This is a genomic window from Alicyclobacillus acidocaldarius subsp. acidocaldarius Tc-4-1 (assembly GCF_000219875.1).
In the GTDB taxonomy this organism is placed as follows: Bacteria; Bacillota; Bacilli; order Alicyclobacillales; family Alicyclobacillaceae; genus Alicyclobacillus; species Alicyclobacillus acidocaldarius_A.
On record NC_017167.1, the window covers coordinates 3,033,464 to 3,091,134 of the forward strand.

Here is a 57,671-nt window from a genome sequence, read left to right on the forward strand (position 1 = left end):
TTGTAACGACAGCGAGGCCGCCGTCACGAGGAACGGCGGCCCGAAACATCCTGCTCTGCTTCGGCGCGGGCGGCCCAATCCGTCAGCACAGCGGAGAGGGCCCGCAGTCGGCGCCCGTTGAGTCGATAGAATGTATATCGCTCGTCGTGCGGATGGCGGCGGACCTCCACCAGCCCGTGCTCGCGAAGCTGCCTCATGTGATGGGAAAGGGTGTTTTGGCGCACGCCGAGGCGCTCGCTCAGCGCGCCCGCGGTCTGCTCCCCCTCAGCCAACGCCCGGAGAATGCGCAGCCGCTGGGGCTCGCCGAGCATCGCCAAGCACCGCATGCAGAGGTCTTCTGGCATATCCGGTCCGTGCGTCATTGGTTTTTCTCCTCGCTTCGCGACAGACGCCTCACGCCGACATCAGCCGACAATGCTGTGATGCGCCGTGGCCTGCGGCGACACCTGGATCTCCTCGGTGTCCTCGAGCGACTTCTGCTTCATCTCAGGCACTGCAAGGAGGGTGAGGAGTGCACCAAGCAGCGCCACGCCCGCCAGCAGACCCATGGTGACGCTCAAGCCCGCGGCTTTGAGGATACCCGGCAGCACGAATGCGCCGAGGAACGCGCCAATCTTGCCAGCCGCCGCCGAGATCCCATGCGCCGTGCCGCGCAGATTCGTCGGGAACGCTTCCGACGGCACGAGGAACGTCGTCGTATTCGGGCCGAATTCGATGAAGAAGTAGCTCACCGCGTACAGCAGCAGGAACAGAATGGGCATCTTCGCGATGCTCGGCACCAGGAACAGCGCCGCATATGCGGCCGCCATCACCACGAAGCCGAGGCTCTGGATGAATTTGCGCCCCCACTTGTCCATCAGGTTGGCCGCCACGAAATAGCCCGGCAGCGCAGCCACCATGAAAATGGCGGTGGCGACGAGCGTCGTGGTGACGAGCTGCGCGTGCGGCAGCAGCGCCTTCAGAATGAGCTGCGACGAGACGCTGTTCCCATAGAACGCCACGTCAATCAGGAACCAGCTGCCCGCGGTACCGAGCAGGCGGAACAGGTGCTTCGGCGTCCACAGCGACTGTTTGGCGATCACGGCGCGCGAAGCGGACTCCTCCAAGGCTCGCACGGCCTGGCCCGTCAGTTGCTGCGCCGCGCTCGCCGCCGCATCTGCGTCCTGCTTCACGGCCATGAGGTAGCGCGGCGACTCGGGCATCCTGCGGCGCAGGTAGATGACAGATGCCGCCGGAATGGCACCGAGCGCGAGCATGATGCGCCACGCGATGTCATGCGGGATACCCACCGAGAGCAGGATAGACGCCACGAGCGGCCCCGCCAAAAGTCCGAGCCCCTGCATGGCAAAGACCATCGTGACCATAAACCCGCGGTTTTTGCGGTTGGAATACTCCGTCATGATGACCGAACTCGTGGGGTAATCTCCACCCACGCCCAGTCCCACGATGAAGCGGAAGATGACGAGCCAGATGAAGGACGGTGCACATGCGGACAGAATGGCGCCTACGGCGAGCATGATGACTTCGAATCCGTACATGGCCTTGCGCCCGAGCTTATCCATTAGTTTGCCAAAGAACAGGGCGCCGAGGGCCGCCGCCGCGAGAGAAGTGCTGTTCAAGATGGACAGTTGCGCGGTGGAAAGATGCCAGAGGGGTGTGAGGATGGCGGTCACCGTGCCGATGATGAAGAGATCATACGCGTCGGTGAAAAAGCCCATGCCAGCTGTGAACATGGTCTTCCAGTGGAAGCCGCTCAGCCGACTTTCGTCCATAGCCTCGAGAACTTTCGGATTGACGGACACGCGAGTCGCCCCTTTGTGGCTAGGTTTGAGCTGCGACGGGTCAGTGCACACGCCGCGATCGCGATGAATCCATACCCATTGATTCAATGGATATCGATCCTTTCCGTCACCACATGCTACGCGCCATTTGTGAAATCCACGTGTTCGGATTGTGAAGAGTGTGTAAAGAGAGAGGAAAATCGTGGAGTGGCTTATGCGATCCCGGCGCTCTGAAATCGGCCGGGATCGCGCCATTTTGTCACCACTTGGCGACGGCGTACATGAGCAGAATGTTCACGGCGAGAATGATGACGGCTGTCGGCCATTGCGCGCGGATGACCGCATACTGGCTTCGCAACCCGAGCAGCGCAGCGGGCACGATATTGAAGTTGGCCGCCATCGGGGTGAGCAACGTGCCGCAGTAGCCGGCGAACATGCCGATGGCCGCGACGCGATCCGCATCGACGCCGAAGTGCCCAATAATGAGCGGGATGGCAATCCCGGCTGTCATCACAGGAAACGCGGCGAACGCGTTGCCCATGATCATGGTGAACACGGCCATGCCCACGCAGTACGCGAAAACCGCCCAGAAGAGCGAGTGATGTGGAATCACGTGGTTGGCCAGCCGCGCCACGACGGTGCCCACACCGGCGGACGCGAACAGGGTCAAGAACTGCTCACTGAATGATGGACAATCATGTACATTTAGTGTATTTTATTTCTATGAAACTCAGTGATTGGGCAAGAAAGAACGGAATTACGTACAAGACCGCCTGGCGTTGGGTCAAAGAAGGCCGGATGCCCGTGCCTTTTGAGCAAACTCCTTCGGGCACCATCCTTGTTCGCGAACCCGAGTCTTCCACGGCGAATGCCGTGGCCTTGTATGCGCGCGTGTCAAGCGCCGACCAAAAAGACGATTTGGATCGCCAAATCGCACGGCTCATGGAATTTGCAACGGAACAGAAGCTTGTCGTGTTCAAGGCGGTTACGGAAATTGGTTCGGGACTCAACGGACATCGACCTAAGCTCATGAAACTACTGTCCAATCCAAATGCCCATACGATTGTGGTGGAGCATCGAGATCGGCTCATGCGGTTCGGGTTTGAATACGTCGAGGCGGCTTTGGCGGCTCAAGGCCGACGAATCCTCGTCGTGGAGCCAGGCGAGGTCAAGGACGACTTGGTGCAAGACATGATCGAAGTCCTCACGTCGTTTTGCGCGCGGTTGTACGGGCGACGTTCCGCTCGTCACCGCGCCAAGCGCGCTTTGGAGGTTTTCAAACGTGAAGATTCATCGGGCGTATCGGTATGAGTTGGCGCCGAATCGGATGCAACGGAGCCTGCTTGCCAAGCACGCAGGTGCGGCCCGATTTGCGTACAATTGGGGGCTTGCCAGACGCATCGCGCTCTATGAAGAGACGGGGCAAAGCACGAACGCCATCGAACAGCATCGGGAACTCAACCGCCTGAAGAAAACCGACTTCCCGTGGATGTACGAGGTCTCCAAATGCGCCCCGCAGGAAGCGCTGCGGGACTTGGATCGCGCGTTTCAACACTTTTTTCGCGGGTTGAAGGAGGGACGCAGGGTCGGATTCCCTCGCTTCAAGAAAAAAGGGCGCGACGATTCATTTCGCCTGACGGGTTCGATTCGCGTCTTGGACAACGCCATACAACTGCCTCGGCTCGGGCGGATTCGGCTGAAAGAAAAACCGCATGTCGAAGGCCGAATCCTGTCGGCGACGGTCAAGCGGGAGGCGGACCGATGGTATGTGAGTTTGTCGGCAGAAACGGAGATTCCGGACCCTGTTCCACCTTCGGGCGAGCCGGTGGATGTGGATCTGGGGGTCTCGTGGTTTTTGACGTTGTCTGACGGGACGAAAATCGAGGCGCCAAAGCCGCTCGCCCGATACCTTCGCCGCTTAAGGCGGTTATCGAAGCGGCATAGCCGAAAGAAACCAGGCTCGCGAAATCGGCGGAAGTCGGCGCTGGCGCTTGCTCGGCTGCACCGGAAGATCCGCAACATACGTCAGGACTTTTTGCACAAAGTGACGACGGAGCTCGCGAAAACCAAGCGAGTGATCGTCATCGAAGACCTGCATGTGCGAGGCATGGTGCAGAATCGAGCGTTGGCGCGAGCCATTTCGGACGTGGGTTTTGGCGAGTTTCGGCGAATGTTGACGTACAAGTGTGCGTGGTATGGCTCCCGGGAACTCATCGTGGCACCCCGGTTTTACGCGAGCAGCAAGACGTGCTCGGCGTGCGGGTACGTGATAAGCGAGCTGCCATTGTCGGCACGGGAGTGGACGTGCCCGGCGTGCAGCACGCGGCATGACCGCGACATCAACGCAGCGAAAAATCTTTTGAGAATCAGTACCGCGAGTTCCGCGGGAAGTGACGCCTGTGGAGATCCCTCTGACGGGGCGGCCTTGGGCTGCTAGTCATGGGTCGTGGAAGCAGGAAGCGAGAAGTGGACATTTGTCCATGAATTGCAGAACGGTACCGAGGACCGCGAGCATCTGTGGAAGCACGGCCGCCCAGCCGATGGCCTCAATCAGGCGCCTGGCTTCGCGCAGCGATGCGACAGGCGTGCTCGCGGTGAGCAGCCAGCCCACGACGAGCGCGACCACTGCCGCAATGCCGAGGGCGACGAGCGTCACGTTGGCCGGATCGAGCAGCGGCTCTGCCCCGAGGTGAATCCGGCCGAGTCCTTCCACGCCCGCGACGGTGAGGAGCGGGATGAGGACGGCCGGGATGAAGAACCGGTTGCCAAGCCGCGATCGGCTCGCCTCGCGCGCCTCCGCGCTCGCCTCCCCGTAGCTCCCGGTGCGGACGCCGCCGAAGCCGGCGAGGACGACGATGGCGATCACAACGATGCCGAGCACAAAAGGCGGGAGATAGTCCGCCAGGATGAACGCGAGGCCGTACAGCGCGTAGAAGAGCCCCGTGGTGACCCGGCGCGGGTTGGCGCGATCGCGAAAGGTGTACAGGCTCGAGAGAAACAGGATGAGACCGACGAGATCGTAGGCGTATTGGACGCGAATCACGGGTTGACCCCCTCTCCGGCGGATGGAGCGGCGTTCACGCCGCCGGACAGCCAGCGGCGAAGCCTGCGATCGAGCAGGTACAGCCGGACGCTGTGCACGATGAAGACCGCAGTCGCGGTGGGCAGGGCCCAGAGGCCCATGAGGATGGGGGTGGAATGGATGTGGAACTGATCAAAGACGCCCTTCATCAGGAGCACGGCGCCGACCGCGACGAACACGTCCTCGCCGAAGAAGAGGCCGACGTTGTCGACCGCGGCCGCGTGCGCGCGGATGTGATCGCGAACGTGATGGGGCAGCTCGCCGTATGCGGCTTCCGCAGCGCCCTCCGCCATGGGGGCGACGACAGGCCGGACCATCTGCGCCGGTCCGCCGATGGACGTGAGGCCGAGGGCAGCGGCGACCTCGCGGATGAAGAGGTACGCATTCAGGATGCGGCCCGTGGTGGCCGCGCGGATCTTGGCAACGAGCCGCTGGGCCTGCTCCCGCAGCCCGTGGCGCTCCAGCAGGCCGATGACGGGCAGCGTGGCGACGAACACGGCCATGTAGCGATCTTTGGCGAACGCCGCGCCGAACTGCGACAGGATGGCGTAAGGCGACTCGTGCGCCAGAAGCCCGGTCACGATCCCGGCCACGGTCACAACGAGCAGCGGATTGATGCGGAGCGCAAAACCCACGATGACCAGAAGTACGCCCATGACGACCATTGGACAACTCCTCGAAACAGAGCTGCGAATCGCCGATGCGCGATGGCGAACCCTCAGATATAAAAAGGTCAGTTCGTCCCGAAGAGCGGAAATCCTGCAGGAATTCTGCATGAAGCGGCGGGATGACAAGAGGGAATTTGTGATATGGATGCACCGGCACAGCCATGGGGCGTGCGATGGCGGCTTGCGCGAACCTCAATCGATGGCGAAAGCCCTGGGGGTTCGCGGACAGACGAAATTCCGCGCCAGGCCTGGATTTAGGACGGCTGAGATGGTAAAATGAGCGAGTGATGAGGTGCCGGATGGAGCGCCTTTATGAGAGGTTCGCGTTTTTCGCCCGGGAAGCCGCGCCAGAAGCGGGCTCGGGAGGATGGAGTTGATCCGCCGAGATCGTCGGCGGCCCCATTGAAGGCTTTTCGCCCAAAGGTCAGCACCTAACCTTCGTCCGTTGATCCGCCGAGATCGTCGGCGGCCCCATTGAAGGTTTATTCACCTGGCCCCGGCTCGTTTGAGAATGAGAGTTGATCCGCCGAGATCGTCGGCGGCCCCATTGAAGGCCGAGAATGGCGCGCGTGTGATGAAGGCCGTCTTCACGGGTTGATCCGCCGAGATCGTCGGCGGCCCCATTGAAGGCTCCTTCGCATCCAAAGACAAGATTGATGGCTGGCAGTTGATCCGCCGAGATCGTCGGCGGCCCCATTGAAGGACCCGACAATGCGAAATGTGTGCGATGGTATGGCACGTTGATCCGCCGAGATCGTCGGCGGCCCCATTGAAGGGCCAAGATCGTGCACAAGAGCGGCAAACCGTATCATGTTGATCCGCCGAGATCGTCGGCGGCCCCATTGAAGGAATGTGCACGTCGCGCTCGTCGTCACCAGCGAGTTCGGTTGATCCGCCGAGATCGTCGGCGGCCCCATTGAAGGGGCGCCGCGGCCATGGGGCTTGCCATGGGCTCGAAGTTGATCCGCCGAGATCGTCGGCGGCCCCATTGAAGGACATCGGATGCAAGCAGGCCCTCAAGGCCGCCGTGTTGATCCGCCGAGATCGTCGGCGGCCCCATTGAAGGAGATAGAAGGCCTTCGAGTTCCCCCCCCTGGATGTCGTTGATCCGCCGAGATCGTCGGCGGCCCCATTGAAGGACATAGAGTGCTGGACGATCTGGATGATGCACTTGAGTTGATCCGCCGAGATCGTCGGCGGCCCCATTGAAGCTCCTCCCCGGTGGCCGCGAAAACCGCACGACAGCCGTTGATCCGCCGAGATCGTCGGCGGCCCCATTGAAGCAGGCATTCGTGCCATAACAGTACCCGTTCCTCACGCAGTTGATCCGCCGACATCGTCGGCGGCCCCATTGAAGCTACGGATCGTCCTGCTCCGGCATCACACCGTACTTGGTTGATCCGCCGAGATCGTCGGCGGCCCCATTGAAGCGGGAATTGCTCCAGGAGAGCCCGGATCTCCTGTGCGCAGGTTGATCCGCCGAGATCGTCGGCGGCCCCATTGAAGCCGAGTGATGGGGGCGAAGTCGAACTCTCCGTTTTCCAGTTGATCCGCCGAGATCGTCGGCGGCCCCATTGAAGCAGTACCTCCTGCGCCTCCAGCACCACCATTTCCACGTTGATCCGCCGAGATCGTCGTTGGCCTCATTGAAGCCCGAAACCTACTTCCGATGTTTGTGCCGCCTGGCGCGTTGATCCGCCAAGACAGTCGCCGCCCGGGCTAGACGCCCCCCTCTGAGCGTCCTCCGTCCCAAATAGAAAGGCCACCGCCAGTCTTCCGCGCCTTCACGGACAAACCGCCGATGGCCTTCGTAGTATTTGGAGATCTGACTCAACCCACTCGTCCCAGCTGATTTCCCGCCGTTATCGCTCGTCAGGTCGCTTCTACGAAGCGAGGCTGGGCTCGCGTAAAACTAAAGTACTTTTCGATTTGAATCCGCCGCGAAACCATCACCTGTTCCACGCCCATGTGGCGCAGGCCGCCGTCGCGCAATCCGGGATGAGCAAGCATAAAGCGAATCGCCGCGAGAGTCGCGGGAGCCCTCCAGATAGGCCACGCGAGCGTAAACCCATCTTTGTCGTAATGACCTCCGACGATCGTCAACCAAGTGCGATCTGCCCGATTTCTCGGTGCTCCACTGAGCACGGATATGCCGATGGCCGCAAGCCGATTGGCCCCGTACTGCGTCCCCAGCTTGTACTTGGGGTCCGTCGGGTTTCCTGGCATGAGCGCATATCGTGCGATTTCGTTGGGATCCCAGCGAAACGAAGACAACATCGTGTCGTCTCTCCGCCAAGGGCGAAAGATGGTTTCCTGAACGTACTGTTCAGGTTCTTCCCCCGCACCGACGCGCCCTTTGTCTTCCAGCTCGTCCGGCGTCCGTGATCGCGGCACATCTCGTAGGCGCTTCAGAAAGTGTTGATGACCTTGCCCGAACAATAGGCACACGGGTGTGGGCGCAATCCGCGGGGATTCCGATTTCTTGCTTCGCTTGCCCTCCACCGCCCCGTCACTCATGAGTGCGGCTAGGAGATCCGCCCGATAGCGTTGATGCGGACCGGCCTTCGCGATTGCCTCACTCAGTATTTCGCGAGCCTCTTGTTGTGTGTAATTTAAATCCGCGTGATCGCCGAAGTCGTGATGGTTGGCCAGCTGCGCGATCCCGTCCACGGCCCGTTTTGCGATTTCGTCTTCCGTAGCACTGCGTCGGACCACAAGAACCGGGCGCAGAGGCGCCGGCGCCCACTGGACGCGAGGATACAGCCGTTCGCTTGGCTCGCAGTCGAGATCGACAGCTTCCAAGGCGCGCAAGAGGCCGAGGAGCGCGAAGAACGCAAGCGGATTGTCGGGTTCGAGGCCCTCAAGTCGAAATTCGTGAGCTGTCACGCGTGACCCCCCTCATCCTCTGCTCTTCCTCCGATACCCTGTGGTCGGCAAGCCGCAATACCGCTTCCAGATACGCGAGTCCCCAGACGCCGTAGCGCGCCTTCAGCAATTCGTACAACCCAGCCCAATCGACGCCGTGCCAGTCATACGCGAGCGACTGCGGCCCGTCCGAAGGTGCCATCTCCACGGCATATCCGAAAAGCGTGCGGGAATACGGCTCGCCTGAGGACGAAGCCGGATCGTCGTGTGGAAAGAACGGGCGACCGTATCCGTGGTGTGTGCCAACTAACCACAGGACAAGTTCTGGATCTCCCACTTCTTGGAACCGCGGGTGCCGCGGAGCAAGCGCCACAGACAGCGCCTCGTGTCGCCAGCGATCCGGCAGCCCGACATCCGCACGCACATGATAGGGCAGCGGTCTGCCAGACTTGGCGAGGAGCGGGGCGTCCATGTCCGGGCCGAGCGGATCGCCAAAGGCCAAATACGATTGAAACCGACGATCCGCCTTCCCGAAATCGTGAAAGAGACCGGCAAGCTCGAGATCGCGTTGGATGGACTCGGGCAGGCCCACGGCCCGCGCGAAACGCAGAGCCGCCTCTGCCACGCCCTGGCAGTGAGCCTCGAGCTCGACCGGCACGCCGGTGATGGACCCAAACAGATCATCTTCCGTCGCAGGAACAGCCGAAAGCGCGTCGACGCCATCCGCTGCCACACCCCGGCGCGCTTCCAGCACCACGCCGATGGGGCGACCTTGTGCATCGCGGCCGTAGATGTCGAAGAACGCCTGAACGCGCCCGCGCGCCGCGTCGAGCCTCTTTAGGCTAGCTCTCAGGTCGTCGTCGAGCTTGAACTCAAGGAGCCCATCCCGCACGTCTCGCCAATCACCAGCCTCCGCCTCAGCGAGGATGGCGGCAAGCCGCGCTTCGTCCTCCTGGGCAACAAGCCCAGGAGCCACGCGCACGGTGAAATAGCTTCCTTGGAACGGCAGGTTCGCCTGCAAGCCGAGATCGCGCACCGGCGCTGTCTCCTCTGGGTTCCAACCGTACGCGTCCAACCCGCCGTAGCTCGCAGGCAACACGATGGTATCACCCGGGCGAATGTCGTTTGCGGAAATCCATGCCGAGGTATCTTCGTCGCCCGTCCAACGGAAGACTTCGCGCGAAGATGCGCGATCGGCATCCAAGTCCTCGTCCTCCATCTGGGATGCGACATCCGCGAGGTCGGCGTCAGCGTTCGATCCCCGTCGGAGCCACATCTTGACCGCCCAAACGGGCAACTCGACGGCTTCCGTCGATCTCGGCAGCACCAACTGAAGCAGCGCGAACACGGCGCGATGGCCGAGCGCCCTATGAATATCCGCTCGCCAGATGACGCTGACGGCGTCCGGCTGCCGCTTCGGGCCGTGCAAGTACAGTGAGACTTCCGGATCCGCAGCTGGCACAGGACTCGTGCATGCGAGCAGGTCCACATGCGCCGGCATGAGCACGGGCGCGTCCTCTGTGGGAGAGAGCGCCTCGTCAGGAACCGGATCGGCTTTGACAAAGCTCTCAAACGCCGCGAGGCCAAAGTCGACTGTAGGCGCCTCCCCCCGGCGGCCCGCCTGCGCATGGCGCTTCAGATACGCCCACGCTTCTGCAATCGCACCGCCGTAGACTGGATCGTCCGTCCTCGAAGACAGGTCCGTGGGCGTCGCCACGATGGCGCCGAGGCACGGCGTGGGTCGGCCAGCCCGGTTCAAGCGCCCGAACCGCTGCCTCAGTGCGTCGATGGGCGCAGCGTCCGTGATGACGGCGTCGAGATCGATGTCGATGCCGACTTCGATGCACTGCGTGGCGACAATCGCTATTGGGTGCTCGAGATCTCGCCGCTCAGGCCATGGGCGCGTGCGGATGGGCGCTAGTTGGCCCGTCAACCATGCATCCCGATCCAGAGGGCGCGCGGGACCCATCAGGAGCATCGGCGTCCAGCCATCCGAGGCGAGCTCTGCGCGAAGCGCGTCAAAGACAGCGCGGGCCCGGCCCACGCGATTCACGACAATGGCGATAGCCGGACGGAGGACACCGTTTGCCTGCAAATACTGCGCCGCCGTGCGAAATTCGTCGATCAGCGCCTCCACGCGCCGGTTCTCCTCCGCCTCGTCCGCCTCCTGCAAAGATTCTTCCGGCGCGGACTTGTCCCTGGCCGTCTTCTTCTTGAGCTCTATCAATCGCACGGGCTTTGTCGCCGACCATCGGGCGCTTAAAATCGGGTGTTCGAAATTTTCGTCGTCCAACTCGAAGGCCTGATTCACACCCGGTTGCGGCGTCGCCGTCATGATGGTGTACCCCCATGGCAACTTGATGGTGGTATCCGTCCGCCACAGCGGCCCGTTGTACATGGCGACCCAAGACAGCGTCTGCCGAAGCGGCTCCACCAAATGCGCCTCATCGACGAACAAGTGACAGTCGGCGCCAAGGAGGCCTGCGTGCACGGGCTTCATCGCATCCGAAACACCGTATCCGCGAAATAAGAGGCGCGAACCCACCTGATCCACCGTGGAACAAAGCACCGTCGGCTGGATGGGCGTGCGCGCCCAGTCGTCCTCGCGGGGCACACCTCCACGCAACCGTCGAACCACGAGAGGATGCGAACTGCCACTCAGCTCCCGAAGCCTCGCCGCCACGCGCGCGGACACGGAGTCGGGCTCCGCCGCTTCCAGCTTCTCCGCCAAGCGTTTCGCATGTTGATAGGCATCGTCGACCACGAGCCTTCGGTCGACAATGAACGCCAGACGCACGGGTGCCCGCCGGTTCGCCCCCGCATCGGCCTCCAGAGCGAGGTAAAACACCGCGATGTCGATCACGGTCGTCTTTCCGGACGACGTCGGCAGTTTCAGGAGTTCCGGCCACGCTCCGGTCTCAACGAGACGGTCCAACAGGCGAACTTGCCAAGGAAACGGCTGATACCCATGGACCTCCTGCAGAAACGCAGCGAACTCAGAGCGATCCAAGGGCGTGCACACTCGACTCACCTCCATCCGGCAAGGGTCGGCAGAGTCCGAGCCCGAGGTACCGGCCCGCGCCGAGGATCACAGGGCCCGAAACGGGCTCCGCGAATTGGATGACGGCGTGCGTGATTGGCCGCCCTTGAAGATAAGGCGGGACTTGCCATCGGAGCCAAGCTGGCCGCTTGCGGGAGCGGAGAACCGAAGGCACGCCTTCGAAGGCCGAGTGGTCGGTTGCCAGAACGGCCGGCACCGGGCGATCCAGCCCCTCGACGCGTATCTCCTCCAGGCGCGGCAAGCCGACATGCGCACACGCGCGGGCCACTTCGTCCATGACCTCTAGCACGCTTGGGGCTCGTCCCGACTTCACATGGCGATTCAACACCATGGGCGTCACCGTTGCGAAGATGCGGCTCGGCGAAGCGACGTAGACGGCCGGATCGAGCGAGCGCTTTGTCGGCTGTAAGGTCGGCGAGAGCTCCATCTCTCCCATGTCGAGCTTGACGCGCAACACACGCCGCCCTCGCCTTTCATCGACGGGACAAATGGCCCGGAGCGCTCGAAGCCAAGTTTCGTTCCGCAAAAGATCCACCTGCCTTGGCGGCACAAGCGCAAACCCCAACACGCGGCCATCCGCATGCGAAAACCCGGCGAACGGCAGAGGCACGATGGCGAGGTGAGCGTCGTGGGCGGGCTCGCCGTGGACCGTTCGGCCGCTCACCACTTCCGAGACCGGCGCACCTATCGCGCGATAGCCCTCGACGACGCGATCCCGAATGGCCTGGGAGACTAACGCAGCAGCACGGATATCCGGCATCAGCCCCCCGACGTGCTCGAGAACAAGCCAAGTGGTCGAAAACAAGGAGGCGGGCTCACCGCGCGTCGCAGTCTTCGCTCTGGGAAGGACCCACTCCCCCACCCGGGGACGGCGGCCGGCCTCAAACGACCGAATCAGCTCCGCCATGCGCCCGGGATACACCCGGCGCAGAGGCTCCTGCGCGTGATCGGGCACGTGCTCATCCGTCAAATACACCCGGCAACGCGTCAAACTCGAAGAATGGCCCACGTACGCCGTGTCCCGCGCGAGCGCATCAAGCGCCGACACCCATCTCTCCGTCTCTCCATCCGCGCCCACACCATGCCACAGCAGCCTGACCGTGGGAGAGACGGGCCTCACGGTGATGAACCGGCGCGGCTGGCGACTCCTGTAGTCGGAGATGTTGTCAGAAGCACGGCGCGTTTTGACCGCCGACCTATCGTTGGGCGGCACATAGGTCACATAGGAGGTGCGTTGAAATGCGCTCGTCGCCTCAATCCGCGGAGGCTCCAGCGCCTCCAGCCATTCAAGCGCCATCCGCTCCTCAGGCCGCTGCCCCCGATACGCCCAGGTCGCCACGAGGGCGGAAAACACTCGGTCTGGTTGCGGCGGCCAGTCGGGCGCCTCGCTGTCTGGATGCAGCGCCGCAACCGAGCTGCCCGACAGAAATTCGATCTCCAAGACGAGCGTCACTTCTCTTCCTCCGCCTCTCCACCTTGGCCGGACAGCGCCAACTTCTGGCTCTCCATCACGATGGCGACTAACTTGTCCTGCGGTATGAGGCGAATGGGCTCTCGCCTGAGCCGGAACCCTGCGGCCTCCGCCCGCGCGAACGCTTCCTCGTAGAGCGCACGAGCCCCTTGCAGATCCAGCTTCAGAGTGTCCGTCGATCCGTCCGGGTGGACCACCTCCAGAGGAGCTGGTTGTTCGGGGACGAGATCGCAGCGCGACCGAAGCGCGTACCCGTGGCGGTCCTGTTCCAGCATCGCCAAGAGCCCCAGTGCCGCGAGCAGGACTCGTCCAGCGCGATCCCGTTCGTCCCCTCCAAAGCGCAGGCGGCGCAGCCCTGCGAAGCTCAGCACGAAGGTGTGTTCGAGATGATCGCAGGTGATGCCCAACGGATCGACCGACGGGGTGATATTGCCGTGGTTGATCTCCGACGGCCGGACCTTCTTTGCACCCTTGCCCGCTCGATCCGGCACGACATCCCAGTTCGTATCGCTCTTGTACACCTCGACCTTTCGCAAAATGCCCAGGGGATCGATGCGGCTGCCCGTGCGGCGGCCGGCCGTGCGAACGACGAGCGTTCCGTCTCTTCTTGGGATCTCATCCACAGGAACGCCAATGGCGACGATTTCCGAAGTGAGACAGCGGGCAAACTTCGCGCCTAGCCCTCCGCCGCTCCCGGTCGAATGCCACGCGCCGAAGATGAGAGCCGTCGGAGCGATCTCGAGAATGGCCGTCGCGTTCCCCGGGCTTGCCTGCGCTAGACTCAGCCCCACCTCGCTCTCCATGAACGGCCTCCCGTCCAGAAGGCTGTCTCGCATGATGGCGTCGTAAATCCGGTGGGGCGCGTCGAGCGACGTGATCTCCGAGAGGCCCAAGAGGCCCTTGTCCCGAAAATCCACGACCACGTGCGGGATCCGAAGCCCGTCTTTGCGAATCGCCCGAAGGAGCGCATCCTCCATCCGGTTCGCCTGGGACTGGACGCTATCCACCAACGCGCACCACACTTCTTCGCCGTTCACCATCCTGCGTTCGAACACGTGGCGGGGCGGGTCGTTCTGATACTCGCCAGGATAGGTCGGCGGGAAGATCTTGTCCCCCGGCCCCCCTGCGGGTTGCAGACGTTGCCGGCGGCGAATCGCGGCATCTGACGTCACCATTTGCGCAAGCGTTTCAACATTCACGATGAATACCCCTTCCCTCTGCCCATCCCGGCCACCCGCTGGATGCCACGGCTGGGCTGCAAAACTCTGGTGATCTTCATCCACTTGCATCCATTTGACGCACACAGAAAAATTCCTTCTTCCTGAATCCGTGACGAGTAGGTGCGAAAATTGCTGAAGCGCTCGTGGTTGGTCCTGTAGAATTGAGATAGTTCGGATATCGGCTGTATTCAATCCCTCTTCACCATCGGGGTGAACCACTTGCGTTTCATCATTGAAGAATCCGATGAAGTCATCGTCACGCATTCGGGAATGACCCTTGTCGGCGTGTTGCTTGATAAAACCAGAATCGGCGAGCGGTTGAATCAGACCCGCCTGCCTGGTATGGGCAAACCGGATATTTCAAACCGGGACGTGGCATACTCATACATCGGGCTGCTTTGCCAAGGCAAGACCGACTTCGACCACATCGAAGCGTTTCGAGATGACGAGTTTTTCATGATCGCACTGCAAGTAGACAACGTGCCTTCGAGCCCGACGCTGCGCCAGCGTTTGGACATGGTTGCCGGAAAATCCGGCTGGGAGTCCATTCTCCGGGAAGAGTCCGCAAGGCTCCTGAGAGCCCTCGATGTAACTCTGCATCCGATTGAACTGGGCGTGCCTGCAGAGCGTCGAACTTACATCCCGCTGGATATCGACGTCAGTCCCTTTGATAATTCCGGCACGAAGAAGGAAGGCGTGTCCCGTACATACAAGGGGCACGACGGATATGCTCCCATCTTTGCTTACCTTGGCCAAGAGGGCTACGTGGTCAATGTCCAGTTGCGTGAAGGCAGTACCCACGTACAAAAGGGCACGTCGACTTTCCTGCGGGAGAGTATTCAGTATGCAAGGCAGGTGACGGACCTCCCGCTTCTGGTTCGTCTGGATGCCGGCAATGACAGTGCAGAAAACATCGCCGTGTGTCGCTCCCAGGACAGCAGGGCCGAGTTCATCATCAAGCGCAACTTGCGAAAGGAGAGCCCCGAGGCCTGGCTTGTGATTGCCCAGCGACACGGGACATGTCATGAACCTCGTCCCGGCAAGAAGGTATATCATGGTTCGCTGATGTGTCCCGTCAAGGGTGTATCCGAACCAGTTCGCATGGTGTTCGAAGTTATCGAACGGACCATGACGGCCGACGGCCAAATCTTATTGGTACCGGACATTGAGGTCAGCGCCTACTGGACCTCACTGCCGGATGACCCGGCTGTGATCATTCGCCTGTATCACGACCACGCCGTGATGGAACAGTTCCACAGCGAAATCAAGACGGATCTGGACGCCGAGCGGCTGCCCTCGGGTAAATTCGCCACGAACAACTTGGTATTGCACTTTGTATGCGTGGCGTACAATCTGCTGCGAGTGATCGGCCAGGAGAGTCTGAAGCGAAATGATGCGCCGCTACGAAAAAAGGCAGAACGTCGCCGGATCCGGACTGTGATTCAGAACCTGATGACACTGGCTGCGAAGATGGTGCGACACGCCAGACAGACCAAGCTGAAATTGGGGTACGGGAATCGATGGCTCCCGGCATTTCGGCGATTGTACTTGGCCTTTGCGTAACGTGAACTGTGTCGAGCAAAGACACTGCATATGACCTGACATGGAAACCGAACCCAACCATTCACGAGTCCAGGGGGGACATCTGCCTTTTCGCCGCACTGGCTCCAACCGATATTCACAATCCCTAAGAAAATTGAATGTACATCCGTGAAATCGCAGTGAAGGGGCTTGCGAGAACACACATCAGCCTCTTTCCATCGGCCCTGTCACGGATTCAGGTTCTTATCCTACTCCCAGGAATGTTCAAACGCCTCTCGACATGCGAAGGGCCCTGGGCGTTCGACTTCACCCAGGGCCCATTTGCGTAAACCGCATTCCGCGCGATCAATACACTCCGTACGCGCCCGCGCCCGGTGCGCATCCGCAGCTCGGCGCCGGTGCAGCGCCCACTGCCGGGACCAGCAGGAAGAACAGCACAAAGATGATGAGAAACACCACAGCCCAACGCGTGTAGCCGCCAAACGTACCCATGACCCTACCCCTTTCGAGCAAGATGGTCCATCGTACGCAGCGGCCACGCGGGCTAGCGATGGCACGCGCCCCGTCTCGGCCTCCGCTCCGGCCGTGCCGCGAATTGGCCGGCACGCCACGGGTACGCACGAGCCCGATTCGAAGCGCCGCGAGCATCGCTTTCCTCTATTCCCGCACCTGCCCGTGTCCGTACACCACGTACTTGTAGCTCGTCAGCTCGCGCAGGCCCATCGGCCCGCGGGCGTGCATCTTCTGCGTCGAGATGCCGATCTCGGCCCCAAACCCGAACTCAAAGCCGTCCGTGAACCGGCTGGACGCGTTGTGGTACACGGCCGCCGCGTCGATAGACGCAAGAAACACCCGCGCCGCATCCTCGTCGTCCGTGACAATGACCTCCGAGTGTTGCGTGCCATACCGCTCGATGTGCGCGATGGCATCCTCGAGTGTTTCCACCACGCGCACCGCGAGGATGAGATCCAGATATTCCGTTTCCCAGTCCGCCTCCTGCGCGGCCTCCGCAGGAATACCCGCGCCGCGCAGAATCTCAAGCGCTCGCGGACACGCGCGCAACGCCACGCCCCGGTCCACGAGAGCACGCGCTGCGTTCGGGAGCCACGCATCCGCAATTTCCGCGTGCACGAGGAGCGTCTCTGCCGCGTTGCACACGGACGGGCGCTGCGTCTTCGCGTTCACCACGATGCGCGTGGCCATCTCGAAGTTCGCGGCGCGGTCCACGTACACGTGGCAGTTGCCCACGCCGGTCTCAATGACCGGAACCGACGCGTTTTCCACCACCCGGCGAATCAGCCCCGCGCCCCCGCGAGGAATGGCGAGATCGACATACCCCCGCGCCCGGATGAGCACATCCACCACATCCCGGTCCACATGGGCGACGAGCGACACCGCGGCTTCCGGCAGCCCCGCCTGTCGCAGCCCGTCGTGGATGGCTGCCACGAGCGCCTGGTTTGACCGTAACGCCTCGCTCCCGCCGCGCAGCACCGCCACGTTGCCCGTCTTCACCGCGAGCGCCGCCGCATCCACCGTCACGTTCGGCCGTGCCTCGTAGATCATGGCGATCACGCCCATCGGCACGCGCACCTTGCGGATGTCGAGGCCGTTCGGGCGCAGGATGCGCTCTACCTCTTCGCCCACTGGATCTGGCAGCGCCTCGACCTCGCGCACGCCCTCGATGATCTGCTGCAGCCGCGCCTCGTCGAGCATCAGCCGGTCCACGCGGGCCGCAGGCTGCCCTTCCCGCCGCGCCGCGTCCACGTCCGCCGCGTTCGCGGCCAAGATCTCGCTCCTGCGCGCCCAGATGGCGTCCGCCATGTGCGAAAGTGCCTCATTCTTGACGCGCGTCGGTGCCGTGGCCATGCGCCGCTTCGCCCCCTGCGCGCCGCGCAAGATGGCCCGCACCGATTCCACCAGTTCCGTCGTCGTGTCGACACTCATCCCGCCGTCGCCTCCGTCCAGATCACCATGTCATTTCGGTGCACGACTTCGTGCAGCGCGTGCACGTCCTCGCCTGCGCGCTTTTTCTCGAGCCACTCGGCGAGATCGCGCGAGGAGAAGTTCGAGATGCCCTTGCCGAATGCCGCGCCGGTGGGCCCGACGAGTTCCACCACGGCGCCCTCCTGAAACTCGCCATGCACCTGCACGAGGCCGGGCAAGAGCAGGCTCTTGCCGCCCGCGATGAGCGCGCGCATGGCGCCGTGATCCACCTGCAGGGCGCCTTCCGGCTTCGGCGCGTGCAAGAGCCAAGACTTGCGCAGGCTGACCGGCTCCCGCGACGCCAGAAACCGCGTGCCCACCGGCTCCCCGGCGAGCACCCGCTCGAGCACCCGCGGCTCGTCCCGGTGCGCAATGACGACCTCGACGCCCGACTGCGTGGCAATCTTCGCCGCCGCAATCTTCGTCCGCATCCCGCCCGTGCCCGCGCTCGATCCCGCCCCACCCGCGATGCGCTCGATCTCGTCTGTGATGACCTCCACCTCCGCAATCCGGGTTGCGCTAGGATCCTGGCGCGGGTTGGCCGTGTACAGCCCGTCGATGTCGGTGAGCAGCACCAACGTGTCCGCCTCCGCGACGAGCGCGACGAGCGCCGCCAGCGTGTCGTTGTCGCCGAAGCGGATTTCCTCCACCGCCACGGTGTCGTTCTCGTTGATGATGGGCATCACGCCGCGCTGGAGCAGAGCCATGACCGTGTTGCGGATGTTCACAAACCGCTTCCGATCCTCCACGTCCGCGCGCGTCATGAGGATCTGCCCCACCGCGATGCCGTGCTCGGCAAACAGCCGCTCGTAGTGCTCCATGAGGAGGACCTGGCCCACCGCCGCAGCCGCCTGCTTCTCCGGCATCGAGATGTGCGCGCGCTGCCAGCCGAGCCGCCCGAGCCCCGCCGCGATGGCGCCCGAAGAGACCAGCACGAACTGGCACCCCGTCTCCCGCCCGAGCCGCGCCACGTCAGACACCATCTGCCGCATCCGCGACAGTGCGAGCGATCCGTCCGCCTCGGTGAGTGAGCTCGACCCAATCTTCACCACCACGCGCCTGCGCCCACGTCCATCCCTCGACATGCTTTCATCTCCCACGTGTCATCCGTTGCCCAGGTTCATCCCGCCACAAGCCGGTTCTCGAGCCGCCCGAGCCCGTCAATTTCGCACGCCATCTCGTCCCCCGGCTTGAGCCACACTTTCTCCTCCCGGCCCAGGATCACGCCCTCCGGCGTGCCGGTGTAGACGAGATCACCCGGCTCAAGCGTCATAATGCGGGACAAGTCGGCAATCACCTGCGCCACCGAGAAGATCATGTCCGCGGTCGACGAGTTCTGGCGCAACTCGCCGTTCAAGTAGAGCCGCAAGCCGAGACGCTGCGGATCCCCCACCTCGTCCGCCGTCGCGATGTACGGGCCGAGCGGCGCGAAGCCGTCGATGGCCTTGCCGTACAGCCACTGCGACGCGCGCATCTGGAGATCCCGGGCGCTCAAGTCGTTCCCCACGGCGTAGCCAAACACCGCGCCGAGCGCCTGCTCCTCCGCGACGTCGCGGCACCTGCAGCCGATGACCGCCACCAGCTCCACCTCGTAATCCACCTCTCGCGCTACCGGAGGAATGGCGATCTCATCTCCGTGCGCGGCCAGACTGTTCGCAAATTTGGCGAAATACACCGGCGACGACGGAATCGGCATCTTGGACTCCTCAGCATGCTTGCGGTAGTTGAGCCCTACACACACGATTTTCTGCGGGCGCGTCACCGGAGGCGCCAGCCGCAGGTCCGACAGCTTCCCGGCGGCGACGCCCTTTTCCGCGATGGCTTCGAGCGCGCTTTGGTATTCCGCATACTGCGCGATCACGGCCTCCATCGTGTCCGGCACCGACACTCCAAGCTGTGCCGCGCTCGCCGCGACGTCCACCACCTCGTCGCCGCGCACGAGCCCCAATCGCAGCGCACCGCCTTCCCGGTAGGTGCAGAGCTTCATGGCCATCCTCTCCCTTGCCACCGTGGCTTCACACTGCCGCCATTGTAACAAATTCGAGCGCCCGGCGGCGACGCCCCCCATGCAGGCAGGCAGCCCCGCCATCCGTCCACGCAAGAGCGGCACAGGAGCTCGTCTTACACATTTCCACACCAAGTCAACATCGCGAGTCAAAATCTTACCGTTCCTATCGAACAGAGGCCGCAAGATATTGCCGTAACGGGACAACTTCATCTGATACAATGCTGGCACTACGTGAACGGTCGGCGTTCTGCGAGGAGTGACACCCATGAAGTTCACCGACGGCAACTGGCTTGTCCGCGAAGGCGTCTCCATTCACCCCGGCCTCGCCGTGCAGGAATGGCGACAAGAGGAAGACGGCGTTCTGTTCTTCGTCGCGTGCCGCCCCGTGGCGCACCGCGGCCACATGCTCGATGGCCCCATGCTCACCTGCCGCATCTCCTTCCCCCGCCCTGGCATGGTGCGGGTGGAGCAGCACCACTTTCTCGGACGGATGCATCGCGGGCCCCATTTCCCACTTGAGCTCAACCCTCAGCCGTTTGACGCAGTGGAGACGGAGGACTCCGTCGTGCTTCGCGCTGGCGAGATGGAGGTCCGCGTGCGGCTCGCCCCGTGGTCCATCGCGTTTTACGAGAACGGCCGCTTTCTCACCGAGAGTGGCCCTCGTTCCACCGCGTACGTCGTCGATCACGGCCGACCTTACATGCGCGGCCAACTGCATCTCTCCGTCGGCGAAAACGTGTATGGCCTCGGAGAGCGGTTCACGGCTTTCGTCAAAAACGGCCAATCTATCGACATCTGGAACCGAGACGGCGGGACGGGATCGGATCAGGCGTACAAAAACGTGCCGTTCTACCTCACCAACCGCGGTTACGGCGTGTTCGTCAACCACCCCGAGCGCGTGTGGTTTGAAATTGGGACGGAGTTCGTGTCCAAGGTGCAATTCAGCGTGGAGGGAGAGGCGCTCGATTACGTGGTCATCGGGGGCGGCGAACCGAAGGGCGTGATCGAGCGGTACACGGCCCTCACCGGGCGGCCAGCGCTGCCGCCGATGTGGTCATTTGGGCTGTGGCTGTCGACGTCGTTCACCACCGACTACGACGAGGAGACGGTCAGCCAGTTCGTCGATGGCATGGCGTCGCGCGGCATTCCGCTGAGCGTCTTCCACTTCGACTGTTTCTGGATGAAGCCGTTTGAGTGGTGCAACTTCGCGTGGGACACCGCTTGCTTCCCCGATCCGGCGGGCATGCTCGCACGCCTCAAATCGCGCGGTCTGAAAATCTGCGTTTGGATCAACCCCTACATCGCGCAGAAGTCGCCGCTTTTCCGCGAGGCGATGGAGCGCGGCTACCTGCTCAAGCGCCAAAACGGCGACGTGTGGCAGTGGGACCTGTGGCAGCCGGGCATGGGCATCGTCGATTTCACCAACCCGGAGGCCCGCCGCTGGTACCAGTCCCACCTGCGCCGGCTGCTCGACATGGGCGTCGATGCGTTCAAGACAGACTTCGGCGAGCGGATTCCGACGGATGTGGTGTACCACGACGGATCGGACCCGCAAAAAATGCACAACTTCTACTGCTACCTGTACAACGAGGCTGTGTGGGAAGTCCTCCGCGAGCGGCGAGGCGATGACGCCGTGGTCTTTGCGCGATCCGCCACGGCAGGCGGCCAGCGCTTCCCGGTGCACTGGGGCGGCGACTGCCGCGCGACGTACGAATCCATGGCGGAGACGCTTCGCGGCGGCCTGAGCCTCGCCTTGTGCGGCTTCGGGTTCTGGAGCCACGACATCGGCGGGTTTGAGGACACAGCCCCCGCCCACCTGTACAAGCGCTGGATTGCGTTCGGCCTCTTCTCGAGCCACAGCCGCCTGCACGGAAGCGGATCGTACCGCGTGCCGTGGCTGTTCGACGAGGAGTCGGTGGACGTCTTGCGCCACTTCACGCGCTTTAAGCTTCGGCTCATGCCATATCTATGGTCATGCGCCGTCGAGGCGCACCGCACGGGTGTGCCCATGCTGCGCCCCATGATCCTCGAATTTCCGGACGATCCGACCTGCGACACCTTGGACCGCCAATACATGCTCGGCCCGTCGCTCCTCGTCGCGCCGGTGTTCTCGGAGACGGGTGAGGTCGTGTACTATCTCCCGGAAGGGCGCTGGACGCACCTGTTCACCGGAGAGACGAGGCAAGGCGGCAGATGGTACCGCGAACGGTACGATTTCATGAGCCTGCCTGTGTTCGTGCGCGAAGGCAGCATCCTGGCCATGGGCGCGGAAAGCGAGCAGTCTGACCAGCCATACCACCGCGAGGTGGCCATCCACGTCTATCCCATCCGGCCGGATCGCCGCAGTTCCTACACCCTGTTTGACCAACGAGGCAACGAGGCCGGCACATGGCATGCGTTCTGGGACGGAGACGACCTGGTCCTCGCCCCACAAGGTCGGAGCGAGGCACGGTGCGCCATCTTGCACGGTATCGACGATCCGGCATATCTCGCCGCGCAGGGCGCGGATTGCCGTATCTCTCCAGAAGGCGTCGTGATCCTCCCGCGCCATCCGCAGGAGGCGGTGCGGGTGGCAGGCTGCCGGACGCGATGGTGGGCGGAATGACGAAGGTACAGGTTGGCACTCCGCCCGCCCGCGCGCTCCAAACGCGAGGCCGAGTGCGGCGTCTCCTCACCGAATGGCGCCCATCACACGACGAGCCCGTGCTGCGGGCCGTTGCCAGGTCCCCGCAGCACGGGCTCGTTCCCTTTCTGCTCGCTTCACCGCACCACTAGGACCGCCTGCTTCGCCCGGTGCAGCACGGCCGTGCTCACGCTGCCCATGAGCAGCCGGTCCACGGTGCTTTTGCCGTGGCTGCCGAGGACGATGAGATCGGCCCCCAACTCGTCTGCGGCGCGCACAATGCGCTCAGCAGGCGCCCCGTGTTCGACGCGGAACGCCACTCGCGGGCCAAACGCCGCGAATCGCCGCTCGATCTCGCCGCGCAACTCGCCGGCCAGCTTCTCCGCCTCCCGCTCCATCTGCACCGCGTACTCCGCGGTCCACTCCGACGTCGGCACCGCAGGCACGTGCACAAACACAGCGGTCAGCCTGGCTTCCGGCCACTTTTCTAAAAAATCCCTTGCAAAATCACCAGCCCGCCAAGCGCAATCCGATCCGTCTACAGCCCACACGATGTGTTTCACGGCCGCGCCTCCCCTCCGTGTGAGGCGCCGGGACGGCCCACGGCGCCTCGTTCACCCACTTTCAGTCTATCACCAAATCGCAGGCGCGGACGCGCGAATCGCCGATCAGCGCACAGACAGATACTGCATTTGATAGAATCCGCCCCAGGACCACGGGTTCGGCTGCGCGCCCGTGATGCCCGTGCGCTCGAGGTAATAGGTTTCAGCGTAGTAGAGCGGAATGGTGTATCCCTGCTGAATGAGCTGAGTCATGAGCTTCGCAGCCGTGGCCGCGGACGAGAACATATCCGGGCTGTTCTGATACTCGGCCTGCCACATCCGCCAGTTGCGGACATCGTTCGACTCGTGCTGATCCCAATAGACTTGCACGTCCAGGCTGCCCGTGTTGATACCGCCCCCGCCGGATCCCTCGGAGTAGGGTGCCACAAACTTCCACGCCTGCACCCATGCCGCATGCTTGGCCGCGGGCGTCTTGGCCTGCTTAAACTGCGCCACAATCTGGTTCCACTGCTGGGTCAGCGTCGGCGATCCCGGCGGGTTCATGATCTTCCTCCACGTTGCGGGCTGCTCGGCTGTCCACTTGTTCAGGTAGGCGATGTCCGCCTGTGCGGCTTTGACGAGCGGCGCCCACTGGCTCCACGTCACGCCCATGTTGGGGTTGTTCGGATCGCCGTACTTCTGGATGGAGGCGGGATCGTACGGCGTGTTATACCAAGGCAAGACGTGTTGCACGAACGCGATGGAATACCCGTACGTGCCGGGCCAGTAGATCCCCTGATCGCCGCCCAGGTTGAGCGAGGCGGGGTCCAAGTCGTTCGTCCCGCCCACCGCCACGTTGTAGCCGGGCTGGATGCCTTTCTGGGGGCCGCCGTAAGTCAGGTTGCCCCATTCCGTGCTGTTGAGCTGCACAATCTTGGTGTGGATCCCAAGGTTCTGTTGCAACTCTTGGGCCACCGCCTCCGCCACCGGTACGAGCTGTGGATTGGAGGAAGGCACCTCTGCGTACAGATAGAGCGTCGGGAAGCCCTTGCCGCCGGGATATCCAGCTTTGGCGAGCAGTGCGCGCGCCTGGGCGACGTTCTCGGGCAGGCCGTGCTCGTACTTGGCCGTCGGCCACCCCGGCACTGAGAACGTCGTGGTGGTCCCCGCCATGCCGCCGAGCACATCCTGCACGATGGGGGCCCGCTCAATGGCCTCCCCGATGGCCTGCCGCACCAGCGGATTGGTGAGCGGCGATGGAACAGCTGAATTATCGTACTGGAGATACGTCACGGCATAATCCGGCGCCTTGTGCAACTGGGCGAGGAGGGCCGGATGCGTCTTCACGTACTGAAGATCCGACGGCGTGCCTACTTCCACCACGTCCACCTTGTTCGCCATGAAGTCCTCCACGGGCACGCTGGTGCCCGGCACCACGTCAATCTCCTGTGCGTTGCCCTCGTTCACCTCGCCCGGATGACCCACGTATTTCGGGTTGCGCACCAGGACCAGCGTCCCGTTCGGCGTGAACGACTTCACCGTGAACGGCGCATCGCTCACGAAATACGGCGGCATGAACCAGTCGGTGGGATGCGCCTTTGCCACCTGCTCGTTGATGGGCATCGATCCGGCCTCGGCGAGATCGCCCAGGATGTAGTGAGGTACCGTTGTGGTGATCTGGAGCGTGTACGGGCCGAGCACCTTGAGGCCCAGTTGGCTGAGCGGCACGGTGCCTGCGTGATACGCGTACGCGTTTTTCACGACGTTCAGCACACTCAGCCACAGCTGGCCGTTGGGATTCGAGGGGGCCAGTTGCCGCATGTAGGCGTAGTAGAAGTCATAGGCCGTGACCGGCTGACCGTTCGACCAGCGCGCGTCGCGGCGGATCTGGAACGTCCACGTGAGCCCGTCCTTGGATAGCGTGTACCCCGCGCAGAGCTTGGGCACAATCTGATTCTGCTGATTGTATCCAAACAGCCCCTCCATGATGGTCCCCTGATCCACGAGAATCTGCGGCCCCCACTGCGACGGATCGAGCGTCGTCAGGTTGCTTCCCGTCGGCGCCGTGATCCGAACCACCCCTTGCGAAGTCGTCGCAGCGCTCGCCGCCATGGCAGCCGCGTTTGTACCCTTCTCCGCGGGCGTTCCACACCCCGCCAGTCCTCCTGCGGCGCCCAGCACGCACATGACTGTCGCCCCTGCGATCCACTTCACTCGTCTGCGCACAGCGACCTCCCCTTTCTCTTCGATACCGGGTTCCTGGCAGCGCTTTCACCGACGCCGCGGGATTCGCGGGTCGGCAGGATCTGCCTGTGCACCGTATTGTAGTCGCGCTGCACAGACGCGAATGAGAAGATCGTGACTGAAAATCGAACAATTTTGACATCCGCTGTCCTCTTCAATCTCGCCACCGTCTTGACAGATTGCGTTGCGTGGCGCATGCTGACACTGGAGTGCACGATTCGGGTGCCAACACGCTCCTCTGAAATCGCTTGCATGCGAGGGACTTCGGGTGGAAGCCGTACATCTCCTTGAACACCGGCAGCACGGCGACGCGAGCTTTCACATCCAGGCCTATCACGTCGTTCTGACGCCCGGGCCATACCAGCAGACGGTCAACCTGCACTGGCACAGCGAGGCCGAGTTCATCGTCGTCACGCGCGGCAGCGTGTGTCTGCAGGCGGGCAGCCAGCTCCACGTCCTCGGGGATGGCGGCGTCGCGCTTCTCAGCGGTGGGGAACTTCACAGCATGGCCGCCCCCGGCAAAGGTCCTTCCGAGTGCAAGGCCATTGTCTTTGGGCTCGACCTTCTAGAGAGCCCTTCGGGCGATCGCGTCCAGCAGTCCTACCTTGCGCCGCTCGCGTCGGGAAAGCTGCGGTTGCCCGGCGCCATCGCGCAGGACCACCCGATTCGGCCACATCTTGCGGCGAGGCTTTGCGAGATCGCCGAAGCCCTGGAAGAACAACCTGTCGGCTACGAGCTCACGGTCAAGGGCTGTCTGTACGACGTGCTCGCGCAACTGTTTCGAGCCAAACTGCTGGTTGAAGACAGCCCCAGGCGGGAGCTGGACGACCGGCGTGCGGACACGCTCAAGGCCGTCCTCACGTACATTGACGCGCATCTCAGCGACAAACTCCGCCTGTCTGATCTGGCGCGCGTCGCCAACATGAGCGAAGGACACTTTTGCCGATTTTTCAAGAAGATGACCCACCGCAAGCCCATGCAGTATGTGAATGAGCGGCGCGTGGCGCGGGCTGCGGACCTGCTGAAAGACCCGAATCGAAGCATCACGGCCATCGGCATGGACCTCGGTTTTCACGACGTGAGCTATTTCATTAAGGTGTTTCGAAGCTACAAGCACTGCACTCCCCTCGCCTACCGCAAGGCGCTGCTGAAAAAGCCGCTGCGCAGTTGAGCGCGTCTACAGAGGCTTGCGGCTTGTGCATGGACTCGAGTCCATGGCGAATTCAACGCGGAAGGGAAGGTTGACCTGTGGCGAAGCACGCACCCATTTTCCCGAACGTTCAAGGTTTTTTGCACGGTGGCGATTACAACCCGGATCAGTGGCTGGCGTATCCCGACGTCCTCGAGCAGGACGTCCAACTGATGCGCGAAGCGAAGTGGAACGTCGTCTCCCTCGGCATCTTCTCCTGGGTGAGCCTGGAGCCCGAAGAAGGGGTGTTCACGTTTGACTGGCTCGATGAGACCATCGAGCGGCTGACGCATGCGGGCGTGCGCATCCTGCTCGCTACGCCGAGCGGCGCGCGGCCGGCCTGGCTGTCCGCCAAATACCCCGAAGTCCTTCGTGTCGGTCCCGACGGGCGGCGCAACCGGCACGGCGGCCGCCACAACCATTGCTACACATCGCCCATCTACCGCGAAAAGGTGCGGATCATCAACCGAAAGCTGGCGGAGCGCTACGCCCATCACCCGGGCGTGATTGGCTGGCACGTGTCCAATGAGTACGGCGGCGAATGCCACTGCCCGCTGTGCCAGGAGGCGTTTCGCGACTGGCTGAAGCGGAAATACAAGACGCTCGATGCGCTCAACCACGCGTGGTGGACGCCGTTTTGGAGCCACACGTACACGGAATGGTCCCAGATTGAGTCGCCCATGCCGCACGGCGAGATGTCGATACACGGACTCAACCTCGATTGGAAGCGGTTTGTGACGGATCAGACGGTCGACTTCTGCCGCCATGAAATCATGCCGCTCAAGGAAGTCAACCCGAACCTTCCGGTCACCACCAACTTCATGGGCACGTATCCGGGCCTCAACTACTGGCGCTTCCGCGACGCGCTCGATGTCATCTCGTGGGACAGCTACCCCCGCTGGCACACGCACGAGACGCTCGTCCCGGAGGCCGTTCACACCGCCATGGTGCACGATCTCAACCGCGCCATCCTCAAGAAGCCGTTTCTGCTCATGGAGTCCACGCCGAGCGTCACCAACTGGCAGGCGGTGAGCAAGCAGAAGCGGCCTGGCGTGCACGTGCTCGTCTCGCTCCAGGCCATCGCGCACGGCGCCGATTCGGTGCAGTACTTCCAGTGGCGCAAGAGCCGCGGTTCCTGCGAGAAGTTTCACGGCGCTGTGGTCGATCACGTCGGCCACGCCAACACCCGCGTCTTCCGCGATGTCCAAGCCGTCGGCGAGATGCTGGAGCGACTTGCGCCGATGGCCGGCGCGGAGGTGAAGGCGGACGCGGCCGTCATCTTCGACTGGGAGAACCGCTGGGCACTCGAGGACGCCAAGGGCCCGCGGAACATCGGCATGCACTACGAGGAGACGGTGGAGAACCACTACGCGGCGCTTTGGCGGATGGGCGTGCCGATGGACGTGATCGACGAGGAACAACCGCTGGACGGGTACAAACTGGTCGTCGCGCCGATGCTCTACATGGTGCGTCCAGGCGTGGCCGCGCGCATGAAGGCGTTCGTGGAGCGGGGCGGATCGCTCGTCCTCACCTACTGGTCCGGCATCGTGGACGAGAACGATCTCGTCTTTTTGGGCGGATTCCCGGGCCCGTTGCGCGAACTTGCGGGCGTGTGGGCGGAGGAGATCGACGCCCTGTACGACGGCGAGCGCGTGCCGGTTCGGGCCGTCGACGGCAATCCGCTTGGCCTCGCGGGCCATTACCAGGCGCGCGAACTGTGCGAGGTAATCCACCTCGAAGGCGCGGAGCCCATCGCGGTGTACGACGGCGAGTACTACGCGGGCATGCCAGCGGCGACGGTTCACCGCGTGGGACAGGGCAAGGTCTACTACATCGCGGCGCGGCTCGACGACGCGTTTCTGCGGAATATCAGCGCACGCATCGCTGCCGATGCCGGCGTGACGCGTGCCCTCGAGCGGGAGTTGCCCGATGGCGTGAGCGCCATGGTGCGCGCGGGGGATGGCGTGGAGTACGTCGTGCTCATGAACTTCACGCCCGAGGCGCGCGAGGTGGCGCTCGATGAAGCGGAGTACAAGCTACTCTATGGCGAGTCGCCGACAGGCGGCGCGGTCCGGCTCCCGGCCTACGGGGTGAGCGTGCTCGAGCGCCCGGCGCGAAATGGGTGAACGCCGGCGCGGCTTAGCCGTGAGGTCCCGAAGCGACGAATGGCGATCCGGCTGTAACGGCCGGACCGCCAGCGTCGCTTGAGGAGATGCGCGACTTCAAAGGTCGGTGAATCGCTCGAGCTCGTTGTACGCAGGAATGCCGTGGGCGACGACGTCGATACCCTCCTCTTCCGTCTCGGCGGACACGCGCAGGCCAAGGACGCGATTCAGCACCCACCCTATGCCAATCGATGTGAGCAATCCCCACAGCGGGTACACGACGCAGGCCAAAAGCTGGACCAGGGCCAGGTGAACGTGACCGGTGGTGAAAAGGCCGCGCGTGGTGTCGAACAGGCCCACCGCGAGCGTCCCCCATACGCCGCCTGCCCCGTGGACCGCGAAGGCGCCGACGGGATCGTCCACTTTCCAGGCGTCGAGCCAACCGGTAACGAAAACCACCAAAATGCCTGCCACGACGCCGATGACTACGGCCGCCCAATGGGAGACGAACGCGCACCCGGCCGTGATGGCCACCAGCCCTGAGAGCACGCCGTTCATCATCATGCTGGGATCCGCCACTTTGAAGCGGATCATGGTGACCATCACCGCGGCGGCACCGCCAGCCGCAGCCGCGATGACCGTGTTCAGCGCGACGCTCGACAGACGCGGATCGTAGGCGTTGAGCGTACTGCCCGCGTTGAAGCCAATCCAGCCGAACGCGAGGATGAACGCCCCGGCCGAGGCGAGCGGGATGTTGCTCGGCGCAAACACGTTCACGCTCCCATCAGCGTTGAATCGCTGCGCGCGCGGGCCGACGCTCTTGGCGAAGCCGAGCGCCATGAATCCGCCCATCGCGTGGATGACGGCCGATCCGGCGAAGTCCTCCATACCGAGATTGCCGAGCCACCCATTTGGCCCCCACGCCCAGTGCGCGCCGAGCGGATAGACTAATGCACAGACCAGGATGACGATGATGACATACGCGGAAAACTTCATCCGCTCCGCCACGGCGCCCGAAATGATGGACGCCGCCGCGATGGCAAACCCGATTTGAAAGAGAACGAAGGCGGCCTGCGGCACGTTCGCCGGGGCGACGGCAGGCCCGAACCCCCACAGGTGCGCGACGTCCAGTCCAAACGCCAGGTGCACGCCCACGAGGTAGAACGCCAGTACCCCGAAGGTGAGGTCCACAAACACCTTCATCGTGACGTTCACCGCGTTTTTCGTGCGCACGAGCCCTGCTTCCAACAGGCTGAACCCGCCTTCCATGAACAGGACGAGGGCGGCCGCGAGGACCACCCAGACGGCGTTCAGCGCGGTCTGTGAAGACATGAACTAGGTGTCCTCCCTCTTCTGATTCAACTCGTCGATGGTCTCGTCGATCTCGCCGGTGCGAATGTTGTACGCCTCGAGGATGTCGTACACAAAGATTTTCCCATCGCCCATCTTGCCCGTCTGCGCGGCCCCGATGATGGCCTGTACCGTCGCCGGCACGTAGTTGTCCGAGACCACAATCTCCAGCTTGATCTTTGGGTGCAGGTTAATGTCGTACGCGTGCCCTCGATACACGCCGATGGCGTCCTTCTGCTGGCCGCGCCCCTGCACCGGAATGACCGTGAATCCCGTGACACCCACCTGCCGCAGGGCCTTGATGGTGGTCTGGAGCTTCTCTGGACGAATGATGGCATCGATGCGTTTCACAAAACGTCCTCCCCGGGGCCTCGGCCCTTCGGCCGAGGGCTAGATTCAGTGTAAATCTTGCACACCGTTGTTGTCTACGCAATATGTAAATTAAGTTAACGCAAGCGCATACAAAGCTGACATGAAAATTCGGATTCCCCGCACTGACACCCTCAGGATTGGATGGTGTAAACGACGTCTCCACACAGAACAAACCTCCTTCGCGTTCTTTCAATTCCATGGAACCTATTGACCTGGAAGATACATGCGGATATGATGAACCAAAAATGCTATGTTATGGTTGCGTTTCGCTCAGACGCAGCGTATCCCGCTGTGTTCGTCACGGGGTTCACTTGTGTTCTGGTCGAGGTGAGACTCGATTTGTCGAGTACGGTAAGACTCTCTGCCCGTTGCTTGTGGGACCGAGAAAGGCAATCGATTGTGCGCTCGGGAAAAGAAATTCTGTTGTCGGATATGGAGTTTCGATTGTTAGATGAATTATTCAGAAAACGCAATCAGATCGTCCCAACATCCGATCTTATTTACGCTTTATGGAATACTGTTCCTACAGCATGTCGAGCCAATCTGGCCAATCTCATCTATCGTCTTCGAAATCATCTGGGAGACCGCAGCCTCATCGTGAGCGTGCACGGAGTGGGCTACATGCTGCGAGTATCTCAAGATTATCTTGAAAGAATTGTTAATCAGATGGTAACCATGGTTGTCGCTTAAGATGAGAGACACCGTCAAATCACGACCGTGAGCTACAGAATCTACAAGGAGGGCGAAACGCATGCGCACACGAAATTTGCTTTGGACAGGCGTTAGCGTCGTCTTTGGTGTATTCGCAGGAGGTGCGGTTGCGCTGGCAGCTGCAGTTCCACAAACGACCGTCTCGGGCAATGCAGGACATTCGTATTGTAACCTCGGCTGGGACTATGGAACAGTTGGAACAGCTGAGGTTGGTGCTCATTCGACCCAGGGTAACATCGTAGGAGGTGCTTTCACAATTACATACAGCGATGGAGGTTCCCATTCGGGTCCCGTCAACTTTTGGCCTTGGCAAAAGAACTCTCCGGATTGGTCGGCGAGCAACACGCACACGTTCCCTCGTGCCGGTGTGTACACTGCGACGTTGACTGGATACGCCATCGTTCAGTTACAGAACGGCCAACAAACACAGGCAACCTTTCTCGCGCCCACAAGCGCCGCGTACATCAGAGGATGATGCTATGCATCCATTGAGACATGCGGATGCGCCGTTGAATCTTGGGCGGCGCTTCGCGAGCGTTTGGGAGGGCCATACGACTTGATTGAAATTTTGCACATGGACAAACGCGTTGGGCGGTCGTGGATTCTCCGAGACGTCAACACTGTCCTTCAACCCGGCCTCACGGTGATTGTTGGCACGAACGGATCTGGTAAATCAACTCTCATACGGTGCATCGCAGGGCAATGGCGACCTACGCGCGGGGAAATACGATTCAACGGGAAGCCCATCCGACGGTTAGGCCCGGAAATGGGTGTACTCCTCGATCCGCCATCTTTCTATGAGCATTTGACGGCGAGTGAAATGCTTGCCTACTATGTTCATCTTACAGGAAGGAAATGGATATCTGAATACGACGAGCTTCTTCACCGCTTTAGTGTGCCCGAAGACCGTATACGTGGCTTTTCGCGTGGGCAGAAACAAAGGCTAGGTATTGTCTGTAGCGTCTGGAGCCAACCGAAAGTTTGGATACTCGACGAACCCTTCACGGGATTGGACGCCCGGGGAGTCGACGCGCTATGGAAGGAAGTCGACAGGGCTCTCCGAACACATGCAGAGCACGTTGTGATGGTGCTTCACGCGGCATACGGCTTTCCCCAAAAAATTCGTCAGGTGGTTCGAATCTCCAACCACACTGTGGATTTCTGCGGTTCCCGAGTCGAGTTTGCACAGCGAGTGCTTGTGGAGAGAAACGGTAAAATGGATGCGAAATGGGCAGATGTACTCAAACGGAACCATGTGCCCTTTCAAGAGGGGGAAAATCCGGTAGAAATCATTCTATCCCCCGAATCTGAAATGTTCAGTTACGCAGTGGAATGTCTCCTGAACGCAGGTTTTCAACCACTCGCTGACGAAACGGCGCACCACGCAAGGAGTGACGCATTTTGATTCAAGCTCTTCGCGCCGAGTGGATTCGCATTCGGCGTCACTGGGTGGCATGGCTTTCCCTCGCAACAGATGTTGGATACCTCATTTGGCAGTTGCATTCGGACATGGTTGCACGCGGACCGTTGAGTGTCACTTCGAGGGAGTGGACTGGCTTCTACAGTTCGGAGTATGTCATTCCTTACGTTCTAACATGGTTGTCAACTCCTTATTTATTTCGCGTTGGGATTTGGGCTGCGACAGGTGCTTTGTGGTCGTGGAACGACTGGCGGCCTTCTATGCCCTCGGAGCATCTGGTTAGATTCCCGCACGCGACGCGCACATGGGTGTTCACACGATTGATTTCCCTCCTAACACTTGCATGTCTTACACAGGTCGCTGGCGTCATGGTCGCGATCTGCATTTGTGTGTTCCACGGATTTTGGCCGTCTGGGTCACACCTCCTCTTGTGCATTCGCGTCGCCACTTCAGGCATCTTATTCGCGTGGACCATGGGTGTGATGGGTCTCGCGTTCATGGCACTATGGTCCAACTTCGCACTTGGTGCGCTGAGTGCCTGGACCGCATGGTGGCTACACTTCACGACGGAGCCCCGAATCTTGAACGCGATTACCCTATTCATATCTCCGAGAGTGTCGTGGATTCTTGCGGCTATAAGTCCATTTGACAACCTGAGCGTTTTGACACAAACCACGTTTACATGGGGTACGAGGCTCGCTGCCCGCGGATCGCCAACCACTTATCCGTTTACGGATGCAAGTCATATTGGCATCTATCTTGGAAGCAGCGCGAGCACTCATTGGATTCTCATGCGCTATCTTCCAACATCGTTCGCTGCTTGCGCCTTGCTCGGCGCCGAACTCACTCTTTGCATCGCATTTACCGCGTGGGCTTTTGGAAAGGTTGGTAGAGCCGAACCGAAACGCTTGGTGCGCCAGGACATTCGTGCGGAGGTGGACTCGTGAATTCCGTTCGCAAATTCATCATCACCGGGTTCTGTGTAGCTATCGGAGTGATGCTGGTCGCATACTATGTCGTCATTCCGGCGTGGACGCACCGTTCAGATGCCGCGAGGCTTCGCACCGCCGAGCAGATGTGGGCCGAGGCACATTCGAAGAGTCTCCGTATGCGAGACCTTGTCGTCGCGAAGATCGGTCCTTACAGCCTGACTAGCAGAGATGTATATTTTTTCTACATGAGTACTCGACAGTCACAGAGTGCGATGGAATCAGCTCTTCGCTCTCCTAATGCATCCTCGTTTGAAGACAGTTGCTCAGGACTTGTGCAGTCGTTGGCGCTGATGGTTGGGGCAGCGCAGAAGTGGCACATCTCTATCCCGTCCGACTTGTCAGAATACATCCGGGAGCAGCTATCGCCGTTCTCCGACGCCAGACCGTCAAATTGGTCAATCGCGATGATGAAGGCTCGCGCGAACCACCTGTCCTGGGAAAGTGAAGTTGACTGGATTCCGAGTTTCGTCGCAGCACAGTTAGCGAAGCGCTTTCCGCAAGTGCTTCAGAACATGAACAAAGATTTGCAGGCCTACCGCGCTCACGTGGAATGGATCATTCCTCCAGAAAAAATGGTGTCTCTCATTTCGTCAACGTGAGGAGGTGCTCGATTGTGGAAGACCGTCCGCCGCCCGCTTCTTCTGGGCGGTTCCCTTTGGTGGATAGGTAGCTTAGCTTATGGACTTGCGGCATGCGCTACACAAAGCTCAGGATTGGGTTCTGAAGTTCATCTGAACCTTGTCGAGACCGTGGAAATCGCTCTCGCGTGGGCGAATTCCCCTGCATCTACATTTCTGTTTGGCGTCTGGATTTCGTTCATGTTTTGGCACGATATGCGTCAAGGCATGGATGGAGAATTCCGTGTTCGAGGCCTGACGTTTCTCCATATGCTTTGGAGGCGCTTTACTTGGCTGATGGCGGCCGTGACGCTGGGACTGTTGTTGTTAATCGCATTCCTCTCGGCGGGAATTCTCGCCTTCCCACCACTAGACTCGCAACCCCCGCAAGTCGTTCCGACTGCGTGGCTCCTTGCCTCAACGATAATCAAGCTAACGTTCATCGCAACTACAGCGGCTGCTGTAACCGTGGTCAGCCACGCGCTGTTTACAGGAACGCTTTACAACTTGGTTTTGTGTATATGGATGATCCAGGTCGAACGCCCAGGGTCCGGGGTACGTGTACCCCTCAGTCCTTGGAGCATTCTCGACGCGCAGGCCGTACGCGAAATTCCTGACTTGCGCAAAGCCGCCCCATGGATGTCGGATATGGCCGCGACGTCTCCCATCATCATGACTGTGAGTGTACTTCTTTTCTTTGCGTGGACCGCAATCATCCTATCCTGGGCCACGGCGAAGTATGGGACCCGCGTCGAGCGTGCTCATTTTTAAGGGCTGGGCCGCGTCAGACGCGGCCCACCTAGCGGCCTTTACACGGACAATTGAATCACGTTCCACGACAGCGCGGGCAGTTCCACGGCGAGCCGTCCCGCATCCACCGCGCCAATAGACCGCTTTTGGGGGACAACTTCGTTCGGACGTTCTTTCGTATTGGCTGCTTTCATATTCGGATGCGTGAGCACGATGTGCTTTTCCGCCTGAGCATTGGGGAATCCGCGCAGGTCCACGTCGAGCGCGAGCGGCTCCTCAGCGCGGTTCACCGCCAGGAGGACCAGCTCGCCCGCCGCCTCGTTCCACACCGGGACCGCCTCGAGGTGTGGCACGTCGGTGAAATCCTTGCTGTCGTATTTCGTCGACTCCACCGGCGCGTACAACACCACGCCGCGCGCGAGGTTCGAGGCGTGCGCGAACGGATAGAAGATGGTCTGGCGCCAGCTCGGGCCGCCGTTTTCCGTCATGATGGGCGCAATGACGTTGACCAGCTGCGCGAGGCACGCAATCCGGACGCGATCGGCGTGCTTGAGCAGCGTGATGAGCATGCAACCCACTACGAGCGCGTCTTCCATCGTGTACACGTCTTCGAGAAGCGGCGGCCCCACCTGCCAAGGCTCGACCTGTTTGTCCGCCTCGTTCGAGTGGAACCACACGTTCCATTCGTCGAAGGAGAGATAGATGGTTTTGTTCGAGCGCTTTTTCGCGCGAACGAAGTCGCATGTCGCCACGACGGTGCGGATGAACGCGTCCATGTCCAGCGAAGAGGCCAGGAAATTGGCGAGATCGCCGTCGCGGTTGCCGTAGTATGTGTGCAGCGACAGGTAGTCCACCTCGTCGTAGGCGTGCTCGAGGACAATCCGCTCCCAATCGGGGAACGTGGCGATTTTGGAGCCGGAGCTTCCGCACGCGACGAGTTCGATGGACGGATCGACCCACTTCATGACCTTGGCGGCCTCCTGCGCGAGGCGGCCGTATTCGTCCGCGGTCTTGCGGCCGATCTGCCAGGGACCGTCCATCTCGTTGCCGAGGCACCACACGCGGATGCCGTGCGGCTGCTCGACACCGTGCTTGCGGCGAAGGTCGCTCCAGTAGCTTCCTCCGGGGTGATTGCAATATTCGACAATCTGCTTGGCCTCTTCAATGCCGCGAGTGCCGAGGTTGACGGCCATCATGACCTGGCTGTTCGCCTTCTTCGCCCAACGCGCGAATTCATTGAGGCCCACGCGATTCGGCTCCAGGCTGCGCCAGGCGAGATCCAGCTGGACGGGGCGCTGTTCCACGGGCCCCACGCCGTCTTCCCAACGGTAGCCCGAGACGAAATTGCCCCCCGGATACCGAACGATGGGAACGTTCAGCTCTTTGACGAGATCGATCACGTCCAGGCGAAATCCGTCTTCGTCTGCGGTAGGATGGCCGGGATCGTAAATGCCGCCGTAGACGGCACGGCCGAGGTGTTCGATGAAGGACCCGTAGATCCGTGGGTCGGTCTCCGCGAGGCGGTACGCCGGATCGATGGTCATGCGCGCTTTCAGGTTGGACATAGGGGATTCTCCTTCTCGGCTCTAAAGTTTTACGCTTCCCTGTGTCAGCCCGGTAACAATTTGCTTTCGGAACAGGATAAACCCAATGATCATCGGCAGGATGGACAACAGAGAAGCCGTAATCACAAGTTGATAAATAGGCATGGATTGGTCTGCCGCAGGTGTAGCGATCAGGCTTAGGAGAACATCCACACCAACCGGCAGTGGATAGAGCGACTGGTTGTGAAGAAGCACCAACGGTAAGAAAAAGTTGTTCCATGTCCCTATAAAGCTAATAAGCAGGAGTGTGACAATCGCTGGGCGAATCACAGGGAGTACGATCCTCCAAAAGATCGTCCGTTCCGGTGCCCCGTCCACCTTTGCGGCCTCCAGCATTTCGTTGGGCACCACATCGCGGATATAAATTCGGAGGAAATACACGCCAAAAGGACTTGCTATCAGTGGAAGGATGACCCCTAGATACGTGTTGACAAGATGGAGCGGCTGTTCAATTACGAACAGAGGAATGGTCGCCACCGTTCCTGGAATCATCATGGAAGCAAGAATCACATAGAAAAGGACTTCTCTTCCTCGGAAATCGAATTTCGCGAGTGCATAGCCCGCCATCGCACTGACCAAACACGTGAGTATGGCGACGGATCCGGAGTAGATGATAGAGTTTAGGAACCATCTTGCAAATACGCCATTATTGTAAGCAAAGAGTAAGCGAATGTTTTGGAGCAACTCTAGACGCTTCGGCAATGAAAATATACCTGTACTCTGTAGTTCTGCTTGCGTCTTGGTAGATGCAATCAGTAACCATACCACCGGAATGAGAAAGTAGACCGCAACCACCACGAGGAAGACCATCACCAACACCGTCACGAAATGGCGGACGAACGCCGAATGAGGCGATGCCGAGCTGTCAGCTCGCACATTTGGCCTACTCTGAAAGACGCTTGTACTCATGTGCTCAACACCTCTTCAGACGACATCCGCAGCGCAGTCCGCTCTCGCGAGCGACGCCCAATTACGCGAGCAGCGATCATGACGCACGCCGAGATGAAAATAGTAATTGCGCCGAGAAGCACGGCAAGCGTCGCAGCGTAAGGAAGGTTCGTAAGATTGAACGCCATCGCATAGATATCCATATTTGGCGTGAACGTCTGAGATATCGGCGTCAACGCGCTCAGGAGGAACGGTTCGTTGAACAGCTGCATCGATCCGATGAAGCTGAGAATGACTGTCATGAGAATGGTGGGCCTCAGCAACGGAAGCTTAATGTGCCAGGCCAACTGGAACTCGTTGCATCCGTCTACTATCGCTGCCTCGTACAAATCTGTCGAGACCCCGGTTAAGGAGGCTGAGTACAGGGTCATGTTATACCCGGCCCATTCCCACGTTGCGATGTTGATGATGCTGTAAAGTAGGGCTGCCGAGGACAATGGGTCAAAGTGAAGTGCTTGTAAAAGGGGATCCAGTGGCTTGGAGTACAGAAATCCCCACATGATCGACGCAAATACACCCGGCACTGCATATGGAAGAAAATAGATCAATCTGAATAACGGTTTCCATCTCGCATACTTCGTGTCCAGTACAAGGGCCAAAATCAACGAGAGTACAATCATGATGACTCCTTGCAGAATCGCATATCGGATGACGTTCACAACAGAACTCCAAAACGCCCCGTCTTGGAACGCGTTCACGTAGTTTCGAAACCCGACAAAAATGGGTTGGCCAAATCGTTCGATGAAAAGACTCGTGTAGAAGGCGTAAAGCAACGGTGCGAAAAGAAAAGCAATGAACAGAAGAATGAAGGGCGCCAAAAACGCAGCGGCTGACGCATTCCTCGAATGTCTGAGAGCAGCCCGCACTCGGCATCACATCCTTTCGCTTTCAGGGACGCCCTCGAGCTAGACAGCTCGAGGGCACTGGGCCGAATTCAAGTGGTCACGTTATATCCCTGGGAGCGAGCGTAATTCACGACCGCCTGCTGGACATTCGCCAAAGCCTGTTGCACACTTTCCTTACCCGAGAACGCCTTGCCTATCTCAGTCTGCAGTTCGTTAAACACGTAGCTTGACCACGGGCTCCACTGGAACTTGGTATTCACACGAGGAGACTCTTTCTCGAACACGTCGACATTGGCAGGCTGGTTGTCGAGCGCTGGATTCGGCTGCTTGAACGACGGGATGTCGAATCCGGCAGTTGCCGCCGGGAACAGCCCGCCACCACCGTCTTTCGCAGGCGCAACGTCGTGCGCCAACTCCGCAGGCGCGGCATTGATGAAAGCCGCAAATATAGCGGCCGCTTCGGGATACTTGGTCGCTTTCGTCACGGCCTGGACAGAGCCTCCCCAGTCTCCATCCATGGTATCGCCTGGCGTCCACTCGGGAATGAAAGCGGCCCGCCACTTATGGACAGAAAGGTTGTGATCATACGGGACAAGGATCTCGCTGTCGTACCAAGCGGATCCAACCGCGGTGGCATAAAGACCCGCGTTGATGTTCTTCTGCCATTCTGGGGAACCAGCTGCAATACTTTGCACAGCACCGGCCTTGACGAGTTTCTGCCACATCGAGAACACTTGAACCGCCTTAGGTGAATCGATATCTACTTTCCAATTGTTACCTGACCCCTGGAACGGAACGCACCCCGCTTGCCACAACAGACCAAACATCCATTGACCATCATTGTTTGAGAAGTAAGAGAAATATTTCGAAGGATCAAGCTTATGGAACTCTAATGCCTCTTGTTGAAACTGACTCCAAGTGGTTGGAACCTTCAGATGATACTTGTTGAACAGCGAACTCTGGTAGAAGAGCCCCATCGGACCCGTATCTTCTGGAATTCCATACACGTGGGAACCAACGGATACCTGATTCCAGGTCCACGGCGTGAAGCGACTCTTTAGCTGAGATACCCATGGAGAGATGTCCTGCAGTGCGCCTGTTGCGATGTACTCAGGCATGACATCGAATTCAAGCATGACAACGTCCGGAATACCACTGCCCGCCTGTATTACGGTGCTAAATTTCTGGTACTCTGTCGCACCTGCGCCTGCATCCACCAAATGAACCTTGATGTTCGGATAGTATTTTTCAAAAATATCGACTTCTTTTTGCGCATTGGGAACCCAGGACCACCACGTCAGCGTTGCCTTGCCGTTATATTGGGGTAATGGCAGCCCATCAACCATCTTTACGGACGCTGAACCTGCGGCGGTCTGATTCGTAGCGGTTGACGTTTGGCCGGACGACGTGCCACAACCAGCGGCAAGGACCGCCAACACCCCAGTCATCGAGCCGACCACCGCTGTCTTTTTGTGTAGCTTTTTCATACGGACAACGCCCCCTTTTTTAAAGTCATACGTACAACCCAGGCGAAGACCCATTGACGACTCCGAACCTAACGAGCACCCCCTCAAATATTTTAGACCCATGCTCAACAATGCCTGCTCTCAACCTCTGAATGCGCTTTCTACGTACAGAATAAACAAACATCTCGGCTTCGTCAATAACAAATTTATATCATGATTAATTATTTTATATTTTATTAAATCAATCCCTCGCCCCACGCCCGTAGATCACGCGCACTTTGATGTCCTGATCGTAGTGCCCGAATCTCCGGCCAAAAATGGTCATCCCCCCCACGTGGCGCGCGTGCTCCGGCACCGAGAATCGCAGCGGAATGGCATGCCCCCGAAACGGCTGCAGATCCTCAATGGTCACGTCTGAGATTTTGCACCCGTCGATGAAGGTGCCTTCGTGGTTCACGCGGACGAGTTTCAGGTGTCCGTACTGGTTGAGATGCGGCGGCCACCAGCTCGGATTCTGCCGGCCGCGCTCGTCTCCGAAATCGCCCGGGCTGGTCCAGTAGCCGATGTCCACGCCGTTAATGGAGAAGTGAATGTCGGAGGGATAGTCGTTGTTGTACGACGGCGCCTCGGAGGCCAATTCCGCGATAATCTGAATTTCCTCCACCGGCCTGTCCGTGCGAATGAAGTTCGGGATCCAGTACTCCAGATACCCTTTAGTAAGCCACACAATCTCGGCGTCGATGTGCTGCGGGTCGGCGAAGTACCGGGGATCGTCAAACGTGCCGATGATGGTCTCGGCCGTGGCCAGGCCGCAGGTGGGCCACACCTCGAACGAGACATAGTGGCCCACCCGGATGTCCACCTCGTACACGTCCTGGTCTTTCGTCTCCGGGGCGAGTTCCACGAGGATCTTCTGTTCGTTGACGTAGCAAAACTTCTGCAGCCCGTGGCGCGCCCCCGCCGTCTCTGTGACCACGAGTCCGCATTCCTCGAGCTTTCGGACGTGCTGCGTCACCGCGCCGTTTGTGATCCCAAGCCGTTTGGCGATCTCGTCCATGTTCAGCCGCCCATGTTGGAGCAAGAGTTCCAGCAGCGCGACGCGGACCTCCGAACCCAGCGCCTTGAATAGCGGCAAGCCCGACCGCAACTCCTTGATGTGAATCACCCTATCACCCACCCCGGCCGTTATCTTCACATGAGTATAAAACAAACCGAGGCCCTGCAACAGCGGGCGACAGGGCGACACCTCAGAGCACGTTGGTCTCGTTCAACAGTCGAAGCATGGTGTAGCGGTTCCTGAGCTTGTGCGCGCGCTTCAAGCTCGCCGACACAAGGCTTCGTTCCACGCCCAGTTCGGATGGCTCCGCCGGCGCGCCAATGCGGCGCATGAGCGACCGGACGTGATCGCCGGACGGAATCGACGCCACAATCGCGCGCACCTCTTCCTCGCGCCCCGCAAGGGACGCCCACGGCGCCTGTCCCGCGCGCACGGCCTCCGCGACCGCGTCCTCCACGTGCGCGTGATAGACGTCCGCGATCACGCCGCACGCCGCAGCCACCTTGAGGCCATGGAGGATCTGGCGCCTGCCGGATCGCAGGAACTCCATCTCCCCAGTCGTGCGACAGATGGTGTTCTCCGCCGGACGCCGGGTGGGACTGCCCGAACAGGAGCATCACAATTCCGGACAGGATGAGCGCCTCCATCAGGCTGCGAATGGCGTCGGTTCGCGCGCGGGCGAGGCCGTCCGCCTGCGCCACGGCCATCTCCAGCGCTTCGCGCGTGAGCGCCGCCAGATGGGCGCAATACGGCTCCCCCGCCGCGATAGCCCCGAACGCCCAGTCCGCGAGCGAGGTGGATTTGCCCATCACGTCGCCGAATCCCGCCCACACGAGTTCCCTCGGCGCCCGTTCGAGAACGTCCGTGTCCGCGAAAAGCGCGATGGGCGCCTGCGTCTGGTAGGTCGTCTTGATGCCGCGCACGATGAGCGGCGCGCCGGCGGACGTGAATCCGTCGACCGACGGCGCCGTCGGCACGCTCACGAACGGAATTCGCATCTTGTAACTCGCAAACCGGGCGATGTCGTGGAGCGTGCCCGAGCCCACCGCCACGAGCGCCTCGACGTCCGGACCCGCTGCGATAAGCGCCTGAACGATGGACCGCTCGTCCGCCACCACGTCGCCCTGGGCATTCGGCTCGATGAGGCAGGCCGTCCACAACACGCCGAGGTCGGTCAAGCCCTGGGCGAGCGCATCGCCCGCCGCCGCGCGCGTATGCTCATCCATCACGAGCACCACGCGCCCATATCGCGCTCGGATCCACGCCGCGGCGTTTGCCAAAGCTCCCGGTCCCACCTCGAGGTGTTCCAACGGGATGGCTTGGTGCGGTTGGCCGCACGGGCAGTCCGTCGCAAGCCTCTTCAGGTCATCCAAGCTCCAATTCACGCGCGTTCCCCCCAAAACAACGCGGGGCTGCGCTTTGGCAGCCCCACACCTTCGCTCAGCGGCCGTACACCGCCTCGTTCCACCGAAGTTCGATCGCAATCTGGCGCGGCGTCGAGTGCTCGTCAATGACGACGCACTCCACGCCCATCATGTCGGCGAGGTCCTGCAGTTGCTCCACCGTCACCCGATATGAGAACACCGTGTGATGCGCGCCGCCTGCGAGAATCCAGCTCTCGGCCGCCGACGCGAGCGACGGCAGCGGCTTCCATAAAACGCGCGCCACGGGCAACTTCGGCATCGGGCGATCCGGCTGAATGGCCTCCACCTTGTTCACAACCATACGGAAGCGGTGGCCGAGATCGACGATGGTGGCCTGCACGGCGGGCCCGCCTGCGCCGTCGAACACCAGCCGCGCCGGATCCTCCTTGCCGCCGATGGAGAGCGGGTGCACCTCCACGCGCGGTCGCGTCGCCGCGATGGTCGGGCACACCTCCAGCATGTGCGCGCCGAGCACCATCTCGTTGCCCGGTTCGAAGTGGTACGTGTAGTCCTCCATGAAGGACGTGCCCTCGCCCTCGGCCAGGACCTTCAGCACGCGCACGAACGCCGCCGTCTTCCAGTCGCCTTCGCCGCCAAAGCCGTAGCCGTCGGCCATCAGGCGCTGCACCGCGAGGCCCGGCAGTTGCCGCAGCCCGTGCAGATCCTCAAACGTCGTCGTGAAGGCCTCGAAGCCGCCTTCCTCGAGGAAGGACCGAAGCCCAAGCTCGATGCGCGCCTGTTCGCGCACGGCGTCATGCAGCGGGCCGCCCTTCTCGCACCCCGGCGCGAACTCGTAGAGCGTCTGGTATTCATCGATGAGCCGGTCGATCTCGGCCTCCGACACCGCCCGCACGCGCTCGGCGAGATCGCCCACGCCGTAGCCGTTTACGGACCAGCCAAACCGCGCCTCGGCCTCCACCTTGTCGCCTTCCGTGACGGCAACCTGGCGCATGTTGTCCCCGAAGCGCGCGACTTTGAGCCCCCGGCTCACAGCCGCCGCCACCGCCGTCAGGGCCCATCCGCGGATCCGCTTCGCCACCTCCGGGTCCTGCCAGTGGCCAACAATGACCTTGCGCGGCATGCCGAGGCGAGTCACCATGAACCCAAACTCCCGGTCTCCGTGCGCCGACTGGTTCAGGTTCATGAAGTCCATATCAATCGTGTCCCACGGGATATCCCGGTTGAACTGCGTGTGCAGGTGCAAAAGCGGCTTTTGCAGCGCCATCAGGCCGCGAATCCACATCTTCGCCGGCGAAAACGTGTGCATCCATGCGATCACGCCCGCACAAGCGTCGTCCGCCGACGCTTCGAGGCACAGCCTGCGAATCTCGTCCGCATCCTTCAGAACGCCTTTCCAGCGCAGCGTGTGCGCGCTGCCGATGGCCTTCTGCAACGTCGGCACCATCTCTCGCGCATGCGCTTCCACCTGGGCGAGGGCCTCTTCCCCGTACAGGTGCTGACTGCCCACCACAAACCAGAATTCATAAGCCGGCATCTTCATCCAACCATCTCTCCCATCGACTCGTCCGGACACCTCAGTGCGCCGCCGCGCCGGGTTGACCGTAATACGCGTTCTTCCCATGCTTGCGCTGATAGTGCTTGTCAAGCAAGAACGAATCTATGTGCGCCTCGCCGCCCGCAAGAAGCAGGGTGTCGCGCGCCATCTGCGCCACCACTTCGAGCACCACGGCGTGATACACGGCCTCCGCAGGGTCCTTCCCCCACGTAAACGGCGCGTGATTGGCCAGAAGCACCGCCGGCATCGCGACGGGGTCCAGCCCGCGCGCGCGGAACGTCTCGACAATCACCCGTCCCGTCTCGAGCTCGTAACCGCGCTCCACCTCGTCCTTCGTCAGCGGCCGCGTCACGGGCACATCCCCGTAAAAGTAGTCCGCGTGCGTCGTGCCGAGCGCCGGGATGGGGCGCCGCGCCTGCGCCCACGCCGTCGCGGCCGGGGAATGCGTGTGCACAATGCCGCCGATGGATTCAAACGCCTTGTATAGCTCGAGGTGCGTCGGCGTGTCTGACGACGGCCGCAAATCGCCCTCCACGACGCGTCCGTCGAGATCGACCACCACCATGTGATCGGCAGTCAGCTCGTCGTATGGCACGCCGCTCGGCTTGATGACCACGAGGCCGTCCTTGCGAGAAATGCCACTCACGTTCCCCCAGGTGAAGGTGACAAGACCGTGCTTGGGCAGGGCCAGGTTCGCCTCGAGGACCGCTTCTTTCAGTTCCCTCAGCATGTCTTCACCTCTTCCTGCGCCACGGCGCTCTTGATGCGCTTCAGCACCTTCATCACATTGTTTTCGCCGCGGCCGAAATAGTCGTACAGCCGCGCGTACTCGCGGTACAGCGCGTCGTACACGCGCACCGCGCTCGGGTTCGGAACGTACGGCTTCTCGCGCACGCTGCCCATCTCCCGCGCCGCCTCCTCAATGGAGTCGTATCCGCCGCGCGCCTTCCCCGCCGCCACAGCGCCAAACATCGCCGCGCCGAGCGCCGGCGCCTGCGTCGATGCGCCGATGTAGATGGGCATGTTGAGCACGTCCGCGTAGATCTGCATCATCAGCGCGTTCTTCTGCGCAATCCCGCCGCACGCGTACATCTCGTCGACCGGCACGCCGCTCGCCCGGAAGGTCTCGACAATCATCCGCGTGCCGTACGCTGTCGCCTCGATCAGCGCCCGGTAGATATCCTCTGGCTTCGTGGCGAGCGTCGCGCCGATTAGAAGACCCGTGAGGTCCGCGTCGACGAGCGTGGATCGGTTCCCGTTCCACCAGTCGAGTGCGAGAAGGCCCGTCTCGCCCGGTCTCAGCTTCGCCGCCTTGCGCGTCAGGAGATCATGGATGCCGATGCCCTCGCGCCGCGCTTCGTCCCAGTACGCCGGCGGCACCCCGTTTTCAATCCACCACTCGAAGTGGTCTCCGACGCAGGACTGCCCAGCCTCATACCCCATGTACCCCGGAATGATCCCATCCTCCACCACGCCGCACATGCCTGGCACCGCGCGCTCCTCCGTCCCCAACAGGACGTGGCAGGTCGACGTGCCGATGATCATCAGCATCTTGCCCGGCTCGGTGATCCCGACTGCCGGCATCGACACGTGCGCATCCACGTTGCCCACGGCCACCGGCGTCCCAGGCACCAGTCCTATGCGGCGCGCCATCGCCTCCGTCAGCTCCCCTGCCCGCGATCCGATGGGCAGGATAGGCCCCCAGAGCTTCTCCTCTACGACGTGCTCCAGGCGCGGATGAAGAGCCTTGAAGAAGTCGCGGCTCGGATACCCCGTCCGCTTGTGCCAGATGGACTTGTACCCCGCCGGGCACGAGCTGCGCACGAGCTTGCCCGTCAGTTGCATGACGATCCAGTCGGTCGCCTCCACCATGGCGTCCGCCGCATCGTAGATCTCCGGCGCCTCGTCGAGGATTTGCCAGATCTTCGGGATCATCCATTCCGACGAGATCTTGCCGCCGTAGCGCGCGAGAAACGCCTCCCCGCGCTCGCGCGCAATCTCGTTCAACTTGTTCGCTTCGTCCTGCGCGGCATGGTGCTTCCAGAGCTTCACGTACGCGTGCGGATGCCGTTCAAAGCGCGGCTCCAAGCAGAGCGGCGTGCCGTCGGCCCGAATCGGAAGCATCGTACAAGACGTGAAGTCGATGCCGATGCCGATCACGTCCTCCGGCCGCACGCCCGACTCGCGGAGAAGCCGAGGAATCGTCTCCTCGAGGACCTCCACATAATCGCGCGGATGCTGGAGCGCCCAGTCGGGTCCGAGGCGCGTCACCCCATCCGGCAGGTACTCGTCCATCACGCCATGCGTGTACTCCTTGACGGCCGTCGCAATCTCGCGACCTGTCCCAATCTCGACCAACACGGCGCGCCCGGACTGCGTCCCGTAGTCCACGCCAATCGAATATTTGCCCATATCCATCCCCACATTCCTTCGCGCATTCAGAGGGTGGAACCGCAGACATCACCTCAATTGTACTTACAAGGTCGATCGAGCACAATGAGTTATTCGGACAAGTCAGGGTCAAAAATGGGCGCGCTTCGCGCGTTCGTGCGCCTCTCGCTGCGACGGCGACACCCCGCTCCCCGAAGCCATCCAGATGGATTCAATCTCTTCCAGGGAGCGGTTTTTCGTCTCCGGCACCCAGGCTGTCACGAACAGCACCCCGAGGATGTTGATGACCGCAAAAATCCAGAAGGTATAGGCGCCGCCGAGATCGTTCAGCAACACCGGCGTAAACTGGCCGATGGCCCAGTTGGCTCCCCACAGGAAGATGGTCGCCACGCCTGCCGCGCGGGCACGCAGGTGGTTCGGAAAGATTTCCGGGATCATGATCCAAGGAATCGGACCCATGGACACACTGAACGCCGCCGTGAACCCCATGATGAACAGCACGAGCCAGAACCCGTTGTGAACGTGCAGGTAAAAGGTCAAGCCCATCAGCGCCATGAAGATGGCCATCAGCGCGGAGCCGACGATCATGAGCGGTTTTCTGCCGACGCGATCGATCAGAACGACCGCGACGACAGTGAACACGACCCACATGGCGCCGAAGAACGCTTGAATCTCGAAATCGGAGTTGAGGCTGAACCCCACCATCCTGAAGATTTCGGGGCCGTAATACGTGACAGCATTCATGCCGATGATTTGGTTGAAGAGAGCCAGGAGGATGCCGACGCCGAGCGCCTTGCGCCAACCGGGCTTCAGAAGATCACGGATGCTTGCAGCGCTTTCACTCGCAATCGATTCGCGAATGGACTCGAGTTCACGCTGACCAACACTGGATCCATTGATGCGCACCAAGATCCGCTGCGCTTCGTCGATCCGGCCGACCTTCGTCAACCACCGTGGACTCTCCGGTGCAAATAGCAGGACGAAAAAGAAGATAGCCGCTGGTACAGAGCCGAGCCCCAGCATCCAGCGCCAACCCGTGTGCACGTCCCAGGCGACCGATCCGGAGCGCTGAATCAGGTAGTTGGTCAGGTAGGTCAGAAAGATGCCGATGATGGTGAGCAACTGATAGAGCGACGATAGAGCCCCGCGGATGTGCGTCGGCGCACACTCGGAGATGTAGGTGACCGAGAGCGCCGATCCCATGCCGATGCCGAGACCGCCGACGATTCGGGCAAGAATGAGCGTGGTGACATCCGACGAGATGGCAGAAACGAATGCCGCGATTGCGAACAGAACGGCAGCTGTCATGAGGACCTTTCGGCGCCCAACGCGATCGCTCAAGAAGCCGGATACGGCCACGCCGATGACGCCGCCGATCATGATGCTGGAGATCACCAATCCCTGCATGAAAGGTGAGAGGTGATAGAGCGTTTTCAAGAAACCGATGGCACCGGAAATCACAGCGGTATCGTAGCCGTAGAGCAGCCCTCCCATTGCGGCCGCCAGCGAGATGGTCACCGCGTAGGCACGAGAGCCTTGCGTCTGCTGAGTGGACATGGCGCACCTCCTCCAAGCTGTGGGCACGACGTCGGCCGAAAGATGTCCGGACAATGATGTTTAAAATCTATAATGTACGTACAACTTGTAGAATAAAGCGGTTTCTTGTCTTTGTCAATGCGCTTTCATGCGCACAAATGAGGAAGACCGGCCGCCGCGAGGCCGGTCCACTCATCGATGCATGCAAGTCGTGGGATACTGGCCGCGAGTCTCACGCGGTGCCGACGGCCACCGGTGCCGTCGAACTTCGAATCACCAGCTTGGGCTCATACACGATAGACCCCGGTTCCTCTCCATCACGCTTCCCACGCTCGATGGCACGCATCACCCACTTCGCCGCGTCCAGCCCCATCTGCGTCTTCGGATGCTCCACCGTCGTCAGCTTGATCTCCGTCGCCTCCGCCAGATACGAGTCGTCATATCCCACCAGCGACATCTCCTCCGGCACCCGGATCCCAAGCTCTCGCAGCACGTCCAGCACCTTCACCGCCAACTGGTCGTTGTAGCACACAATCCCCGTCGGCCGCTCCTCCTCGCGCTCCAACTCCCCTCGCACCCGACGCACAACCTCCTCGCCCAACTCCTCCGTCCGGTACGTGATGAGCCACTCCGGCTTTACCGACACGCCCGCCTCCCGGCACGCGTCCATGAACCCCTGCATCCGGTACACGCCCTGCAAGTCGTCCGTCTTGAAGATCCCCATCAACTTCCGATGCCCAAGCTCCAAGAGGTGGTGCGTCGCCATCCAGCCGCCCTTCTTGTCGTCCATGATGATGTGCGGCGGGTCGAGCTGCGGATAGTACTGGTTGATCATCACATACGGGATCTTTCGCTGCTCCAGCTCCAGGTAGTACCGGATGTTCGGATTGTACGTACTCGACTCCGTCGGCTCCACAATCAGCCCCGCTATCGGCCGCTGCAACATCGACTCGAGGCACTGCGCCTCTTTGGACAGATTGTTGTACGTGCACGCCAGAATCAGCGAGTACCCTTTGTTCGTCACGTACGACTCAATGCCGCGGATGATACTCGGAAAGATGTAGTCCGAGATGTACGTCGTGATCACGCCGATATACTTTCGCGCCTCCTGGCTCTCTCCCGACGCCCGCTCCTCCTGCGGAAAGGCGCAGAACGTCCCGGCACCTTGCTCCCGGTACAAAAGTCCCTCGTGCACGAGGTCCCCCACCGCTTGCCGGATGGTATGCCGGCTGACGCGGAACATCTTGATGAGTTCATTTTCCGAGTAGATCTTCTGCCCGGGTTTCACCTTCCCCGTGCGGATCCACTCCCGGATTTGCTCTTTGACCATCACGTATTTGGCGGGAGAAGCCATGCCCACATCACCATTTCCCATTATATGGATTGGTCGTTCGCCATCACATTCGATAGATTGATGATGGTACCTTGGAAGCGAAAACGTATTCGCTTCTTGACAGTCAGGGATACCACCCGATACAGTACCATACCGCCATGAGGGTGACGACGGTGAAAAGTGCTATGCCCCAAAATCCCCGAACCTGCATTATCGCAGAACCGCTTTTCGTAATCCCCTACAACATGTATACCACATACGCGTCCGTCTACATGTTGCAGACAGGGTTGACGAGCGTGGAACTTGGCTGGCTCACCACCATGAACCTCGTCGTCCAAATGCTCTCCGCTCTGTTGAGCGGGTACGCGACGGATCGCATGGGGCGCAAAAAGGCGCTTTGGGTGACCGATCTCGTCAGTTGGTCCGCCGCCGCGCTGCTCTGGGCCGTATCGCACGATTGGTGGGGCTTCGCCCTTGCCTTCTTCTTCAACGGTTTTCAGCGCATCTCAACCACGGCGTGGTATTGCCTTTTGACTGAGGACACCCCCGCCAACATGCGCTCGCGTGTTTTCACCGCGCTACAGGTGGTCGCGACCGTCGCTGGGTTCTTCTCGCCCATCGCAGGTTGGCTCATCCATCGCACGGGCGTGGTCCTCGGCACGCGTTTGCTTTACCTTTACGCCTTCGCCAGCATGACCACGATGATCGCCATTCGCCACCAAGGACTTCGCGAGACGAGCATCGGTCGGACGCGAATGGCCGAGACGAAGCGATTCCACCTTCGACACGAGTGGCGCCGGATTCGCGCGGCTATCAAGACCCTATCACGCAACCGTGCGCTAATGTGGCTGTTTGGCGTCTACGTCTTGTGGAACGTGCAGATGTCCATCCGAACCACCTTCGTCACGGCGTACCAAATGGACGCTCTCCGCATCCCGCCGTCCTTCATGAGCCTGCTCCCAGCTCTCTCTTCGCTCGCCATGGCGGTTTGCCTAGCGACGTTCGCGCGGCGTTTTCACGACGATCACGGATACCACTGGATGCAGATCGGCATCGGGCTGCTGACCGCGGCTACCATTCTGCTGGCGATCTCGGCGCCGAGATCATTTGCGCCGACGATCATCGCAACGGCCCTCACCGCCGCGGGCACAGTGTTCGCCAACCCGTTTGTGGAGTCTCTCGTGGCAAACGCTATGGACGACAACGAACGCTCGACCATGCTTGCGGTTCTAAACGTGCTGATTTTGCTCTCCAGTTCTCCATCCGGGGCCATCACCGGCTACCTGTACGCATGGAATCCGCGCTCGGCACCTGTCTTCGCGGCGCTGGCACTTGTCGCAAGCCTTGTATGCGGCGAGGCTGCCCGTCGCGCTCGGCGCGGCACACCGGCCGCCCTCTCGACACAGGACCTCGCGCCGTGATCGCGCCATCGCGGCACAGCTCTATCTAACTGAATAACGGCATGCTATCATCAAATTGTTCGTATAATATTTCTATGTTTCCTAAATGAAAACGCATATATCTCCACAGGGAGGGTGTTTCTCTTTGCCGCCAGAAACGCCGAAACCTACGCCCAACTTATCCGTACAACTCCACGCTCCCTTTTGGTCTCGCTACCAACAACTCGTGCGCGAGACCGTGCTCCCGTACCAGTATGAGATCCTGAACGATCGCGTCCCTGGCGTGGAGCCGAGCGGGGCCATTCGCAACTTCCGCATTGCGGCAGGGCTCGAGACCGGCGAGTTCACGGGCATGGTGTTTCAGGACAGCGATGTGGCCAAGTGGCTGGAGGCCGTCGGCCACGCACTAAAGAGAGAGCGCGATCCGGAACTTGAGCGCATGGCGGACGACGTGATCGACCTGGTCGTGGCGGCACAACAGCCCGATGGCTATCTCAACACTTATTTCACCATCCAGGAGCCGGGCAAGCGGTTCACCAACCTTATGGATTGCCACGAGCTCTACTGTGCGGGGCACATGATGGAGGCAGCCGTCAGCTACTACGAGGCGACGGGCAAGCGCAAGCTGCTCGACGCCATGTGCCGGTTCGCGGACCTCATCGCTGACACATTCGGACCCGGTGAAGGCCAGATTCACGGGTACGACGGGCACCAGGAGATCGAGCTCGCACTCGTGAAACTCTACGGCGTGACCGGGGAGCGGCGCTACCTCGATCTCGCCCGCTACTTCCTCGACGCCCGCGGCACGGAGCCGAATTTCTTCCTCGAAGAATGGGAGCGGAGAGGGAGAAAGTCGTTCTGGTGGCCGTGGATGAAGGAGCCGGACCTGGCGTATTACCAGGCGCATCAACCGGTGCGGGAGCAGGAGGTCGCCATCGGCCACGCGGTGCGCGCGATGTACATGTACACGGCGATGGCGGACGTCGCGCGGCTCACGGGCGACGAGACGCTGGCCAAAGCGTGTGAGCGGCTGTGGGAGAACGTCACGCGGCGGCAGATGTACATCATCGGGGCGGTCGGGTCGACCCATCAGGGCGAGGCCTTCACGTTTGACTACGATCTCCCGAACGAGACCGCGTATGCGGAGACGTGCGCCTCCGTGGGCCTCATCTTCTTTGCGAAACGCATGCTGGATCTCGCCCCGAGGTCGGCGTACGCGGACGTCATGGAACGCGCCTTGTACAACACGATCATTGGCAGCATGGCGCAGGACGGCAAGCACTACTGCTATGTCAATCCGCTCGAAGTGTGGCCGCGCGCGAATGAGGAGAATCCAGACCGCCGACACGTCCGGCCGACGCGCCAGGCCTGGTTTGGCTGCGCCTGTTGCCCGCCCAACGTGGCGCGCCTTCTGATGAGCCTCGAGGACTATGTGTATTCGTGGCACGAAGCGCATCGGACGCTGTACGTCCACCTTCACATCGGCAGCTCCGTCGAGTGGGATCTGGACGGCTCGCGCGCGCAGGTGACCATGACGTCGGGCCTGCCTTGGCGGGGCGAGGCGTCTCTTCGCGTGTCCATGAGCGACGGGCCCCGCCGCTTCGCCCTCGCCATCCGCATCCCAGGTTGGTGCGCGGGAGAGCCGAGTCTTCGCGTGAATGGCAAACCCATCGCAGAAAGCGAGGTGTGCTTGAAGAATGGCTACGCCGTGATCGAGCGCGCATTCACAGACGGCGACGAGGTGGCACTTGAATTCCCCATGGAGGCGCGATGGGTCGTCGGCCATCCGGAACTCCGCGCCGTAAGCGGCATGGCGGCCATCGAACGCGGTCCGCTCGTGTACTGCGTGGAGGAGGCGGATAACGGCCCCAACCTCGCCGCGCTGTCGGTCGATCTCGGCGCACCGCTCGCAGAGGTGCCTTGCCAAATTGCAGGCGTGGACGCCGTGGCGCTGGAATGCGAAGGATATCGGCGCGATGGTGCCGCCTTTCGGGACGGCGCGCTGTACCAACCGGCGACGGAGGAGTCCCGCCGGGAGCACAAGGTGAAGCTTCACGCCATCCCGTACTTCCTCTGGGGAAACCGGGGACAGGGTGAAATGCGCGTCTGGCTCCGATGGCGCTGAAACCAAAAGCCCCCGCAAGCGTCGAGGCCTGCGGGGGCGATGCCTCACTTGAAGACCTTGAACCGCTCCTCCACCGGTTGCACCTGCTTGTCGCGCGGCGCACTCTCCGGCCATCCGAATGGCATCTGCGCCACGAGCCGCCACATCTCAGGCAGCTTCCACTCCGCCTTCACGCGATCTTCAACGACGTTGTAATGCTGCAGGCTTGCGCCGTAGCCGTACGCCTCGAGCACCACCCAGACCGCGTATTGGTGCATGGCGTTGGTGTGCTCGGCCCATACCGGGAACTTGTCCTGATTGGCCGGGAACTTTTGCTGGAACGACTCGATCACGGCTTGATCTTCGAAGAAGAGTACTGTGCCGTAACCGCCGCGAAACCCCGCGAGCCTCGCCGAGACCGCCTCCAACTGATCCGGAGCTACGACGGCGCGCATCACGTCTTGGACGATGTCCCAGAACTTCTCGTGCGCCGCGCCCAGCAAAAGCACGAGCCGCGTCGACTGCGAATTGTACGCGGACGGCATATGTTTCACAATGTCCGCGAGGATTTGCTCCAGTTCCTGATCGGCGAGCGGCGACTTCTTTCCAACCGTGTGAATCGACCGGCGATCCCGAATGGCCGCCAGAAGTCCTTTCTCCGTCGTGACCGACATGCGCATTCCCTCCACTCGTCTCTCTTTGCTTTTGTAAGCAGACTACCACTCGTAAGCATATCCATTGTACCCCAGGCGCGCGTGAAAATCACCCGCGCGACGTCCCAGCGATGGCGCCGGTATGTCCATGGTATTCCCCGAACTGCGCGCTCGATGTGGCGTCATCAAAGCAAGAGCCACAAGAGCGTTTGCCCCTGTGGCTCAATGTGTCCCTTGTGACTCCGAATCTCACTTCACGGGCTGCGGCTCGTCCTCGGTGTCTGTCGGCGAGTCCGTGTCGGATTCCTCGTCGCCTGGCGACTCGGGTGCCTCCGCGTCATCCTGTTGCGAGGAGACCTCGGGCTCTGCGTCCACCACTTCCTCGGCTTCTGCCACGCTGTCCGCAATCTGGATGTCGTGTTCCAGGGCCTGCTCCACCGGACCCTCCGCCTGCGGTGCTCCGGTCAGCGCAGCGGGCTGAGACGAGGTCGATGCCGCTTCGGCCTGCGCGCGCCCCATGGTGACGGCGCCTGCCCCAGCCGCGGCCGCCTGCGCGAGCTTCGGCCGGCGGATGAAGAACGCCAGGACAAACGCGATGAAGCTTCCCCACGTCGCCCACCAGAACGCATCATTGATGCCCATGATGGTGCTCTGCTGCTCGGCGAGGCCGTAGAGCACGTAGCGGGCCAGTTCCTCCGCCGCCTGCAGCGAGTTGTGCAGGTGGATCATGAAGTACTCGACGATGGTCTGATACGTTGTGTAGATGTAGTGATTATTGACGGTCACCGTGTTTTGGAAGTTCGCATAATGCACCTTCGAGCGATCCGTCATAATGGTCACGAGCACCGCGGTGCCGACCGACGAGGCCACCGTGCGCGCCGTGTTGGCGGCCGACGTGCCGTGCCGGTACAAATGCCTCGGCAACTGGTTCAGGCCAGCCGTCTGCACCGTCATCGCGAGCAGCGACATGCCGAACATCCGCAGCGTGTAAAGCAGCATGATGTGGCCGTAGCCCGTCTGCGCATTCAGTTTTGTGAACTCCCACGTCGTCACGGTCGTGATGGCGAGCCCCACCACCGCGAGAGGACGGGCGCCGACGCGATCGAAGATTGCACCCGAGACGGGCGACATGATGCCCATCAGAATGGCCCCAGGCAGCATCATCAGGCCGGACTGCAGGGCCGTGTAGCCGCGGATGTCCTGGAGATAGATGGGCATGAGAATCATCGCGCCGAACATCGCCATGTTCACGATGCAACCCACAATGGTGGTCATGGTGAACACGTCGTACTTGAACACGCGCAGATCCAGCATCGGCTCCTTCGCCGTCAGCTCGCGCAGGATGAAGAACACGAGGAACACGCCGCCCACAATGAGCGAGACCTCGACGGTGGTGTTGCCCCACCCCTTGCTCCCGGCTTCACTCAGGCCGTAGAGCAGGCTGACAAACCCGATGATGGAGAGCACGAAGCCCGGAACGTCGAGCTTCGGGCGCACCGGCTTCGCGACGTTGCGCAGCACGGCCACCGCCATGATGATGTCGATGAACGCGAGCGGAATGATGATCCAGAACAGCCAGCGCCACGACCAGTTGGTCACAATCCAACCCGAGAGCGTCGGGCCCACGGCCGGCGCGAAGAACATCGCGATGGCCATCGTGCCCATGGCGCGCCCGCGCTGCTGCGGCGGGAACAGCTCGAGAATCACCGTCATGAGCAGCGGCATCATCACCGCGGAGCCGGAAGCCTGCACGATGCGCCCAAACACCATCACACCAAAGCTCGGCGCGATGGCACAGAGGAACGAACCGGCGAGAAAGAGCGACATGGCCGAAATGAACAACTGCCGCGTGGTGAAGGTCCCCATCAGGAAGGCCGTGATGGGGATGAGCACGCCGTTCGTCAGCATGTACGCGGTCGAAAGCCACTGCACCGTGTTGGCGTCCACGTTGAACGCCGACATCAGGTGCGGCAAGGCCACATTGAGCAGCGTCTGGTTCAGGATTGCGACGAACGCCCCAAAGATCATGACAATCATGATAGGCGTTCGATGCGGGTGTCCGTGCGCCGCCTCACCGCTTGGCGCGTGACTCGGCGCATTGGGCGAGGCCGGCACGACCGCCTGGGATGCGGTCGGTTGCAGCGAATCGTTCGACATACGCCTCACCTCTTACTTGTGGATGCGAACCGTCGCGCTCATGCCAGGAACCAAGCCACTGCCCGCCGTTGTGCCAATCGAAATCTCCACCGGAACGACTTGCGTGACCGGCGTGTAGTCCGCCGTGGTGCTCTGATTCGGAAGCAGCGAGAACGTGCTCGCCGTGGCGTCGCCAATCTGCGTCACCGTGCCGCTGATGGAGCCCGCCTTGCCGGCGACCCAGACGTCCACCTGGTCACCCACCTTGACGTTTTGTAGCTGGGTCTCCTTGATGTTCGCCACGATGTACAGGTGGTTCAAGTCATACGCATACGCGAGCGGCGTGCCAGCGGCCACGAATTCGTTGTTCATGACCTCGTTTTGCGCAATCGTGCCGTTGGCCGGCATGTCAATCGGCACGTCCACCGTCTTGTTGCCAACTTGCGTCTGAATCTCGCCAATCTCGTCGCCCGCGCTAAACGTCGATCCGTTGGTACCCTGCCAGTTGATGAGCTTGCCGCTCGCCGGTGCGGACACGACAATCTGATTGCCCGCGACCTGCGCGTCATCGGTCTTGAGATACAGCGTCGACTGGTTGTAGAAGTAATAGCCCGTGATCGCCGCAGCGATCAGCACGATGAGGATGATCAGGTTCACAAGGATCATCCTGCGGAACGTGGTGCCGGAATTGTTCGGCGTGGGGTTCGCGTTTGCGCTCATGCTGTACATCTCCTCCTCTTCTCTCTTCTCGATCTCGGCGCCGTCGCCGTGCACCGCGATCATTTTAGAGATTAGACCTTTTAACCACTATGTATATTTAACCTATTTAGGTGTATGAGTCAAGCGCCTAGAGTGGAAATTGTTTCAGTTCTGTGTACGAAGCGTGGTACAATGGGCGTAGAATGCCATTCTTCTGGCGAAAGGCGTGGGCTCCGCGTGAGCGAATGGATCGTCATGAAGCAATGCGCGTCCTGCCGGGCGGTCAACCGCATTCGGCTGGATCACGGCTTTTTCTGCCGCTGCGGCAAATGCAAAGCCCCGTTAGCCCTCACGCATTACGAGATCCTCGGCGTGCCGAGAAACGCGACGTTGCCTCAGATCAAGGCCGCCTACCGGCGAGCTGCGAAAAAGTGGCATCCGGACGTCCACGAAGGCGGGGACCGCGCCACCGCCGAGCGGCACTTCCGGCGCATCCAGGACGCGTATCGCACGCTGTCCGAGCCGGAAGCGCGCCAGCGCTACGATCTCCTCCTTCACTTCGAAGGAGCTTATGAAGAGACAGCCACCACGCAGACCGAAGAAACGCCGCATGCGTCGGAACGCCCGAGCGGGGCCTCCAAGGCTCAAGACCGTTCTCTCCTGCGCACGTCCTGGAGGGCCGGGAGCTTCCAGTGGCCGTCCGCAGGCGCGCAGCGGGATCGGCCGGTGACGCTGTACACCATGCTTGGAGTGGGCCTCTTCACCATCTGCACGATGGGCGGCGCCATACTGACGGGTCTTTTCGGCTCTAAGCTCGCGCTCATGATCCTGTTGGGTCTCGGTATGATCGGAGGCATGCAGCTTTTGTATCTGCTGACCAAGTTGACCCTCGACGCGGAATCTTGACGCGACATGGAACCTCGTTGGGAGTGAACGCACGTGGAATGGAACGGAAACACAATCCTGGTGACTGGCGGATCGAACGGGATTGGCCTCGCGCTCGCCGCCCGCTTTCTCGCGCGCGGCAACCGGGTGGTGATCTGCGGGCGCCGGCAGGAGAAGCTCGACCAAGCGAAGGCCGTTTACCCGGATCTCATCACGGTGCGCTGCGACGTCATGCGGCCGGAAGAGCGATTGCGCCTTTTGGCGTACATGAACGAGACGTATCCTGACTGGAACGTGCTCGTCAATAACGCGGGCATTCAGCAACACGTCAATGTGCGGCGCGCGTCGGAGCCTTGGGAGCACTATGAGCGCGAGATCGCCATCAACTTCGATGCGCCCGTCCACCTGACCTTAGCCGCGTTGCCGCACTTGCTCGAGCGTCCGCGCGCAGCTGTTGTCAACGTTACATCAGGCCTTGCGTTAGCACCTGCGGCGTGGGCGCCGGTGTACAGCGCCACGAAAGCAGCTCTGCGCTCGTTTACCCAGTCGCTTCGCCTGCAACTTCAGGGCACGCCGGTGGAGGTGGTCGAAATTGTCCCGCCGGCTGTGAATACCGATCTCGGCGGACCGGGCCTTCACACCTTCGGCGTGCCGGTGGACGAGTTCGCAGACGGCGTGTTCGAGAAACTGGAGGCGGGCGCCGAGGAGATTGGCTACGGAGACGCGGAGCGCAGGCTCTCCCTCGTGCCTCAGGAACTGCGAAACGCAGCGGAGCAGATGTGGGCCGGCTTTCGGTCCAGAAATCCGAACTTCTGAAGCGCATCCCCTGAGGCGCGCTCAGACGGTATCGCCACCCTCAGCGGTGACGTTTCTGCTCCAATCGGCGAGATCCTCGGCGGACGCCGGGCGCGCCTTCCAAAACCCCTGCATCTCATCGCATCCGGTGCGCGCGAGCAACATCTCCTGCTCCCGCCGCTCCACTCCTTCCGCGATGGCGCGCATGCCGAGATCGTGCGCGAGGCGGACGACCCCGGCCATCAGGCGTTCCTGGCGCTCGCCCTCGGGCGCCATGGACAAA

General features: G+C 61.3%; 45 protein-coding genes, 1 pseudogene and 1 CRISPR repeat array (1 of these 47 cut by a window edge). Of the genes and pseudogenes, 14 read left to right on the top strand and 32 right to left on the bottom strand.

Annotated elements, in window-relative coordinates; translation table 11 throughout:
* Positions 1–23: 23 nt before the first annotated feature.
* From TC41_RS14895 to TC41_RS14905, 3 genes and pseudogenes are all read right to left on the bottom strand, one after another.
* On the bottom strand, positions 24–362 hold the full coding sequence (locus TC41_RS14895; RefSeq protein ID WP_014465900.1) for an ArsR/SmtB family transcription factor: 339 nt from the start codon (positions 360–362) through the stop codon (positions 24–26).
* Between the two features lie 42 nt (positions 363–404).
* The gene (locus TC41_RS14900; protein ID WP_237699980.1) at positions 405–1,772 is read right to left on the bottom strand and encodes an MFS transporter; all 1,368 of its coding nucleotides are present in this window, start codon (positions 1,770–1,772) and stop codon (positions 405–407) included.
* Positions 1,773–2,040: 268 nt separating this feature from the next.
* Positions 2,041–2,448, bottom strand: a pseudogene (locus TC41_RS14905) (5-oxoproline transporter, DUF979 family subunit); the annotation flags it as partial.
* Between the two features lie 56 nt (positions 2,449–2,504).
* On the opposite strand from TC41_RS14905, the gene TC41_RS14910 reads away from it, so the two are divergent.
* Both TC41_RS14910 and TC41_RS14915 read left to right on the top strand, forming a co-directional pair.
* Positions 2,505–3,092 carry an IS607 family transposase gene (locus TC41_RS14910; RefSeq protein ID WP_014465903.1) on the top strand — a complete coding sequence of 196 codons (588 nt, stop codon included), beginning with the start codon at positions 2,505–2,507 and terminating at the stop codon, positions 3,090–3,092.
* Positions 3,064–4,218 (top strand): RNA-guided endonuclease InsQ/TnpB family protein, encoded by a 1,155-nt coding sequence (locus TC41_RS14915; protein WP_014465904.1) that lies wholly within the window; start codon positions 3,064–3,066, stop codon positions 4,216–4,218. Before TC41_RS14910 ends, TC41_RS14915 begins: the two co-directional genes overlap by 29 nt.
* On the opposite strand, the gene TC41_RS14920 is transcribed toward TC41_RS14915, so the two are convergent.
* From TC41_RS14920 to cas7g, 6 genes are all read right to left on the bottom strand, one after another.
* Entirely contained in the window at positions 4,219–4,824 is a 606-nt protein-coding gene (locus TC41_RS14920; protein ID WP_014465905.1) for a 5-oxoproline transporter, DUF979 family subunit, read from the bottom strand.
* Positions 4,821–5,528 carry a DUF969 domain-containing protein gene (locus tag TC41_RS14925; RefSeq protein WP_014465906.1) on the bottom strand — a complete coding sequence of 236 codons (708 nt, stop codon included), beginning with the start codon at positions 5,526–5,528 and terminating at the stop codon, positions 4,821–4,823. Before TC41_RS14925 ends, TC41_RS14920 begins: the two co-directional genes overlap by 4 nt.
* Positions 5,529–5,903: 375 nt before the next feature.
* Positions 5,904–7,184: direct repeats of the CRISPR family, unit length 37 nt; unit sequence GTTGATCCGCCGAGATCGTCGGCGGCCCCATTGAAGG.
* Positions 7,185–7,403: 219 nt separating this feature from the next.
* Positions 7,404–8,417, bottom strand: coding sequence for a type I-G CRISPR-associated protein, Cas3-extension family (locus tag TC41_RS14930; RefSeq protein ID WP_014465909.1), 1,014 nt, complete (start codon positions 8,415–8,417; stop codon positions 7,404–7,406).
* Positions 8,392–11,418 (bottom strand): type I-G CRISPR-associated helicase/endonuclease Cas3g, encoded by a 3,027-nt coding sequence (gene cas3g, locus TC41_RS14935; RefSeq protein ID WP_041695547.1) that lies wholly within the window; start codon positions 11,416–11,418, stop codon positions 8,392–8,394. The genes TC41_RS14930 and cas3g overlap by 26 nt, the downstream gene beginning before the upstream one ends.
* Positions 11,393–12,910 carry a type I-G CRISPR-associated protein Csb2 gene (gene csb2, locus TC41_RS14940; protein WP_014465911.1) on the bottom strand — a complete coding sequence of 506 codons (1,518 nt, stop codon included), beginning with the start codon at positions 12,908–12,910 and terminating at the stop codon, positions 11,393–11,395. Before csb2 ends, cas3g begins: the two co-directional genes overlap by 26 nt.
* A complete protein-coding gene (cas7g, locus tag TC41_RS14945; protein WP_041695973.1) occupies positions 12,907–14,127 on the bottom strand; it encodes a type I-G CRISPR-associated RAMP protein Csb1/Cas7g in 1,221 nt (406 codons plus the stop codon). The genes csb2 and cas7g overlap by 4 nt, the downstream gene beginning before the upstream one ends.
* A gap of 231 nt (positions 14,128–14,358) precedes the next feature.
* Between cas7g and TC41_RS14950 the strand changes: the two genes are divergently transcribed.
* The gene (locus TC41_RS14950) at positions 14,359–15,711 is read left to right on the top strand and encodes an IS1380 family transposase (RefSeq protein ID WP_014463112.1); all 1,353 of its coding nucleotides are present in this window, start codon (positions 14,359–14,361) and stop codon (positions 15,709–15,711) included.
* Between the two features lie 324 nt (positions 15,712–16,035).
* On the opposite strand, the gene TC41_RS16580 is transcribed toward TC41_RS14950, so the two are convergent.
* The 4 genes from TC41_RS16580 to TC41_RS14970 form a co-directional block, all read right to left on the bottom strand.
* The gene (locus TC41_RS16580; protein WP_014465914.1) at positions 16,036–16,182 is read right to left on the bottom strand and encodes a hypothetical protein; all 147 of its coding nucleotides are present in this window, start codon (positions 16,180–16,182) and stop codon (positions 16,036–16,038) included.
* 165 nt (positions 16,183–16,347) lie between these two features.
* Positions 16,348–17,634: a glutamate-5-semialdehyde dehydrogenase gene (locus TC41_RS14960; RefSeq protein ID WP_014465915.1), complete on the bottom strand. Its 1,287-nt coding sequence runs from the start codon at positions 17,632–17,634 to the stop codon at positions 16,348–16,350.
* On the bottom strand, positions 17,631–18,758 hold the full coding sequence (gene proB / locus TC41_RS14965) for a glutamate 5-kinase (RefSeq protein WP_041695550.1): 1,128 nt from the start codon (positions 18,756–18,758) through the stop codon (positions 17,631–17,633). The genes TC41_RS14960 and proB overlap by 4 nt, the downstream gene beginning before the upstream one ends.
* A 35-nt stretch (positions 18,759–18,793) precedes the next feature.
* Complete coding sequence (locus TC41_RS14970; RefSeq protein WP_041695551.1) at positions 18,794–19,660, bottom strand: fumarylacetoacetate hydrolase family protein; 867 nt, start codon at positions 19,658–19,660, stop codon at positions 18,794–18,796.
* A 286-nt stretch (positions 19,661–19,946) separates the two neighbouring features.
* Here TC41_RS14970 and yicI point away from each other — a divergent pair, with 286 nt between their 5' ends.
* Positions 19,947–22,286: an alpha-xylosidase gene (gene yicI / locus TC41_RS14975; protein ID WP_014465918.1), complete on the top strand. Its 2,340-nt coding sequence runs from the start codon at positions 19,947–19,949 to the stop codon at positions 22,284–22,286.
* 155 nt (positions 22,287–22,441) lie between these two features.
* On the opposite strand, the gene TC41_RS14980 is transcribed toward yicI, so the two are convergent.
* On the bottom strand, positions 22,442–22,867 hold the full coding sequence (locus tag TC41_RS14980; protein WP_014465919.1) for a universal stress protein: 426 nt from the start codon (positions 22,865–22,867) through the stop codon (positions 22,442–22,444).
* A gap of 105 nt (positions 22,868–22,972) precedes the next feature.
* The gene (locus tag TC41_RS14985; RefSeq protein WP_081462300.1) at positions 22,973–25,072 is read right to left on the bottom strand and encodes a peptide ABC transporter substrate-binding protein; all 2,100 of its coding nucleotides are present in this window, start codon (positions 25,070–25,072) and stop codon (positions 22,973–22,975) included.
* Positions 25,073–25,358: 286 nt separating this feature from the next.
* Here TC41_RS14985 and TC41_RS14995 point away from each other — a divergent pair, with 286 nt between their 5' ends.
* Positions 25,359–26,261 (top strand): AraC family transcriptional regulator, encoded by a 903-nt coding sequence (locus tag TC41_RS14995; protein ID WP_014465921.1) that lies wholly within the window; start codon positions 25,359–25,361, stop codon positions 26,259–26,261.
* 77 nt (positions 26,262–26,338) lie between these two features.
* Positions 26,339–28,405 carry a beta-galactosidase gene (locus tag TC41_RS15000; protein ID WP_014465922.1) on the top strand — a complete coding sequence of 689 codons (2,067 nt, stop codon included), beginning with the start codon at positions 26,339–26,341 and terminating at the stop codon, positions 28,403–28,405.
* Between the two features lie 96 nt (positions 28,406–28,501).
* Here the strand turns inward: TC41_RS15000 and TC41_RS15005 are convergent, their stop codons facing one another.
* On the bottom strand, positions 28,502–29,716 hold the full coding sequence (locus tag TC41_RS15005) for an ammonium transporter (RefSeq protein ID WP_014465923.1): 1,215 nt from the start codon (positions 29,714–29,716) through the stop codon (positions 28,502–28,504).
* A 3-nt stretch (positions 29,717–29,719) separates the two neighbouring features.
* Complete coding sequence (locus TC41_RS15010; protein ID WP_008338402.1) at positions 29,720–30,085, bottom strand: P-II family nitrogen regulator; 366 nt, start codon at positions 30,083–30,085, stop codon at positions 29,720–29,722.
* Positions 30,086–30,361: 276 nt separating this feature from the next.
* Between TC41_RS15010 and TC41_RS17345 the strand changes: the two genes are divergently transcribed.
* The 4 genes from TC41_RS17345 (at position 30,362) to TC41_RS15030 (ending at position 34,617) form a co-directional block, all read left to right on the top strand.
* The gene (locus TC41_RS17345; protein WP_374952878.1) at positions 30,362–30,796 is read left to right on the top strand and encodes a helix-turn-helix domain-containing protein; all 435 of its coding nucleotides are present in this window, start codon (positions 30,362–30,364) and stop codon (positions 30,794–30,796) included.
* A 577-nt stretch (positions 30,797–31,373) separates the two neighbouring features.
* Positions 31,374–32,222, top strand: a complete 849-nt coding sequence (locus tag TC41_RS15485; protein WP_049784390.1) for an ATP-binding cassette domain-containing protein — start codon at positions 31,374–31,376, stop codon at positions 32,220–32,222.
* 958 nt (positions 32,223–33,180) lie between these two features.
* Entirely contained in the window at positions 33,181–33,828 is a 648-nt protein-coding gene (locus tag TC41_RS15025) for a hypothetical protein (RefSeq protein WP_041695554.1), read from the top strand.
* 12 nt (positions 33,829–33,840) lie between these two features.
* On the top strand, positions 33,841–34,617 hold the full coding sequence (locus tag TC41_RS15030) for a hypothetical protein (protein ID WP_041695555.1): 777 nt from the start codon (positions 33,841–33,843) through the stop codon (positions 34,615–34,617).
* 38 nt (positions 34,618–34,655) lie between these two features.
* Here TC41_RS15030 and arfA read toward each other — a convergent pair whose 3' ends face one another.
* The 11 genes from arfA to TC41_RS15085 all read right to left on the bottom strand — a co-directional run bounded on the left by arfA (position 34,656) and on the right by TC41_RS15085 (position 48,758).
* The gene (arfA, locus tag TC41_RS15035) at positions 34,656–36,161 is read right to left on the bottom strand and encodes an arabinosylfuranosidase ArfA (protein WP_014465931.1); all 1,506 of its coding nucleotides are present in this window, start codon (positions 36,159–36,161) and stop codon (positions 34,656–34,658) included.
* Positions 36,162–36,182: 21 nt separating this feature from the next.
* Entirely contained in the window at positions 36,183–37,010 is an 828-nt protein-coding gene (locus TC41_RS15040) for a carbohydrate ABC transporter permease (RefSeq protein WP_237700134.1), read from the bottom strand.
* A gap of 95 nt (positions 37,011–37,105) precedes the next feature.
* Entirely contained in the window at positions 37,106–37,966 is an 861-nt protein-coding gene (locus TC41_RS15045) for a carbohydrate ABC transporter permease (protein WP_014465933.1), read from the bottom strand.
* 116 nt (positions 37,967–38,082) lie between these two features.
* On the bottom strand, positions 38,083–39,480 hold the full coding sequence (locus tag TC41_RS15050; protein ID WP_014465934.1) for an ABC transporter substrate-binding protein: 1,398 nt from the start codon (positions 39,478–39,480) through the stop codon (positions 38,083–38,085).
* 220 nt (positions 39,481–39,700) lie between these two features.
* Complete coding sequence (locus TC41_RS15055) at positions 39,701–40,624, bottom strand: ArsR/SmtB family transcription factor (protein WP_014465935.1); 924 nt, start codon at positions 40,622–40,624, stop codon at positions 39,701–39,703.
* A 26-nt stretch (positions 40,625–40,650) separates the two neighbouring features.
* Positions 40,651–41,901 carry a sn-glycerol-1-phosphate dehydrogenase gene (locus TC41_RS15060; protein WP_014465936.1) on the bottom strand — a complete coding sequence of 417 codons (1,251 nt, stop codon included), beginning with the start codon at positions 41,899–41,901 and terminating at the stop codon, positions 40,651–40,653.
* A 55-nt stretch (positions 41,902–41,956) separates the two neighbouring features.
* On the bottom strand, positions 41,957–43,441 hold the full coding sequence (araA, locus tag TC41_RS15065) for an L-arabinose isomerase (protein ID WP_014465937.1): 1,485 nt from the start codon (positions 43,439–43,441) through the stop codon (positions 41,957–41,959).
* 34 nt (positions 43,442–43,475) lie between these two features.
* A complete protein-coding gene (locus tag TC41_RS15070; RefSeq protein ID WP_014465938.1) occupies positions 43,476–44,186 on the bottom strand; it encodes an L-ribulose-5-phosphate 4-epimerase in 711 nt (236 codons plus the stop codon).
* Positions 44,180–45,874: a ribulokinase gene (gene araB / locus TC41_RS15075; RefSeq protein ID WP_014465939.1), complete on the bottom strand. Its 1,695-nt coding sequence runs from the start codon at positions 45,872–45,874 to the stop codon at positions 44,180–44,182. Before araB ends, TC41_RS15070 begins: the two co-directional genes overlap by 7 nt.
* A 102-nt stretch (positions 45,875–45,976) precedes the next feature.
* A complete protein-coding gene (locus TC41_RS15080) occupies positions 45,977–47,404 on the bottom strand; it encodes a sugar porter family MFS transporter (RefSeq protein ID WP_014465940.1) in 1,428 nt (475 codons plus the stop codon).
* A 211-nt stretch (positions 47,405–47,615) separates the two neighbouring features.
* Positions 47,616–48,758, bottom strand: a complete 1,143-nt coding sequence (locus TC41_RS15085; RefSeq protein ID WP_014465941.1) for a GntR family transcriptional regulator — start codon at positions 48,756–48,758, stop codon at positions 47,616–47,618.
* A gap of 203 nt (positions 48,759–48,961) precedes the next feature.
* Between TC41_RS15085 and TC41_RS15090 the strand changes: the two genes are divergently transcribed.
* Both TC41_RS15090 and TC41_RS15095 read left to right on the top strand, forming a co-directional pair.
* The gene (locus TC41_RS15090; RefSeq protein WP_014465943.1) at positions 48,962–50,137 is read left to right on the top strand and encodes an MFS transporter; all 1,176 of its coding nucleotides are present in this window, start codon (positions 48,962–48,964) and stop codon (positions 50,135–50,137) included.
* A 124-nt stretch (positions 50,138–50,261) separates the two neighbouring features.
* Entirely contained in the window at positions 50,262–52,241 is a 1,980-nt protein-coding gene (locus tag TC41_RS15095) for a glycoside hydrolase family 127 protein (RefSeq protein ID WP_041695558.1), read from the top strand.
* Between the two features lie 44 nt (positions 52,242–52,285).
* Here the strand turns inward: TC41_RS15095 and TC41_RS15100 are convergent, their stop codons facing one another.
* From TC41_RS15100 to TC41_RS15110, 3 genes are all read right to left on the bottom strand, one after another.
* Entirely contained in the window at positions 52,286–52,894 is a 609-nt protein-coding gene (locus tag TC41_RS15100; protein WP_041695559.1) for a nitroreductase family protein, read from the bottom strand.
* Between the two features lie 228 nt (positions 52,895–53,122).
* On the bottom strand, positions 53,123–55,030 hold the full coding sequence (locus TC41_RS15105) for a DHA2 family efflux MFS transporter permease subunit (RefSeq protein ID WP_014465946.1): 1,908 nt from the start codon (positions 55,028–55,030) through the stop codon (positions 53,123–53,125).
* Positions 55,031–55,042: 12 nt separating this feature from the next.
* Positions 55,043–55,738, bottom strand: coding sequence for an HlyD family secretion protein (locus tag TC41_RS15110; protein WP_049784444.1), 696 nt, complete (start codon positions 55,736–55,738; stop codon positions 55,043–55,045).
* Positions 55,739–55,945: 207 nt separating this feature from the next.
* On the opposite strand from TC41_RS15110, the gene TC41_RS15115 reads away from it, so the two are divergent.
* Both TC41_RS15115 and TC41_RS15120 read left to right on the top strand, forming a co-directional pair.
* Positions 55,946–56,614, top strand: coding sequence for a J domain-containing protein (locus tag TC41_RS15115; protein ID WP_237699981.1), 669 nt, complete (start codon positions 55,946–55,948; stop codon positions 56,612–56,614).
* Positions 56,615–56,647: 33 nt separating this feature from the next.
* On the top strand, positions 56,648–57,409 hold the full coding sequence (locus TC41_RS15120; RefSeq protein WP_014465949.1) for an SDR family oxidoreductase: 762 nt from the start codon (positions 56,648–56,650) through the stop codon (positions 57,407–57,409).
* Between the two features lie 21 nt (positions 57,410–57,430).
* Here TC41_RS15120 and TC41_RS15125 read toward each other — a convergent pair whose 3' ends face one another.
* A protein-coding gene (locus TC41_RS15125; protein ID WP_041695560.1) for a putative bifunctional diguanylate cyclase/phosphodiesterase crosses the window boundary here: on the bottom strand, positions 57,431–57,671 show its 3' end. 1,838 nt of this gene lie beyond the right edge of the window; only the last 241 of its 2,079 coding nucleotides appear in the window; its start codon lies off the right edge, out of view; the stop codon is at positions 57,431–57,433.

What these genes read in the sequence shown, in the direction of transcription:
- TC41_RS14895 (WP_014465900.1), bottom strand. Translation starts at nt 362, where the DNA reads ATGACGCACGGACCGGATATGCCAGAAGACCTCTGCATGCGGTGCTTG.
- TC41_RS14900 (WP_237699980.1), bottom strand. Translation starts at nt 1,772, where the DNA reads ATGGACGAAAGTCGGCTGAGCGGCTTCCACTGGAAGACCATGTTCACA.
- TC41_RS14910 (WP_014465903.1), top strand. Translation starts at nt 2,505, where the DNA reads ATGAAACTCAGTGATTGGGCAAGAAAGAACGGAATTACGTACAAGACC.
- TC41_RS14925 (WP_014465906.1), bottom strand. Translation starts at nt 5,528, where the DNA reads ATGGTCGTCATGGGCGTACTTCTGGTCATCGTGGGTTTTGCGCTCCGC.
- TC41_RS16580 (WP_014465914.1), bottom strand. Translation starts at nt 16,182, where the DNA reads ATGGGTACGTTTGGCGGCTACACGCGTTGGGCTGTGGTGTTTCTCATC.
- TC41_RS14960 (WP_014465915.1), bottom strand. Translation starts at nt 17,634, where the DNA reads ATGAGTGTCGACACGACGACGGAACTGGTGGAATCGGTGCGGGCCATC.
- proB (WP_041695550.1), bottom strand. Translation starts at nt 18,758, where the DNA reads ATGTCGAGGGATGGACGTGGGCGCAGGCGCGTGGTGGTGAAGATTGGG.
- TC41_RS14970 (WP_041695551.1), bottom strand. Translation starts at nt 19,660, where the DNA reads ATGAAGCTCTGCACCTACCGGGAAGGCGGTGCGCTGCGATTGGGGCTC.
- yicI (WP_014465918.1), top strand. Translation starts at nt 19,947, where the DNA reads ATGAAGTTCACCGACGGCAACTGGCTTGTCCGCGAAGGCGTCTCCATT.
- TC41_RS15005 (WP_014465923.1), bottom strand. Translation starts at nt 29,716, where the DNA reads ATGTCTTCACAGACCGCGCTGAACGCCGTCTGGGTGGTCCTCGCGGCC.
- TC41_RS17345 (WP_374952878.1), top strand. Translation starts at nt 30,362, where the DNA reads ATGGTTGCGTTTCGCTCAGACGCAGCGTATCCCGCTGTGTTCGTCACG.
- arfA (WP_014465931.1), bottom strand. Translation starts at nt 36,161, where the DNA reads ATGTCCAACCTGAAAGCGCGCATGACCATCGATCCGGCGTACCGCCTC.
- TC41_RS15040 (WP_237700134.1), bottom strand. Translation starts at nt 37,010, where the DNA reads ATGGTCTTCCTCGTGGTGGTTGCGGTCTACTTTCTCATTCCGGTGGTA.
- TC41_RS15050 (WP_014465934.1), bottom strand. Translation starts at nt 39,480, where the DNA reads ATGAAAAAGCTACACAAAAAGACAGCGGTGGTCGGCTCGATGACTGGG.
- araA (WP_014465937.1), bottom strand. Translation starts at nt 43,441, where the DNA reads ATGAAGATGCCGGCTTATGAATTCTGGTTTGTGGTGGGCAGTCAGCAC.
- TC41_RS15070 (WP_014465938.1), bottom strand. Translation starts at nt 44,186, where the DNA reads ATGCTGAGGGAACTGAAAGAAGCGGTCCTCGAGGCGAACCTGGCCCTG.
- araB (WP_014465939.1), bottom strand. Translation starts at nt 45,874, where the DNA reads ATGGATATGGGCAAATATTCGATTGGCGTGGACTACGGGACGCAGTCC.
- TC41_RS15080 (WP_014465940.1), bottom strand. Translation starts at nt 47,404, where the DNA reads ATGTCCACTCAGCAGACGCAAGGCTCTCGTGCCTACGCGGTGACCATC.
- TC41_RS15085 (WP_014465941.1), bottom strand. Translation starts at nt 48,758, where the DNA reads ATGGGAAATGGTGATGTGGGCATGGCTTCTCCCGCCAAATACGTGATG.
- TC41_RS15090 (WP_014465943.1), top strand. Translation starts at nt 48,962, where the DNA reads ATGTATACCACATACGCGTCCGTCTACATGTTGCAGACAGGGTTGACG.
- TC41_RS15100 (WP_041695559.1), bottom strand. Translation starts at nt 52,894, where the DNA reads ATGTCGGTCACGACGGAGAAAGGACTTCTGGCGGCCATTCGGGATCGC.
- TC41_RS15105 (WP_014465946.1), bottom strand. Translation starts at nt 55,030, where the DNA reads ATGTCGAACGATTCGCTGCAACCGACCGCATCCCAGGCGGTCGTGCCG.
- TC41_RS15110 (WP_049784444.1), bottom strand. Translation starts at nt 55,738, where the DNA reads ATGTACAGCATGAGCGCAAACGCGAACCCCACGCCGAACAATTCCGGC.